Here is a 57293-nt window from a genome sequence, read left to right on the forward strand (position 1 = left end):
CATGGGCTCGGCGGCATCCTCAACCACCTGCACGGCGCCTTCTACGTCAACCACCCCGGCGCGGTCACGGCCGCCGACTTCAAGCCCGCCCAGCTCCAGCTCGCCGCGCAGCTCGGCTTGGCCATCCCGGCGACGCTGGTCACCAACGACGTCGAGGCGGCTTGCAAGTTCGCCGCCGACCGGGAGCCCGTGATCTACAAGGCGTTCCGCGGGCTGCCCCGCGATGGAGACGGGCATGCCGGCGCGATCTGGGCGCAGCGTGTCGATGCGGACACCTTCGACGACTCGCTCGCGGTGACCGCGCACCTGTTCCAGGCGGAGATCCCCAAGACCGGCGACGTGCGCGTGACCGTGGTCGGCCAGCGGGTGTTCGCCCAGCAGATCGCCGCCCCGGACGGCGCGCTGGACTGGCGCCGCGGCGACTGGGACGCCCTGCTCCACTCCCCCATCGCCGTCCCCACCGCAGTCGAGGCGGCTCTGCACAGCTACCTCAGCGCCTTCGGTCTCGCCTTCGGCTGTTTCGACTTCGCCCTCACCGGCGACGGCGACACTCCGGAGGACTGGGTGTTCATCGAGTGCAACCCCAACGGCCAGTGGGGCTGGCTGCCCGATGCCGATCAGATCACCGAGGCGTTCGCCGAGATCCTGAGCACGAGCACGGAAGGAGGCGGAGCTTTATGGTGCCCGCCGACCTGGAAACCGACGCCGCGCGGCTGCGCGAGGCGATGGTGAAGGCCTTCGCCGAGAACGGCGTACTCGCTGATCCCGGCTGGCGGGCGGCCGTCGAGCGGGTGCCCCGGCACCGGTTCGTGCCGGGCTTCTACCTGCCCGCCGACGAGCGTGACGAGCAGGGGCTGACGGTGTGGGAGCCGGTCACCGCCGAACTCGACTATGACCGCTGGCTGACCGCTGCCTACTCCGACACCACGCTCATCACCCAGTTCGACGGTGACGAACCGGACTGGAAGGCGTCGCAGGTGCGGCACGGCGGGGCGCCCACGTCGTCGTCTACGCTGCCGTCGCTCGTCGTACGGATGTGGGCGGACGCGGACGTGCAGGAAGGCCACACGGTGCTGGAGATCGGCACCGGCACCGGCTACTCCACCGCAGTAGCCTGCGAATGCCTCGGATCGGCGCACGTGACCTCGATCGAGGTCGATCCGCACCGGCTGGAGCAGGCGGCGAACGCGTTGCACGCCAGCGGGTACACGCTGACGCTGGCGGTGGCGGACGGGCTGTACGGCTACTGGCCGGAAGCGTCCCTTCGACCGGATCGTGGCCGCCTGCTCCTTCCGCGCTGTCCCCCCGGCCCTGCTCGCCCAGGCCCGCCCGGGCGGGAAAATCTTGCTCACCCTCTCCGGCTGGCTCTACGGATACGCCCGCGTACTGCTCACCGTGAACGGCGATGGCACCGCCGAGGGCCGGCTGCTGGGCGGCACCGTGTCGTTCATGTCCGCCCGTACGCACGCGGCACCGGCGTTCGGCAACCCCGCCCACTGGGCCGCGGGCCTGCCGGAGACGGGCCGGACCGCCCGGCACTCACCGGAGCGGATCACGGCCGGGACCGAGGAGGCGTTCCACTTGCGCTTCCTCGCCCAGTGCGCGGTGCCGGATGCACAGATGACAACCGTCGCCGACGTCGTGCCCCTCGTCGACGTGACAACCGGCTCCGCAGCCACCCTCACTCCCGTCGAAGGCCGGTGGGAGGTGCACGAGGGCGGCCCCGTGCGGTTGTGGGAACGAGTCGAGCGGGTGCTGTCCGCGTACGACGAGGCGGACCGGCCCGGGCCTGAGACGTTCACGCTGCACGTCTACGACGGCGGGCAACACCTGCGGCACCCGCGCTTGCCCGGACTCCCGCTGCCCGGTTCCTGATCCGGGCCGACCTGGAAGAGCCGGAGCCCAGGCGGGGAGCGTGACGGCCCCTGCCCGGTCTCCGGTCGCGGGCAGCGGCCTGGTCGACCTCGTGGTGCGGCTCGCCGGGGCGCGCGGTTACGGGGTGCCGGAGGGGGCGTGCGTGCCGGGTGAGGGAGCGGCGGTGCTGGAGCGCGCGTTGGATGACCGGCGGGTGCTGGCCTGGACGGAGGCTCAGTGTCGGCCCTGACGAACCGGCTGCAGGCGCGTGCGTGCCCGTTGCGGCTGCCGGTGGTTAGCAGCCGACTGGGAGCCGACCGGGACGGATGGCAGGCATCGGTGCGAGACCGCGTCGCGCAGTGGCGCGGCCAGCTCGAGCCGGCGTCGGGGGTACTGCTTCCGGCGTGGGAGCCGGGGCCGGCCGGCTGCGGCTGCTCCTGACGCGCATGGCAAGGTGCCGTGAGTTCGCCAATTCTGAAGGGACTTCGGCGGCGGACTGAAGGGGTGCGATACGGAATCAGCGTGTCATGTCCCTGGGGCCCGTGGCTCTGCGGAGGCGAGGCAAGCATCCGGGCCGCGGGCCGGGAGGTTGAAGGGGCAGCGGGGTCAGGATCTTGCGGGGCTGGCGATCAGGACTACGAGAGGGTCAGCGGCAAGACGCTGACGGGCATGGAAGAGGTGGACCCGGACTGTGTTGGGGCTGATGCCGAGCTGCCGCGCGATGTGGGCCGTCGGCACGCCGAGTGTCCACAGCCACGTGACCTGCCGCATGCGCCGGGGAAGCCTGCTGAGCGCTTCGGCCAGCCCGCGGTTGCGAAAGCCTTCGACGGCCACATCTTCGGAGCTCCGCTCGAACTCGTTGCTGTGCAAGAGCTCGCCGGTCGTCACCTCCAGCCTGAAGCGCGCTGAGGCAAAGTGGTCGGCCACAAGATTGCGGGCGATGGTGACGAACCAGGCCCCGAAGTCCCGCCCTCGCCAGGCGAAGGTATCCAAGCGCTGGAACGCGCGGGCGAACACTTCGCTGGTCAGGTCCTCTGCGGTTGCCTTACCCCCGACCCGGTAGTAGACGTACCGGTACACCGTGTCGCTGTAGGCGGTGTACAGCTGAGCGAAGGCCTCACCGTCGCCCGCCTGGGCACGCTCCACACACTGCACGATGTTCTGAATCCCGTGCACCGGCTCCCCGCCCGGAGGGCGGGGAACCGGCGATGCCGACGTTGGCATCAGCCCTCGGCCGTCGAGGCGCTGGGGCGACGTAGGGCCATCCACAAGGCAGCTCCCGCTTGGACAAGAGCTGCGGCGCTGGCAGCAACTGCGGCGGTCGGCGCGGCGATACACACTGTGACCGTCAGCAGAAGGATGAACACCAGGACGATCACTTGGCCGTGATGTGGGACCAGCGCGCCGCAGAGTGGCTGACGCCAACGGTCTGTGGGCAGACGCAGTGAGTGATGCATGGGGTGAACTCCCGTGTCTGAGAGGGGCTTTCACCGTGCTCCGGCCAAGGACTGCGGCGGAAAGCCCCGCGAGGATGACTCCTCGCAGTGTGGGACTGGTCACACCATTCGTCCAAGGCCTGGGAAGCGTGGATAAGTTCACATGTTCTGGACTAAACGCCCCTGGTGGCAGCATCGTTGAACAGTTCGCTGGTGCCTGCAGAGTGGCGCCGGCGTCGGCGTTGAGGCAGGTACAGAACACCTCCGCGTCTGGGAGAGCCCGCCGCCTTGCTCCGGCCGAGCGACTGAGACGGCGGGCCTTCGCCTGTGGCATGCCACCGGCGCTGCGGACGAGTTCTCATGGCTTAGCACACGCGGTGCGAGTGCTGGTCGGTCCCGTCGAGGTGAGGGTGGTTGACGGCGGCCTGTGAACTCAGGGTTCCTCCGCCGCCGAGTCCGAAGATCGATGGATAGGTGCCGCTTGGCCGCGTCGGGCCAGCGCCTACGGTCCGGGCGGTCGCATGTCGCAGGGCCGGGGGCATCTCTCATCTGTCGTCTTGGGAAGGTAAGGGTGGGGCCGCGCGGGGCTGCACAGGCTCGGGGCGGAGGGAATCTTCGGTAGGGCGACGCCATGCCTGGATCAGCTGCCCCAGCCGGCGGGCTGGTGTCTCGCTGGGGATGAACAGCACGACCGCGACGAGGACGAGGGTGCCTGCCGTGAGAGTTCCGGTGGTCCAGGCGGGCAGGCCGCCACGGGCCACGGCGATGGTGAAAGCGGCCGCCGCACCCAGCACGCTGCCGATGCGGGCTACGGTGCTCACCATCGTCGTTCCCGCAAGGCCGTTCGGCGCAGCGTCCACGACAGCCTGGGTGTGCTGAGCAGGACTCGGAGCGTGAAGCGAGTGCGGGTGCTGCGGGTGGGGAGGGTGCCGAGTTCGGCGTGCCATTCCTCGCGCCATCGCGCGCGCGTCGGCGTGGGGAGCAGCAGGGTCAGCGCGGTCAGCGTGCGTGTGGTGACCGCAGCGGTGGATGTGGGCTGGATGACAGCGGAGGAGAGGTCGTGCAGTTCACGGCTCACGTCGGTCAGGCCGGCTGCGCGGGCCAGTGGTGCGATGACGTCGAGCGTTTCACGGGCGACGCGGTAGCGCCTGGTCGGGGGGACGAAGGCGATGGTGCGCATGTTGTGCAGTCGGTCGGCGAGACGGATGGCCAGCACGGCCTCCTCACGCGTCGGCTGGAGCGCCGACGTCCGTGCTGTGTGGAAGTTGAGTGCGCTGAGCGGGATCGCGCTGGGCCTGGCGGTGCGGACGGCCGAGATCAGGTCGGCGATCTGCTGCCCGAAGCGCTCGGTCACGTGGCCCGGCGGGCAGGGGCTGTCGTCGATGTCGTGCAGCAGAGCCGCGCAGATCACGGGCGGTGGCATGCCGATGTCGGCGACGATGGCGGCGACGGCGATGCAGTGGGTGAGGAGCGGGTCGCCGCTGCGGCGGGTTTGGCCCGCATGCCACCTGGCGACCTCATCGTGGGCGCTCTGGATGAGCGAGGTGTCGGCGTCCGGGCGATGCATACGCACGACGTCCAGGAGACCGTCCAGGGACGGGGCGGCGGAGTGCCGCCTGTTCGGTCGGGGCGCTAACCGGCGCCGGGTCCTCACGACACTCCCCCGTCGGCGATCGGGCGGGCGGCCCACCCCGGCAGGGGCTGCTTGCGGGCCCGGTAGGCGCGCGCCAGGGCATCCCGCGCGTGCTCGGCACCGTCCTCGGTGATGTGGTAGAAGCGGCGGCGCGGACGGCCGGCTTCCTCATGTACGGCAGGGTCTTCCCAGGTGCTGTCCACCCAGCCGACTTGTTCCAGACGGGCAAGGATCGGATAGATCGTGCCCGACGGCAGCCCCGCCAGCTCGCACAGCTCAAGGCCGTAACGCTCCTTGGCGGGGTCTTCCAGCAAGGCCCGCAGCACCAGTTGGGTCTGCAGGGTCATACGCGGACTACCCATACTCGTACTCTACATAGCCTATATATAAGCTGTCTAGAGACAGTGGCGTCTCGTGAACCTTCAAAGGGCTCAAGGGGCGCACAGCAGTCAGACCCCGGAGATGTGGTGACTCCCACCGTGCCCGCCACGAGCCGCGCGGTGACCCGCTCGGCGCGGGCCGGGTCGCCGGTGGGCGCCACCGGCGGCGGGGTGCCGCCGACGGCGGTGGCGGTCCCGCCCCGGGCAACAATCCTGAACCCGTTCAGGCCAGATAAGCCGGCTCCGCACACAGTTGGCCGCAGGAGCGCCGCTGCGTGGACGGCGTGGAAGCCCGGAGACCCGCACGCACCCCGATGTCCAGCACCGCTTCGCTTCCGCCTCCCCCGTGATGGCCCCACTGTTCGACCATTACTACCGACGACTCAACCAGACTTCACAGCCTCCGCTCTGCTCAGCTTGAGAGGGCAGCGACGGCGGCACGCCGCCGGGGTATCTCTCCTGCACAGAAACCCAGGTGTTGGGGGACAATGGACTGGACTGTGGTGGTTACCACTGCGGTGGGTGCGGTGATTGGTATCGCATCGGCGTTGGTGCTGGAACATGCGCGGTGGCGCAATCAGGCCAAGGACCGACGAAGTGACACTTTACGCTCGGTCTACGCTGCGTACCTGGTCGCTGTTTCCCAGGCGGCCGAGCAGATCTGGCAGGCAAGCCGGGCTGGGCTCTCGACCTGCGACGACCCAGTACAGAGATCTCATTCCGCCTTCGGCGATCACGATGTATTCGCGAAACGGTACGAACTTGTGCTTCTGGCTCCGGGCGGCGTGGCCACCCTCGCGAACGACGTAGCGTGGAAGCTGGTCAAGTGGAGCGATCAGGTGATCGGCGGGGCCACCCATGATCTGCCCGACTGCAATGCTGCCCGGCTCTCGTTCAACCAGGCACGCGACAGCCTCATCGAGAAAATGCGGCAAACGCTGCCCGGAACGGTGGATTAGGCGTCGTTTCTTTTGACGGCTCTTGGTCGACCTGTGCAGGGATACTGCTGTGGTGCTGTTGACGTGGATCGCTGAGGTGGCGGACGAACCTCTGGTGTTGGAGCCGGCTGACCGGCGGGTGGAGTGGGAGACCAACACCTGGTCGCTGGGTACGGCTGACGAGGACAGGAGTTCGCTGTCCGTCGCCGACGTGGTGGCTGCCTTCGAGCGGACTGCTGCTGCCCTCCGGGAACGCATCCACGATCTGGGCTTCTGGGGGGTGGCGACGTTCTACGTATGGCACGACAAACAGGCAGGACAGCTCCGGTGCTCGACCGGTTCTGTGCCCCCGGATGCGTTGCCGTTCAGAGGCAGCTATGTGGCTTCCGACGACCTCGGTCCGGTCGTCGAGGGATTTCTGGCCGACAGCAAGCCAGGCTTCATCGCCTGGTCGGACCTGGACGACGCGCAGAGCCTCTCAGAGCAGACCGAGACCGAGCCGGAGATCAAGCCCCCCGGTGTCTGGGTCAGCAGCGTCGGAGCCTCACACTGACTGGGTGATACCCGTCCACACGGACGAGTCGGCGGTGACAGATGAGGGCTGCGGCTGTCCTCGGAGTTCGCGACCCGGCCGCCGTCGGTGAACGGGTCCTCCGCAAGGTCGAGCGGCTGGCTGCAGAACAGCGACGCCGGACTGCTCAGCGGTGGTGGCGTATCCAGGTCCCAATGGATTGAATTCGCCGCTGGCGGCGATGCTCTCGGCACTCTGGCATCAGCCATTTGTGCGGGCTGGACCGATGATTCGAAGGCTCTGCAACGCACTGGTGTCTTGGGATCAGTGGTGATGACGCCGGGTCGGCAACAGCTTCGCAGGCGTACAAGGGCCCGCCATCGGCTGTGCCGTAGCGACTGCAGTCCTTTGGCCTGTACGGGGGCTGGTGGGTGCTGGTGGGTGGGTTATTCGTCGATGCGTTGGAGACCGACGGCTTTTGGGTCGCCAGACGCGGCGAGGCCGTCGATGATGCGGCGCCATCGGCTGAGTGTGACGGCGTCAGGAAGAGGTGTTTTGCGGAGGTCAGCCAGCGGATGGCGTACCAGTGTCGTGCGCTGCCATGTGGATGGGATGGTGCGGGCGAAGCGGGCCACTGCGTCGGCGGCCATGGGCTCGCCGCGGCCCCGATTCTAGTGGAGTCGGCCTGCTGGACACTTGACTCGGTGGCTTCTCGTGCGAGGACATCGTCGACGGGCCCCCAGCAGTGAAACCAATCCGACCACGGCACGTCAGGCGCCGCCACCTGACCGGCCTCCTTGGTGCCCGACGCCTGCAGCCCTGTCTTACAGGAGCCCCAGGAGGTCGGCGAGCCACCGGCCTGGAATGTCGAAGTCCAGAAGCCAGGGCAGCGCCAGCCCTGCCGGAGCGGCCAGCGCGCTGGAGGCGAGGCAGGCGGCGCTGAACCGTTTACTCAGTAGCGAGCGCCCTTCTCGTGCGCACTGGACAGCGACCCGCGCAGTGACGAGCAGTACAAAGAGGCATCCTGCCAACAGGAGGGCTCCGTAGACGCCCAGCGTGTCCGGGGCGGGGCGGCGGGATGCCTGGAGGGCGGCCGTGTAGGCGGTCGTCATTCCGAGGACAGCGGCCGGGGCAAGGGCGGCTATGCCCCACTCCCGCTTCCGGGGCGGCGTGGAAGGCACGCCAAGGAAGGGGCGTAGGCCGCGGGCGAAGGGAGCCAGGTCGGCCAGGTCGTGATTGCGGGCGCTCCACGAGAAGTCGTCGCTGGAGGCGATCCGCCGGAAAGCTTGTTCGAACTCTGATGCTTCGTCATCCGTGGCGCCCATCTGGCGCACCAGGACTTCGAGGTGGGGCCATGTGTCGGGGAGGACGTCGCCGTCGATCCAGCGCCCGACTGCGGCGCCGAGTACGTCGTCTCTGATGTCGTCGGGCAGCGCGGCGGCCAGCTCCCGGATCGGTTGTGTTCCGGCGCGGTGCCGTAGCTGGGAGAGTGCGGTCGCCAGCGCGTCCAAGGTGCTTGCTGTGCGCAAGCTGGCGACCAGCTCTATCGACATTGCGTGTGAAGGGGGCGCGGCCGCAGCGTGAGCATCCGTGGGGGACGCCTCGGGTCCGGTTTCTGTGGCCGTCTGCGCGGTGTCTGCGCTGGTCGATGGTTTTCGTGCGTTTTCCGTCATCTGTTTGGGGACATTCTCGTCCTGCGCCGCCGGCTCGACGACGTGCCCCCAGATGACGTGATGCGTGGCGGCGTCGCCGGGCGCGTCTTGAGCGTCGTGGACGCCGAGTTCCCTGCCAAGGTCGTCCAGCTCATCGTTCAAGGCGTCCATCTGCTGCTGGTTGGCGTCGAAGAACTCCTGAATGCGGTCCAGGGGTGGCAGTTGCAGATCTTCCGCCACGGTCGTGCCTGGTGTGAGCGGCGGAGGTGCCTCCTCGACGCTGCCGTCGGCGCGTAGGAGTTCGTGCTGCTCACGGACTACTTGTGTGTCAGCCGCAAGCATCAGTTGCCGGGCGCGCTCCACGGCTCGGCCAGCCTTTTTGAGTCTCTCGCCTGCCTGCCGTCGGTACTCCAGGGACATCTGCAGTTCACGCTGCAGTTCCGCGCGGACGTCTTCCTTGGCCCGGTCTCGCTCGCTTTCCAAGATGGTGATGCGGTGTTCCAGGACCGTGACCATTGTCTCCAGTTCCTCGCGGCGACGCTCGGAGGCTTCGTACTTCCGCATGGCCTCGAACTGCAGCATGCGAGCGTCGTCCAGGCGCAGTGCCAGCGCGGCGACATCGGTGGATCGTGGGGCTGCCTGCGTCGCCGGCAGGTCCGCCCCGGATGGCTCAGCCTGTTCGAGCAGGGTTCTCGCGGCCCGCTCAGCAGCCGCAAGCAGGACCAGCCCCTGCTCCAGCTCGCGTTTGCGTAACTCAGGTTCGCGTAGGAAGCGGGTGGTCACCTCCTCCACCAGGGTTGGCGGCGGTAGTCGGCTGCCGTCGCGGAACCTGCTCCACGAGGTCTTGCCGTGGGGAAATTCCTTCTCCAAGGTCCGTACCGTCACCCCTCGGGTGATCCTGCGTAACCAGCGGGCGAACTCATTGGCCTGTTCGGTAAGTCCTTTCAGTTCCCCCAGCGGCCGCCCCATCCGCTCCCCCGCTCCGCCCTGTCCCGGGACAATCCCGGGTTGTCCGCGATTTATGAGTCTTCACCTGCGGCACTCGCATGCCGCAACGCCGGACAACCAAACCATGGATGAACGTAGGTCTCCAACAGACCAGGCAATCTCTGGAGGCCCACCGTGTTCACACCCAACTCACCGCATCGACAGCACCATTCGTGGCCGTATGTCGTTGCCGCCGCGCTCGTGCTGGCCTTCCAGCAGGGGTGGAGCGCGACGGACGTCATCACCCTCGCGACCTGTCTTCTCGTGCTCATCGCCCTCGTCACATCAACCGGACGCGGTCAATAGACCGACGGACGACGATCGGTTTCCCCTCACTCGGTGGACTCCAAATCCAGGCCGCAGTCGCGGCGGTCGCCGTCGCGGAAGCAGCGCTCGCCGAGTGCGTCACCGGCGAGGGCACGCAGCTGCTCGCCGACGCCGACCCCTTGGGCGTCGGCGTCGGCGAGCAGGGTGGACCGCCAGGCCACCGTGCGTAGCCAGGCGCGAGGGTAGGTGATCGTGACGCCCGGCGCGCACATCTGGGTGAAGGCGTCCTGCGCGGCGTCCTGGGCCTCTGTCCATGATGCTCCTTTCGGCCCACCGCACCCTGGGGCGCGAGCATGTCCCCGCCCTGCGACGCCTGGGCGCCCCCGGCGAACACGCGCAGCTGGCCGAGGCGGTCCTGCCGTTCGCCCGCCGCGACTGGGCCGACCTGCACAACCCCGACCAGGGAGCGGTCCGCTTCGAGCACGACCACTACCTGAAAATGTGGGCCCTGACCGACCCGAAGATCGACGCGGACTTTCTCCTGCTCGACGAAGCCCAGGACACCAACCCCGTCCTCGAACAGGTCTTCTACTCCCAGCGCGGCCATGCACAGCTGGTCATGGTCGGTGACTCCGCCCAGGCCATCTACGGCTGGCGCGGCGCCCACGATGTGATGACCGGCTTCAACGCCATCCACCTGTCCCTCACCCAGTCCTTCCGCTTCGGCCCGCTCATCGCCGAGCAGGCCAACCGCTGGCTGGAGCTCGCCCAGGCGCCCATCCGGCTGACCGGCAGCGAGACGGTCCCTACCCGGGTCGGGAATCTGGCCTGCCCGGACGCGGTGCTGTGCCGCACGAACATCGGCGCCATGACCGAGGTCATGCGCCTGCTCACCGAAGGCCGGCGCGTCGCCCTGACCCGCGGCGCACCAGCTCTGGCCGCGCTGGCACTCGCCGCCCGCGACCTCCAGGAAGGCCGCCCCACCAGCCATCCCGAACTCGTCCTCTTCAGCTCCTGGGGCGAGTTGCAGGAGTACGCCGAACACGATCCCGCCGGACGCGACCTGCAGCCCTTCGTCAACGTCGTCGACACCCACGGCCCCGACGCCATCCTCGCCGCGATCAATCGGCTCACCGACGAGAAGACCGCCGGCGTCACCGTCTCCAAAGGCCGCGAATGGCCCACCGTAAGAATCGGTGACGACTTCCCCCCCAAGGACACCGACCAGCACGACGCCCAGGGCAACCCCATTCCCGAACCCGTCAGCGACACCGACGCCCACCTCGCCTACGTCGCCGTCACCCGCGGCCGCCACCACCTCGACCTCGGCGGCCTGTCCTGGATCGACACCCACCTCTCCCGCAGTTCGAGCTGATGACGCAACTCCCCCTCACCGAGGGTACGTTCGGGTGCACCTGCTGTTCAGGCCGCATCATGCTGGTCCCGGCCTTGGTAGCTGCAGGACATCCCCGATCTGGGGCTGTGGCGGCGCAGGAGCTGTGCAGACAGAACGGGTGAGTAACATCCCTGGCCAACAGCACAGCCATCTCCCCAGAGGGAGAACGGTCATGGACGCGACACCAGCACAGACAATCGATCTCAAGGCGCAGTACAGCGCCCAGGTCACCGCCAACCTCGAGCGCAACGCCAAGGAACAGGACCGACTCCACGCAGAGATCGACACCCTCAACGAGCAACTTCTGCGCCTGCACCAGGACCACACCGTGCTGGTGAACATGCAGCAGGCACTCGGCGTCTCCACCCCCGAGCCGACGCCCGCAGCTACTGACGCCGCGGCGCCTTCCGTCCCCCGGCAGAAGGCCACCACCCCGGCAGCCGGCAAGCAAACCCGTACGAAGAAGACCACCGCCCCCCGGGGCGGCAAGCAGACGAAGGCGAAGAAGCCCGCTGCCAAGGCCGCGGCCCCCAAAGTGACTCAGCCGACCCTCGTCGAACTCATCCGCCAGCACCTCACCGAACAGAGCGAACCGCGCTCCGCAGCCGAGATCGCCAACTCACCCAGACCCACCCCGACCGCCGCATCCAGACCAACGTCGTGCGCACCACCCTCGAAGGACTCGTAGCCAAGAGCAAAGCCCAGCGCACCAGGCAGGGCTCATCCGTCTACTACACCTCCCCCGAAACCCAGGTGCAGACCACACCCGCCCAGGCCGAGACCGGGCCCTCGCTACCCAACAGCTGAAGCAGGTTTTGTTCACGAGAGCCGACTCTGGCTCAACTTCTGTGACGCAGCCACTCTGAGTGACAGCCGAGTCCTACGCGAAGTTGCCTCGAGATGGCCCGGGAAGAGGTCGAATTCCGGCTGAGGGAGTTCGTGTTCCTGTCGATCACGGATGTCGCGGTGCCGTCGGTGAAACTCTCCTGCGAGCTCAGTACCAGGCCAACCAGCAGCGGCTCATTGGATCGAAGTAGCGTCAGGACGCATGGAACTCTTCGCACTCTTCGGCCCGCCCGCGATCACGCTCTTACTGTTCGTCATCGCAGTCTTCCCATACGCGCTGTGGGTTACCAGGAAGAAGCCCACGCGGACGGCCCGTCTGGCTGCGGTCGGGAGCGCAGCAGCTCTCGCCGCTTACGGTGCTGGCACCTTCTACGGTCTAGCCTACACACACCCCGTCGACCTCTGCGCAGCGAAGACCGCCAGTGGCGACTACATGGACGTCGGGCGGGACTACAGCCTGACGTCAGCGACCATCCACCACTTCCCCCCATCCGTCACCTGCCATTGGAGCAGCGGACACAGCACCAACGATGTGTCCTTCTGGAGCACGCCTCTCCTTTACACAGGGCTGGCCTGCGCCACCGTCTGCTTCACCCTGATACTTATCAACCGCTCTCACCGCAGAAGCGCCCACTGCTGAAAGCGGCTGGCCCAGCCTCGACCACGCCATGAAGCTCAGGGTCTACAGTAGGCTGGCTCCTTGGGGCACCGGCGAAACACCGTGACCTTGGCCGATCCACTTCTGAGCGGAGGTTGATTCCCGCGCTGTCGTAGATCGTTTCCTGCCTGGCGGCGGGTCATCGCAGCGCAGCCGCCACCAGCCTGCGGATCTCTGCGTCGGACACGCTTCCGCCACCGCGCACTTGGCCGGATTACAACCGCTCGACGAGCGCCGGACTGCGCGGGGGCGAGCTACCTCCGCCGGGAGGTCACCAAGCGACGTTGCCCCGGTCGCGGACATGTGTCCGTCCAGCAGCACTCCGCGCATCCGGGGATCAGCAGCCGGATCGGCGACCCACGCGGAGGTCATCGTGGCCGCATAGCCCGGCGGCACATGCCGCTGGGCGTGCGTGGCGGGCGCCAACTTTCCGCCAACCACGCGGCATGAAAGTTATCCACGACACGGCGGCCGCCGCACCGCCGCGGTCCATCACCCACCCGCCACTTTCGGGCGCGGCCTTCCGCTCGGCCGTCCGGCCCTCGGTCGCTGAGACGAATGACGGGGCAGGGCCGGTGCGTGCCGGCTCACCCCACCTCGGGGTGGGCCCGACCCGATCCCGTCCAGGATCCCTCTGCCAAGGAGAATCATGACCACGACCCAGCCCTCGCCAGGTCCGGTGACCGCAGCCGCCACCGGCCATGTCGGGCTCAACGTCACCGACGTGACCCGTTCGATCCATTTCTACCAGCAGGTCTTCGGCTTCGACCTGCTCGGTGAGAGCACCGAGGACGACCGCCGCTACGCCTTCCTCGGCCGTGGCGATCAACTCGTACTCACGCTGTGGCAGCAGAGTCGTGACGGCTTCGCCGCCGATCGGTCCGGACTGCACCATCTGTCGTTCAACGTGCCCACGCTGGACGACGTCCAAGCTGCTGTAGCCCGTCTGCAGGAACTCGGCACGCCCCTGATCTACGACAGGATTCTGGCCCACATGCCCGGCCTGACATCTGGCGGCATCTTCTTCACCGATCCAGACGGCATCCGCATCGAGATCTGCACCGCCTCCGGACTCGAGCACCTCCCCACCCTTGAGAACGGCGCACCCAGCTGTGGTTTCTTCTGATGCCACAGCATTACCACGAGGGTGAACTGGCGGTACAGGCACGGTCGAGCAGGCCGCGGCCATGGCCCGTACGTTCCGCACCAGCCTGCCTGCACGTTGGTGAGATTCCTTGCCACGCAGCGCTGGATCATCGTGGGCGCCACAGACACCGCAGGCCGCGTATGGGCGTCGCCCGTAGCCGGCGCACCCGGCTTCGTGCGTGCCGCCGACGAGACGATCGTACGGATCGACGCGCTCCCTGTGACCAGCCATCCCTTGCGGAACCCGGCAGACCGGCCGGCGGGACAGCCGGCCGGCTTGCTGGCCATCGACCTCGGCCGTCGCACCCGGGCTCGCATCAACGGCACCCTCCGCCATGACGCCTGCGGAATGGTCATGAGCGTCGAACGGACTTACCCCAACTGCATGAAGTACATCCAGCGCCGCGAGGGCGCCGCCTCCGGCGGGATTTTCTTCTTCGACCCGGACGGCATCCGGCTGGAGATTTTCACCCAGACCCGTGCCGGTGTCGCCCCCGCCCCCAGCGGAACTGCCCCCACCTGCGGCTTCTTCTAAGTCGGCTCTCCGAGCCGATCACTGTCGGGGTGCCCGTCCGGCGCCCCGCCCCACCAACACATGAGTAAGGGAAGGGCGAGAGTGACGATCTACCACCCTGGTGAGGTCGAGGTACAACGTCGGGCTGGCCTTGAGTCCGCCGCCTCCTCGGCCGGCCAGGCCATCAAAGACACGATCCCGCCCATTGCGGCCGAGTTCCTCGCCGCCCAGCCCATGGTGGTGATCGGCGGCGCCGACTGCCACGGTCAGGTCTGGTCGTCCTTGCTCACTGGACCCGCTGGGTTCATGCGCGCGGCAGACGAGCACACTCTCGCCATTGAGGCTCTGCCCGGACCACACGATCCGCTGACCGAACTGCTCTCAGACCAGGCCCATGTGGGAATGATCGCGATCGAGTCGGCCGCACGCCGCCGGATGCGGATGAACGGCACCGCGATCCCCGAGGGCGGCGGCCTGCGGGTCAACCTCGACCAAGTCTTCGCCAACTGCCCCAAGTACCTGCAGAAGCGCAAGCTCACGGTCCCCGCGACGGGGGCCGGACCCACAGGGGAGACCTCGGCGAGCAGGCAACCTGCCCTCACCGCAGCCCAGCAACTGCGGATCACCACGGCCGACACCTTCTTCGTGGCAACCGCCGACGAGCGCGGCAACGCCGACGCCTCGCACAGGGGCGGCAACCCCGGTTTCGTTGAGGTCCTCTCCCCCACCAAGCTGCGGTGGCCGGAATACGTCGGAAATGCCATGTTCATGACACTAGGCAACCTCCTGGTCAACCCCAGGGCCGGGCTGTTGATCCCGGACTGGGATTCCGGGTCCTTCCTCCACCTCACCGGCACTGCCTCGACCGACTGGAATCCGGAGCACGCGGCGCAGGTTCCCGGCGCGCAGCGCCTGGTGGAGTTCGACATCACCGAGGTCGTCGAGGTTTCTGGAGCCAGCCCGCTGCGCTGGAGTGCGCCTGAGTACTCCCGCTTCAACCCGGCGCTTTGAGCCCTCATTCACCCTGAACTCCGCCCCGAAAGGAAGGCTGCTGTGAAAATCGAGATCGACATGGACCTGTGCGACAGTCACGGACAGTGCGTCTTTGCCGCGCCCGAGGTGAGCGCAGCACGGCGAGGATCCCATTGAGTGTCTGCTCTCGCGGCCGGTGCCTCGCGGTGGCGACGTGGGCCGGAGTGGAGCCGTCGTCCCGCGGAGTACCGCGACACGGCTGCCGCTGGCCGTGATCCGGCTGCGACTGGGCGTGATCCGTTCCCAGCAGGATGGCATTCGCGCCCAGCCGGAGGTTCCCGCTGAGCCATGTGTAGAACGCTATCCAGTCGGAACTGAGCCGGGAGCCCCACTCGCTCCTGTGTATCTGGCGCACCGTGTCGAGGAGGGCCGCACCGAACGACCAGTGCCAGCCGTCGAAGAATCCCTGCTGCTGGATGCCCCCGCCGATCTGGCGCAGGGTCGCCTCGACGGCCTCCGGTGCGTCCTGGGTCAGCGCGGCCCCACAGCACCGACTGAGCCAGCCTGTTGCACAGCGATCGTCCCGCCCGCGGCGGCAACTCCCGCACCTGGGGCACGAGGACGACCATGCTCTCGTAGAAGCCGTCCATGAACCGGCCCTGGTTGCGGGAGAGCAACTGACAGGAGAACTGGACGCTTCGCAGGCTCTCGGCCGGAGGCCTGGCGCCCGTGTACGCCAGACGCTCCGTGCCGGTATCCGCTTGACCGAACACCATGGCGACTCTCCTCGGAGCATGGTGAGCGCACGTCGTCCGGGTCGAGCGGAGGCGGCGCGTACACATCGATTGCCTGTCCGGTGTCCGGCCGGCGCGGAGACCGCTGGCCGGCACCCTCACGGATTTCCTCAGCGGAGGCCTGGACCGCTTGGAACGGAGCACGTGACCGTGAGAAACCCGCCGGGGGCGATGAGGACGGTGACCACGCCCCGGCGGCGTGCCCTCCCGCGTCTCGTCGCGACACGATGGACGTCCGATGCCGGCGCGCCCGAGCGCCCGCACCGGGAACGTCCTCCACTGTCCGGCCCCGCGTCCGACGAGGCCGGTTGCCTTCCGTGAAGGACGAGGTGATCACGGTGCGCGGCGAGGGTGCCGGGCCGGCTCTCCCGACAGTCCGCTGAGCGCCCGCCCGGCGATCTCGTCGATCGGTCCGACGGCCTGAACGGTCAGCAGGATGTCCGCGTAGTGGTCGAGCAGAGGGGCGGTCTGGCGTTCGTAGACCCGCTGCCGATGGCGGATGACATCCTCGGTGTCATCCGGCCGGCCGCGGTTCAGCAGCCGCTTCACCACGATGTCCTCGGGAGCGGTGAACTCCACCACGGCGTCCAGTCGGGCTCCGGTGGAATCCAGTGTCGTGGCGAGTTCCCGCGCCTGTGTCAGGGTGCGTGGGAAGCCGTCGAGAAGGAAGCCGCGCCGGGTGTCGGGCTGTTCCAGCCGCTGGCGGACCATGCCGCCGGTAACGTGATCGGGTACGAGTTCGCCGGTGTCGAGATACCGCTTGGCTTCCTGCCCTAGTGGCGTCCGGCGGGTGACGTGCTCGCGGAACAGGTCCCCGGTGGAGATGTGCGGGATGCCGAGTCTCTCGCTGAGTATGGCTGCTTGGGTGCCCTTGCCCGCTCCGGGAGGGCCGATGAGGACGATTCGCATCAGCGTGCGCGTGCCTTCCAGTGGTCGTGCCTGGTCTTCGTTTCTGGTCTTCGCTGTTGTCGGCGTGCTCCGGTCGGGCGGCCCGTGACGGGCGGAGAGGTCCCTCGGCCGGGACCGGTACCGGCTCGGGTGCCCGGTGCGCGCGGCGGGCCGGGGAGGCCGCACAGCGCGTCCGCGCTGGCCGGCGGACTGGTCATGACGGTGTGGACGTGGGGCGTCGGTTCGGCCGCCGGCCACCCGGCGAGCGCGGGCAGTCCTGCCAGGGTGGTGTCCCGCGACCGCTCCCGGACCGCATCCGTGATCATGTCGCCTACCGGTCCGCCGTGCGGGGCCGTCGGGCGTCGGCCAGCTCGCCGCACGCAGGCCGGCGGGATCCCCGGGTCCCTGGGCCGAACCTCGCACAGGGCGAGGTGATCGAGGCGCCCGAAACGGTCGGCGACCGTGTCGACGGCCCGGTCGGGGTCGTCGGGGCCGCTCGCTCCGGTGAGGCGCGCGACCCGGCCGGGCGACAGGTCGCCGCCGCTCATGCCGGGCCCGCCTTGTCCTGCTGCCCGTCGCTGAGACCGGCGTTGATCAGGTCCATCACGGAGGCGTCGGCCAGCGTCGTGACGTCTCCGACCTCCCGGTGCTCGGCGACGTCGCGCAGCAGCCTGCGCATGATCTTCCCGGACCGGGTCTTGGGCAGTTCGGGGACCACCATGATCTGGCGGGGTTTGGCGATCGGGCCGATCTCCTGTGCGACATGCTCGCGCAGCGCTGCCGTGAGGTCCGGGTCGGCGCCGGCGCGCAGGATGACGAAGGCGACGATGGCCTGCCCGGTCGTCGCGTCCGACGCGCCCACCACGGCGGCCTCGGCCACCGCGGGGTGCGAGACGAGCGCCGACTCGACCTCCGCGGTGGAGATCCGGTGCCCGGAGACGTTCATGACGTCGTCCACGCGGCCCAGCAGCCAGATGTCGCCGTCCTCGTCGTAGCGCGCGCCGTCCCCGGCGAAGTAGTAGCCCTGGTCGGCGAAACGGGACCAGTACGTCGCCCGGTACCGCTCCTCGTCGCCCCAGATCCCGCGCAGCATGGACGGCCAGGGCTGGTCGAGGACCAGATAGCCGCTCTGGCCGTTGCCGACCTGACGGCCCTGGTCGTCCACCACCTTGGCGGACAGACCCGGCAGCGGCGCCTGGGCCGAGCCGGGCTTCGCGCCGGACCCGCCCGCAGGAAGCGGTGAGACCATGACGGCGCCGGTCTCGGTCTGCCACCAGGTGTCCACGATCGGCGCCCTGCCGGACCCGATGTGCGTGCGATACCAGCGCCACGCCTCGGGGTTGATGGGTTCGCCGACACTGCCGAGCACGCCGATCGAGGAGAGGTCGTAGCGGGCAGGGATCTGCTCGCCCCACTTCATGAAGGTGCGGATGAGGGTGGGCGCGGTGTAGTAGACCGTGACGCCGTACTTCTCGATGATCTCGAAGTGCCGCCCTTCGTGCGGGGTGTTGGGCGTGCCCTCGTACATGACCGAGGTCGCCCGGTTGGCGAGCGGCCCGTACACGATGTAGGAGTGCCCGGTGATCCAGCCGATGTCGGCGGTGCACCAGTAAACGTCGGTCTCGGTGTCGAGGTCGAAGACGGTGCGGTGGGTGTAGGCGGCCTGGGTCAGGTAGCCGCCGGAGGTGTGCAGGATGCCCTTCGGGCTGCCCGTCGTCCCGGAGGTGTAGAGGATGAACAGCGGGTGCTCGGCGTCGAAGGACTGGGGTGCGTGCTCGTCGGGCTGGGCGTCGACCAGGTCGTGCCACCACACGTCGCGGCCCTCGGTCCACGGCACGTCGGTGCCGGTGCGCCGGACCACCAGGACGTGCTCGATGCTCGGGGTGTCCCTGGTGGCCTCGTCGGTGTTCGCCTTCATGGGCTCGGCGCTGCCCCGGCGGTACTGGCCGTCCGCGGTGATCAGCAGCCGGGCCTGGGCGTCGTCGATGCGCGACTGCAGGGCGGATGGGGAGAACCCGCCGAACACGACGCTGTGCGGCAGACCGAGACGGGCGCAGGCCAGCATGGCGAAGACCGCCTCGGGGATCATCGGCAGCTGGATGGCGACCCGGTCGCCCGGCGCCAGACCGAGGCAGAGCAGGGCGTTCGCCGTGCGGCAGACCTCGCGCCTCAGCTCCGCGTAGGTGATCGTGCGGGTGTCGCCCGGCTCGCCCTCCCAGTGGAAGGCGACCTGGTCACCGTGCCCTGCCTCGACGTGCCGGTCGACGCAGTTGTACGCCACGTTCAGCTTCCCGCCGGTGAACCAGCGGGCGAAGGGCGCGTCCGTCCAGTCGAGCACCTGGTCCCAGCCGGTGTCCCAGTGGAGCTGCCCAGCCTCCTGCGCCCAGAAGGCGAGGAGGTCGTCCGCGGCCCGTTCCAGCGGTCCGGACACGGCGCCCCGTGGGGTGAGCGGCGGGTTCTCTGGAAGGGCGGGGTGGGCAGAGCGCGGAGACATACCAGATCCTCCAGTGAGTGCGGGTGCTGACGGCACAGGTGCCGGTCCGAGGGCGCGGCCGGCCGTCGCCAGGTGGACACGGTGGCCGGTGAGGGTTGGCGGGAGGTTGGCGGCGGGTCGGGGGCCGCGGCTACGGCCGCCCTCCGGCGGTCCAACGACTCACCAGGCGCAGGGCGAGGCGCGGCCGCAGCGGTGCGGTGGTCCCGCGCCGTGCGGCGCCCTGCCAGACGCCCCAGCCGTAGGCGAGGTCGTCCAGGCGCGGATCGCCACGTGCGGGAGGGGGCCGAGCGAGGTGCCGGAGCGGCGGTGGTCCACCAGCCCCTCGACGACGGCCGCGGTGATCAGCAGGTACCGCGCACGGCGGCTCACCATGGCGGCGGCCGTCGCGAGGGGCCAGTGGTGCCGGGTGGCGCAGCGCGGCGAGCGACAGCAGTGCCCCCGCGCGGGGCGGGTGGTCGGCGTCGGGCATACGCCGTGCCACGCGGACAGCGGTCACCGCCGTCAGGGCCGCCGCCACGGCCGCCGCCACGGCCGCCGCCACGGCCGCCGACCCCGGCCTGCCGCGCAGCAGCAGGGCGCAGGCGGCCAGCAACCAGGGGGCGGCATACAGCGGCGGCACCTGCCCGGGGTGGCGCAGCGTCAGGTCGGCGGCGCCGGTGCCGTACGCGGCTCGATGGGCGAGCCAACCGCGCAGGTCGGTGCGGTGCCGGTGGCCCACGCGCGCGGTGGGCACGTACCGCAGCCGCCGGCCTGCCTCGTGCAGCACGACCGGCCCTTCCCCGGCTCCCATGTCCAGCGGCGAGCGCTTCTCCTCGTACCGGTCCAGGAGCCCGGGTTCGGCGACGGGCAGCGCGACCACGCGGGGAGTGGCGAGCGCCACCGCGGGGTCGGTGAACTGCGCCAGCAGGGCGGCGAGCCACCTGGGTTCGGGCACCACGTCGGAGTCGCAGAACGCCACGTACGGGGTACGGGCGTGCCGCAGGCCGGTGTTGCGGGCCGCTGCCGGGCCGAGGTTGCGTGGGTGGGGCAGTATTTCGGCGCCGTGCGCGCGGGCCACCCGGGCCAGGCCCGCGGGGTCGGTGGAGCCGTCGTCCACGGCCAGGGCCGGCAGGGGGGAGGTGGGCAGGTCGGCGCGCAGGACTGCGAGCAGCCGGTCCAGCTGGTCGGCGCGGTCCTTGACGGGGATGACCACGGTGGTGTTGTTCACCGGCACCGGCGCGGGGCGCGGATTGGCGATCCCGGCGTCGAGCAGCCGTCGTGCGAGCGCGCCGCTCGCCGGAACTGTGACCGTGAGCCGGCCCCCGTCCAGGAGGCGTGCCGCAGGGGCGGGCAGCCGGAGCAGGCGAAGCGGTGATCCGCCGAGCAGCAGCCGCCCGTCCTCGGACCGGTGCGTGCCGGCGGCGAGTTCGACGGTGAGGCCGGCCGGCAGCGCGGTGTCCGCCGGAGAGGGCAGCGGAGTGCTCGTCGGGGGAGCCGGGGTGCGGTGTGCGGGTGCCGTCATGCCGTGAACCCTCCGTCCGCGTGCAGTACGGAGCCGGTGAGAGCGAAGGACTCGGGGGAACAGGCCCATGCCACCGCCGCGGCCACTTCCTCGGGTTCCAGTGGGCGCCCGGTGAGCTGCTGGGCGGCGAGTTGGTCGACGTCGGGCAGGTGGTACAGGTCCGCCGTGGCCCGCAGCATGTCGGTGCGGGTCGAGCCCGGCGAGACGGCGACGGCGTGCACGCCGGTGTCGAGGCCGCCGAACTCGGTCTCGGCCAGCTCCACCGCGCGCTGCAGCGCGGCGGCGTCGCGTACGTCGGCGCGGACCGTACTGATCAGGGGGAATTCCTGTGCCAGCAGGTCCAGTCGGCCGGGGTCGGCCCGCGGGTAGGGCACGTCGGGGTCGTCCGCGCAGCGGTCCACCGCCACCACCGCCCAGCCGTCCCGGGCCAGGCGCCGTACCGTGGCGGTCCCGATGCCCCGCGCGGCGCCGGTGACGACGGCCACCCGACGGCCGGTCATCGCCCGTCCCCGGCGGGGGTGGTGACCGGCTGCGCCTCGGGCCGGCTGAGCCAGCCCCGCGCGCCCACCCGCCATCCGCGGACGTCCTCGGCGAGGCGGTCCGCCATCCGTTCCAGGAGCCGCTCGCCGTCGCCCGCGCAGGCCCCGGCGGGGTCGCCGAGGACGCCGAACGGGCTCACCCCGCGCACCGATTCGGCGACCAGCCGGTCCATCAGCAGGTGAAGGGGTTCGGTCGGTCCGGCGACGGCCCGCTCGGCGCGGACGGCCGCGTGCCGCAGCATCATCGAGGTCTCGGCGCGCCCGGCGTGGGCGTCGGAGCCCGGCGGCAGGCAGGGCCACCAGGCGACGTCGCGGCCCTCGCCGCGCAGACCGGTGACCGCCTCGGCCAGGCTGGTGAGGTGGCCGCCGTGCCCGTTGACCACCAGCAGGCGGGACGCCCAGCGCAGCATCGAGCGGCCGGTCTCCGTGACCAGTAGGCGCAGCGCGTCGTGGCCGATGGACACCGTGCCGGGGAACCCCTCGTGCTCGCCGCTGGCCCCGTACGGCTCCTCCAACGGCGCGAACTCCGTGATCGCCTACGGCAAGGGCGGTGAGATCGCCTCGAACCGGCGCGACGAACAGGAGATGTTCGTGCTGTGCCTGCGGATTCTGCAATCGGCCCTGGTCTACGTGAACACCCTGATGCTCCAGGACATCCTCGGCGAACCCGAGGGGGCCGACCTCCTCACGTCCGCAGACTGGCGCGGCCTGACCCCGCTCTTCTGGTCCCACGTCCGCCCGTACGGAGAAGTGAACCTCGACATGGGCGCCCGCCTCAACCTCACCGCGGTCACCGTGCCGGGTCCCGGCACTGCGGGCGATGGGAAGTCGGCCGAGGAACGTACGGAGGCGTGAGCGATGCCACCCCCGCGCGCTGGTCTCCAGACCGCCGCGTCGTACCCGGCCGCCATGGCGAGCTGGGCAATACGGTCGCCGAGCGGGCGCCCGCCATCTCCAAGCCCGCGTTCTCCATGCCCGCAGCGTAGACCGGGCCGCCCGGCCCAGGGTGGTACTGGCTCTCCCAGGGAAAGGCAGGGCCTAGTTGGCCGTCCCGGCCGGGCGCAGAGTGGTCCGCATCCGCCCTACCGCACCGGCCCGCCGGGCGGTAGGGCGGGACCGGCCCGCGCAGCAGACCCAGGAGTATCCCATGAGCTATCCCGCCCTCGCCGCCCGTACCGCCGTCGTCACTGGAGCGGCCAGCGGCATGGGCGCGGCCACCGCCCGCCTGCTCGCAGCGGGTGGCGCCCGCGTCGCCCTGTTCGCCCGGCGCACCGATCGGCTGGACGCGCTGGCTGCCGAACTCACCGCCGCCGGAGGCCAGGCTCTCGCCGTCACCGCCGACGTCACCGACCAGGCCTCCGTCGACGCCGCCGCCAAGGCCGTCCACCATGCCTACGGCCGGGTCGACCTGGTGGTCAACAACGCCGGCGTGATGCTACCCAACCCCCTCGCCGAGGGCCGGCTTGACGAGTGGACCCGCATGATCGACACCAACCTCACTGGCGCTCTGCGCGTCATCCGCGCGTTCACCCCCGACCTCACCGCAGCCGCCGCCGACGGCCGCACCGCCGACCTTGTCAACGTCTCCTCCATCGCCTCCCACGTTCTCTTCCCCGACTACGCCGTGTACGGGGCCACCAAGGCCGCCCTCACCCAGCTGTCCGCGGCACTGCGCACCGAGCTGGGCCCGCGCGACGTCCGGGTCAGCACCATCGAGCCGGGCCTGACCGACACCGAACTCGGTGAGCACATCGACAACCCGGAACTGCGCGAGCAGCTCGGCGGTATGTTCACCGCGATCCCAGCCCTCGTCGCCGAGGACATCGCCGACCTCATCGCGTACACCGTCAGCCGTCGCCAGCACGTCAACCTGCGCCAGTCGATCGTCCTGCCGACCCGTCAGGCTTGACATTTCCCGGTCACCCACCGGGGCCGCCATGGGGGCACGCCCCGCTCGGCCATCGTCACCGAGCCACAGGACAGCGGCGCCGTCGACGGCGGCCTGGTGACCGCCATCCCTGCCTCCTGGCGCGCAGAAGATTCGTTCCAAGGTCACCAAGGCCCTGACGCCTTCGATTTGCCCGCCCCACGGCGGGGCAGCGGAGCCGCCCTGGGGCGCTGACCAGTGGGTGTGCTGCCTAGCCCCAGCAGGGCCAGGCAGCACACCACCGCGATCAGCCACAATCGTCGTATGAGCACCGCGACCAGCCTGAGTGACTTCCTCCGGACCCGCCGCGCCCGTCTGCACCCGCAGGATGTGGCCCTGCCGGATTTCGGCGGCACGCGCCGGGTCGCCGGCCTGCGCCGTGAGGAGATCGCCCAGCTCGCCGGGGTCAGCGTCGACTACTACACCCGGATGGAACAGGGCCGCGTGTCCAACCCCTCGGACACCGTGCTCGACGCCCTCGCCCGCGCACTGCGGCTGAACGACGACGAGAGCCAGCACCTGCACCAGCTGGCCCGACCGCGGCACACCGCCCGTCCGGCGCGCAGGCACCAGGTCAGCCGACAGCGCGTGCGGCCGATGCTCCAGCGGCTGCTGGACGAGCTGAAGGCCGTGCCGGCAATGGTGATGGGCCGGCGCATGGACATCCTGGCCTGGAACCCGGCAGCGGTCGCTCTCTTCGGCGATTACGCCGCCATGGACCCGGCCGAGCGGAACATCGCCCGGATCACCTTCCTCGACCCGGCGTCCCGAGAGCTGTACGCAGACTGGTCCTCGTGCGCCCGCGAGAACGTGGCCTACCTCCACCTGGAGGCTGGACGGAACCACTCCAGCGACCCGCGATTGGCACACTTGATCGGGGAGCTGTCGTTGAAGAGCGAGGACTTCCGCCGATGGTGGGCAGAACACCCGGTCCAGGACAAGACCTCGGGCATCAAGAGATTCCACCACCCGCTGGTCGGCGACCTGGAACTGACCTACGAGACCCTGCGCGTCGCCGACGACCCCGACCAGGCACTGATCACGTATGCAGCCCAGCCGGACACCTCATCCCACGACGCCCTCCACATGCTGCTTGCGTGGACCGCCCCCACAGCCACCGGTGCTCATCAATCGGCCGATTCCTGAACAAGATCAACAAGTCGTGGTCTGAGGCCGAAACAGCGCCGGTCCCCGCGCGAAAATGCTCACCCCACCCGCGACCGGGAACGCCAAGACGGCCGCTTCTGCCTCGACCAACGAGCCCCCAGCCGTGCTGGGCACGGAATAAGCCAGCAGGATCGTCACCAGCCGCAAACGGGTAGATGGTTTGTGGGAGACGCCGAGGAGCTTGGCGATCGAGGTGACGGTGTTCTCCGGGCGGGCGAGTAGGTCGCTGGCGTGAATCGGAGGCCATCCTCGCTGCCGCAGTGTCGCGGCCCTCGCGGAGTTCATCCGCGAATTCATCGTGCAGGGCACCAATGGGGGACTGGACGCCGCCCGCGCCCGCGGCGCCTGACTCGGCCGCCCGCTGGCGATGACCGAGGAGCAGCAGCGCCGCTGGGTGGTCGAGAGGTCGCTTTCGTGGATCATGCGGGCCCGGCCACTGCCGGGAACATGAGAGGTTGCCGCAGGTCAGCGAGACGCTCATCACCTGGGCGGCCATCACCCTGATGACCCGACGGCTCACCCGAAAGCCGACGCGCCGGCCAGCGCGGGCATCGACCGCCGCGACCGTGATGGCGGCGGCTGCCTGACCACCATCCATCTCATCACCGTCACACCGACGGTGCCCAGGATCGCCCGGGGCGCATCCGCCTGGCTGCGACCGTGGTGACGCAGCCCGGGCTGTCACGAGGGGAACCGCTCGGGTCGGAAGTCCGCGAGCAGCTCGTCTCTCTTCCCACTGAGGATCTCCCAAGCCAGCAGTCGGCCGATCACCGGCCCCAGCGTGATCCCACTGTGGGAAACGGCCTCGTAGTAGCCCGGCACGGACGGCACCGCTCCCACCGAGGGCCATCCATCGGCAGGGATGGGCCGGTCGACGATTCGCGTCTCTGCGATGCGGGAGTTGCCGAGCTCGGGGACGACGTGGCGCGCCAATTCGTGGAGCAGCCGTCGGAGTTGGCCTGGATCTTCGCCTGTGTCGATGAGCGCGTCGATCTCACGGCTGTGGAGGACGACCGAGGTGTCTCCGGCAGGACGGATCTCGATGTGAGGCGCGTGCATGGCCCGGTGAACGGGGACCTGAGCACAGTCGAGCCGGGTGACGACACCCGGTTCCCGGCGCATCGGCAAGCGCCGTGCGACGAGCCCTGCGACGTGGGATGCGCTGGGCCCAGCCGCGTTCACGACGATGTCGACGTCGAGACGGCTTCCATCGGACAGAACAACTGACCGGATGCTTCCACCGGTATCGGTGCCGATGTCGCATACCGCGTTGCCGGACCAAAGCTCGGCACCGGATGCGACGGCCTGGCCGACCATGCGGCCGACAAGATGGCGTCCGTGCACCCAGGCTTCGTCGGGGTAGAACAGGACCGGTACATCGTCGGGGATCGTGAGAGCCGGTTCGAAGCGGCTGCGGACCTCGGCCCCCGTGTACATCTCGACCCGGTAGTCCCAGCCGGCCAGCAGTTCGGCTGTTTCCAGGAACTTCGCCTCCGCTGTGGGATCGTCTGCCCAGCGCAGGTGGCCGCTGGGATACCACCACGAGTCCGGCCCGATGGTCCTGGCAAGTTCACGGTGAGCTGCCATGCCCGCGACGTTCAGGTCGAAGTAGGACTTGCGCGCGGTCTTGTTGCTCGCGTTGACCCACGAGAAAGACCAGTTGGTGACGCCTTCGCCCGGCTGGCCTGCGTCGATGAAGACCACCTCGGCGCCGTTCCGGGACAGGTTCCAGCCCACGCTCGCCCCGATGACGCCCACTCCGATGACAGCAACACGTTCAGGCCGCTTCACGGACCTGCTCCTCACGAACGGCCCCTTCTCCCGTTTCCAGCCAGGGCACCAGCAGTCCCCTCGCGGCCGTGGGCGATCAGTTTCTCTCGCTTCATCCGCAGGAGGTTGACCAGCGACCTCGGCGTGCTCAGGACCTGCGTCAGTTCGTCTTCACCGAACAGCAGGATCGCCACACGGTCCCGGCGTAGCCGCAGGTCCTCCATAGCTGAGTTGGTGAAGCCGTTCACGCTGATGCTGATGCCGATGACGGCAGACGAGGCGGCCCGCTCCATCCGCGACCGGACCGCGTCGAAGACGTCGATGTCGGCTGGCCCGTTGTGCCACTTGGCCTCGATCAGGTACCAGGTGTCCCCGTAGCGGGCCACCAAGTCCGTCTGCCGCGGTTTCGCGACGGACGCGTTGCGGTCGACCCGGAAGCGTGCCCGCCTGAACAGCTGCTCCAGCAGCACCTCCAACTGGAGTGCAGTTCAGCAGGCCTGAGCCAGTCCCGCCAGGGTGATCCAGGAAATCCGCACGGTGTTCGTTACCGCATAGGACGCGCCGACGACCGGTCGCCAAGCCACGGCCTGATGAGCCTTGTCGAATTGGACGTGGGGGGCGAGCTTGCCGCAGGCCTAATTCGCGGTTCACGGGCAGATGGTCCTGGGTACCGGTGTCGTGGTCGGCGGCCTTCTGAGCCAGGGCCACGGCAGCCTGGTGGTCTCCCGCTGCGTCCTGCTTTTCGGCCAGGTCGACCAGGGCCTGGCAGTTGCCGTGCTGAGCGGCCTGCCAGGCCAGTTCCTCGGCGGCCTTCCGGCGCCCCGCCGCCTCCCGGATCACGGCCAGGCGGGCCAGGGCGTAGGCGTTGCCGGCGGCCTGCTGGGTCAGGGCATCGGCACCTGCCCGGTTCCCGGCCTTCTCCCGCATCACAGTGCCTCGACGTCCCGCACGTCGGCATCCCGGGGGTTGGTCGCCATACAGGCGTCCTTCAGCGTGGTGCGGGCCAGCACTGGCACGTCGGACTCCTCGGCACCGAGGCCGGCCAGGCCCTTGGGGACACCGATGTCGTCCGCCAGCGCACGCACCAGGTCCGCGAGCCGCGCGGCCACCTCGCGGGGCGGTACGCCCTCGGTGGCGATGCCCGCCGCCGCCCCGAGCGCGACGAACCGCTGCGGCCGCGTCTCGGCTTTGAACCGGATGGCGTGCGGCAGCAGCACGCCGTTGACCACGCCGTGCGGGGCGTCGAGCAGGCCGCCGACCTGGTGGCTCATCGCGTGCGTCGCCCCGAGGATCGCGTTCGTGAAGGCCATTCCCGCCTCCAGCGCGGCCTGTGCCATGGCCAGCCGGGCGGCAAAATCCTTCGGCCGCAGCTGGGTGCGGACCAGATTCCGGGTGATCAGTTTCACCGCGTGGAGTGCGTGGATGTCCGTCAGCGGGTTGTGCGCCCGGGACACGAAGGCCTCGATGGCCTGGGCTAGGGCGTCCAGGCCGGTCGCCGCGTTGAGCCAGCCCGGCATGGTGGTCAGCAGACGCGGGTCGATAACCGAGATCTCCGGCACCAGAGTGCGGCTCACGATAGTGATCTTGATGTGTTCGGCGGTGTCCGTGATGACGGTGAACTGCGACACGTCCGCCCCGGTACCCGAGGTGGAGGGCACCATCACGGTGGGCGGAATCGGCCGGCCAACCCGGTCCACGCCCTCGTAGCCGAGCATGCGCCCGCCGTTGCTGGACAGGATCGCCACGCCCTTGGCCGCGTTGATGACGGAGCCGCCGCCGACCCCCACGATCACGTCGCAGCCGCTGGCCGCGTACCGCTGAAAGCCGGCCTCGACCTCGTGGTCCTTGGGATTGGGTGTCACGTCGTGCCAGACGACGGGCCGCAGGCCGACCCTGCGCAGATGGCCCACCGCCTCGGCCACCCAGCCCGCCTCGATCAGCCCCAGGTCGGTGACGAGGAACGGCCGACGGCCGCCGAGCCTGAGCGCGCAGTGACCGAGCTCGGTCAGCGAGCCGGGCCCGAAGAGGACCTCGGGCACATGGAACTTGGCCGTCCTGGCGGACTGCCGGAGAGCCTCGGTGCCCGTCCCCTGCGGCCCCAGGAGTTCGCCGTGGCGCTCGTCACGGCTCGGCACTCGGGTCAATACCGCTGGTCACCATGGCACCGGAGGGGAGCGACATGTGACCTCCACAAGGGCGTGCAGTCCGCAATCTGTGCGAAACCTTGATTTCACTGCTTCATTCGCCGATAACACTGTTGTCAAACGCAGACCAAGCTAGGGGCGTGCAACCGGACGCGGCACCTGCCCGTCCGGACAGGGGAACCTGCCTGACCGGGCAGGTGTGCTCTGTACGGTTGAGGCGAATAATTGCGATTTGCCCCCTTTTTTCGCGACAGGGAAGCACATGTCACAGCGCAGTGACCTTCGGCAGCGCAGGGCCGTACTCGAGGGTGAGTGGTCCCGGACGGTGCCGCTGGTGAAATCCGCGGGCTCGGCGCCCAGCGGCCACGAGGCACTGCGCCATGAGGTGGCCGACTCCTGGGTGCGCTCCCTGGTCAGCGTGGACCCGGCCCGGGACAGCGCGCCGGTCGCCGACGACGGCACGGTCCGGCACCGCTGGACCGACTCGCTGCTGCGCCGGCCGGTCGACGCCCTCTCCGACGAACTGCGCAGCGTTGCCGACGACGCCGGCTTCATCGCCGCGGTCACCGACGAGTCGGGAACGATCATGTGGACGTGTGCCGGACAGGACATGCGCCGGCGAGCCGAGCGGGTCAACTTCGCCCCGGGGGGCCGCTGGAACGAGCAGGCCATGGGCACCAACGCCCTGTCCCTGGCGCTGCGCACCGGCCGCCCCAGCACCGTGTTCTCGGCCGAACACCTGGTGGCCGCGCTGCACGGCTGGGTCTGTTACGGCGCGCCGATCCACGCACCCGACGGGCGCGTCCTCGGTGTCCTGGACCTGTCGACCACTTGGGACCGCTCGCACCCTCTGGCCATGTCCACGGTGCGCGGTCTGGCGTCCGCCATCGAGGCCGTGCTCCGCGCCGAACTGCCGACCTGGCCCCGGGACGACGTGCCCCAGGTGCGGCTGACCTGCATGGGCGAGGAGAAAGCCATACGCGAGGGCGCGCTGCTCGCTCTGCGCCCCCGGCAACTGGAGATCCTCACCCTCCTCGCACTGGAACCGGACGGCTTCTCCTCGGAGCGGCTGCGCGACGCCCTGTACGGCGACCGGCCCGTGACGGCCTCCACGTTGAAGGCGGAGATCTCCCACCTGCGCCGGGCCCTCGGCGGCGGCATCGCCGCCCGCCGCTACGTACTCACCGCACCCGTCTCCTGCGACGCCGTCGACGTGCTGCGCGCGCTGGAGCGCGGTGACACGGACACCGCCCTGCGCCTGTACCGCGGTCCGCTGCTCCCTCGCTCCGAGGCTCCTGGCATCGAGGAGTGGCGCACCCGGCTGGAGGTGGCCGTACGGGAGGCGGTCCTGGCGAGCGCCCGCCCGGAGCACGCCCTGCGCTACGGCGAGCGGGCGCCGTACGACGCGGAGGTGCACGAGCACGTACTGCGCCTGATCGGTCCGGGCGACGCCCGCCGGGCGATCGCGGCCGGCCGGCTCACCACAGCCCTGCGCTGACCCGGCGGCACCGGCGTGCCGGCGTCACCAACCTTGCGCCAACCTCGCGGGACCACAGTGATGCACACCACGACGGCGAGGGCCGTCGTAGCACAGCACTCACCATCGCCCACCGAGGAGAGCCGCCATGGTGTACGCGCAGCCGGGAACGGACGGCAGCATCGTCAACTTCGCCCCGCGATATGACAACTTCATCGGCGGCGACTGGGTCGCCCCCGTGGAGGGTCGCTACTTCGAGAACCCGTCGCCGGTGAACGGAAAGGTCTTCTGCGAGGTCGCCCGCTCCTCCGCCGCCGACGTCGAGCTGGCCCTGGACGCCGCTCACGCCGCGGCCGACCGCTGGGGCCGCACCTCCACCACGGAGCGGGCCAACCTCCTGAACCGGATCGCGGACCGGATCGAGGAGAACCTCGAGAAGATCGCCGTGGCCGAGACCTGGGAGAATGGCAAGCCCGTCCGGGAGACCCTGAACGTCGACATCCCCCTCGCCGTCGACCACTTCCGGTACTTCGCGGGCGTGGTGCGCAGCCAGGAGGGCACGATCGGCGAGATCGACGAGGACACCATCGCCTACCACTTCCACGAGCCGCTGGGCGTGGTCGGCCAGATCATCCCGTGGAACTTCCCCATCCTGATGGCCGCGTGGAAGCTCGCCCCGGCCCTGGCGGCGGGCAACTGCGTGGTCATCAAGCCCGCCGAGCAGACCCCGGTCAGCCTGCTGTACGTGATCGACCTGATCGCCGACCTGCTCCCGCCCGGCGTGCTCAACGTCGTCAACGGCTTCGGCGTCGAGGCAGGCAAGCCCCTCGCCTCCAGCCCGCGCATCGCCAAGATCGCCTTCACCGGCGAGACCACGACCGGCCGGCTGATCATGCAGTACGCCAGCGAGAACATCATCCCGGTCACCCTGGAGCTGGGAGGCAAGAGCCCGAACATCTTCCTGGCCGACGTCATGGACGCCGACGACGCCTACCTGGACAAGGCCATCGAGGGCTTCGTGATGTTCGCGGTCAACCAGGGCGAGGTGTGCACCAGCCCGTCCCGGGCCCTGATCGCCTCCTCGATCTACGACGAGTTCATGGCCCGCGCCCTGGAGCGCACCAAGGCCATCAAGAGCGGCAGCCCGCTCGACCCGCAGACCATGATCGGCGCCCAGGCGAGCAACGACCAGTTCGAGAAGATCCTGTCCTACATCGACATCGGCAAGCAGGAGGGCGCCGAGCTGCTCACCGGCGGCAGCGCCCGCACGGTCCCCGGCCAGGAAGGCGGCTACTACATCGAGCCGACCGTCTTCAAGGGCACCAACAACATGCGGATCTTCCAGGAGGAGATCTTCGGCCCGGTCGTCTCGGTCACCACCTTCGACTCCCCCGAAGAGGCCCTGAAGATCGCCAATGACACCCTCTACGGCCTCGGCGCCGGCGTGTGGTCCCGCAACGGCAACCACGCCTACCGGCTCGGCCGGGAGATCAAGGCCGGACGTGTGTGGACCAACTGCTACCACGCCTACCCGGCCCACGCCGCCTTCGGCGGCTACAAGGGGTCCGGCTTCGGCCGCGAGAACCACAAGATGATGCTCGACCACTACCAGCAGACCAAGAACCTGCTGGTCAGCTACTCGGAGCAGAAGGTCGGCCTCTTCTGATGGGAACCCGGGTGCGGCGAGTCGAACTCACCGACATGGCTGACGAGTTGGTTCGACAGCTGACGGCTCGTCACGGCCCGCTGATGTTCCACCAGTCCGGCGGCTGCTGCGACGGCAGCACTCCGATGTGCTACCCGCGCGGCGAGTTCCGCGTCGGCGCCACGGACGTCCTGCTCGGCCGCGTCACAGGAGACACACCGTTCTGGATGAGCGCCGACCAGTACGCGTACTGGCGCCACACCCACCTCACCGTCGACGTGGTCCCGGGCAGGGGCAGCGGCTTCTCCCTCGAGGCCCCCGAGGGCGTGCGGTTCCTGCTCCGCTCCCGATTGCTCAACGACGAGGAGTGGGAGCGCGCGGAGGCGGAACCGCCCCTGCCGACCGGGGCGGAGACGACGGGATGACCTGACCCGTCGACGCCCCAGCCCGTCCTCGCCACCGCATCCACGCAGGCGGTGGCGAGGATGGGGCCGGACAGCGTGTGTCCGGCCGCCCTTCCGTCACGGGGTGCCCCGGTACCCCGTGACGTCACGACATACGAGAGGGCCGTCGAGCACCGCGTTCCACTACAAGCCAGCCACGGGGACCGACAATGAGCACCAGAGCTCTTCCCGACACCAACCGGGCTGGACCAGGGCCCCGCCGTAGGCGACCGGCACCCCGGTGTCCCAGGGCACGTGCCGCCGCCCCAGCACGGACGGGTGGAGACCGGCTGCGAACACGGGCAGGTCCAGCTCCGCGACGGCCGCGCTGTCCCGCACCGCGCCGTCGATGACGACCCCGGCCGCACCCCGCTTGGCGGCGGGCAGGGCGAGAATGTCGCCGAGCGTGCCCGCCGTCGGATCATGGCGGGCATCCATGACCAGGACGTGTCCTGGGCGCAGCGCCTCAATGGCGCGCTTCTGGGCGTTCATGCCGGTGCCGTACTTCTTGAAGAGATCCTCGAACGCGTCGGGCTTGGTGGCGGCAGCTGTGCGTTTCCCTTCACCCTCCTGACCTGCTTTGCTGGTGTCATGACCGGCCAGTACACCGTCGAGCTGGGGGCCGGGGCGGACGCTGCCGCCGACCGGATCGGCGGGAAGGGTGTCGGCCTGCTGGCGCTCGCCCGCACCGGAAGTTCCGTGCCACCCGGATTCGTGGTGACCGTGGATGGCTTCGAGGCCCTACTCGCTGCTCCAGACCTGCGTCGGGGCATCGCCGAGGTCCTCGGAAAGCTTGATCCGTTCGACCCGGCCGGCATGGAGAACAGCAGCAGCGAAATCCGCCGCCTCGTGTGCGGCAGCCCCATGCCGTTTCCGGTCGCCGAGGCCGTTGCCGACGCGTACGGCACCCTGTGCGCCGGAGCCGGGCACGACGTACCGGTGGCAGTCCGTTCCAGCGCCACCGCGGAGGACCTGCCGGACGCCAGTTTCGCGGGGCAGCACGACACCCTTCTGTGGGTCATAGGCACCAGAGCCGTCCTGGACGCCGTCCAGCGCTGCTGGTCCAGCCTTTGGACCGCCCGCGCCCTCGGCTATCGCGCCGCCCAGGGGGTACCCGAGGCAGGAGCAGCCATGGCGGTGATCGTCCAGCAGATGGTCGACGCACGCACCGCGGGCGTCGCCATGACGGTGAACCCGTCCGACGGGGACCCCTCGAAGATCGTCATCGAGGCGTGCTGGGGGCTCGGAGAACCCCTGCTTTCCGGCGAGATGAACCCCGACCACTACGTCGTGGACAAGGTGCTGCTCAGCCCCGTACGGACCAGGGTGGCAGCAAAACCCCGCGAGCTGGTCGCCGCTCCCGACAAGCGCAGCCTGCTGCGCCGACCGATCGACGGCGACCGCCTCTACGCACCGTGCCTGAACCCCGATGAGGTGGTCAAGATCGCCCGGCTGGCCAAGGAAGCCGAGCGGCAATACGGACGGCCACTGGAGATCGAGTGGGCCGTCGCCCGCGACTCAGCGGCGTCCGAGAGCCTCCAGGTACTTCAGTGCCGCGCCGAGACGGTGTGGAGCAAACGGTCCCAGCGCTCCCCCGTCGTGCCACCGGAGTCGGGTGCCGCCGGCATCGCCAACACCCTGCTCGGCCTCTGATCCGGCACCAAGAAACGGACCGAGCCATGCCACCGACAGTTCGAACCGCCTTCCCCAGCCCCCACGAACTGCCCGAGCCACCCGGCGCGGAAGGATGGCAGCGTCTGTACCCCTACCACCTGCTGTTCCAGCGGGACCGACGGGAGGAGGACGAGTCCGCGTTCTGGTTCTGCGACAGCCAGCACTGGCCCAGTGTGATCAAGCCCTTCGAGGCCACGGCGGTGGAATTCAGCGTCAAGGGCATGGGCCAGTTCAACACCAGATACTTCGTGACGCCGACCGCCTACGGAATGGACCGCCGTATCCACCAGGGCTACTGCTATCTGAGCCCGGTCGCGGTGCCCGCCCACGAGGTGCAGGCACGCGTTCCCGAGTTCCTCCAACGGGCCGGTCACTACTTCGAACACTGGCAGGAATTGCTGGCCAACTGGAAACACAAGGTCGTCGGCACAATCCGGGAGCTGGAGGCGATCCGGTTCACGCCCCTGCCCGACGTCCAGCCCTTCGAGGAGGTCGAGGCAGGCCTCGGACTGGACCCCAGTGACACCCTGCTCGCCGGGTACGACCGGCTGATTGCGCTGTGCCACCGCAACTGGCAGTACCACTTCGAGTTCCTGAACCTCGGCTACGCCGCATACCTGGACTTCTTCACGGCCTGCAAACGATGGTTCCCCGACATGCCCGACCTTGGGATCGCCAAGATGGTCCAGGGCGTCGACCTGGAACTGTTCCGGCCGGAAGAGGAGCTGAGGAAGCTGGCCGAACTCGCCGTCGAACTCGGCGTCGACGACGTCCTCATAGGGCCCGAACCCGGACCGCGCACGCTTGAGGAACTGGGCGCCAGCCCCGACGGTCGGGTATGGACTGAGGCGTGGCGAGCAGCCCGAGATCCCTGGTTCAACTTCACTTCTGGAACTGGCTTCTACTCCAGCGACGTCTACTGGCGGGACGACCCGTCGGTGCCGCTCCACTACATCCGTGACTACGTCCAGCGGCTGAGGAAGGGCGAGCCGATCGACCGGAACCTGGCGGGGCTGGTCGCCGAGCGGGAGCGCATTTCCGCCGAGTACGCCGCCCTGCTTGAACCGAGCGAATACGACGTGTTCGAGGCGAAGCTGCGCCTCGCGCGCCAGGCGTATCCGTACGTCGAGAACCACAACTTCTACATCGAGCACTGGACCATGGGTGTCTTCTGGCGCCAAGCGCGTGAACTGTCCCGGCTGCTCTGGGCGGACGGCTTCTGGCCCGCCGAGGACGACATGTTTTACCTCACCCGCGACGAGGTCCGCGAAGCCCTCTTCGACCATGTGAACGGATGGGCCACAGGCAGACGTCCCGCAGGCCGCACGCACTGGCCCCTGGAGGTGGAAAGACGGCGGAGGATCATGGACGCCCTCGCCCGCAGACCACCCGAACCCGCGCTCGGCAACCTCCCGGAGTCCGTCACCGAGCCGCTCAGCGTCATGCTCTGGGGGATCACCCCTGAGCGGATCCGCTCCTGGCTGGACGGATACGCCGACGGCGACCTCGTCGGCGTGCCGGCCTCGCCGGGGCTCGCGGTCGGCACGGCACGGATCGTACGCGGCCCTGAAGACTTGCCCTTCGTGCGGGAGGGGGAGGTCATCGTCGCGCCGGTCACGGCGCCAAGCTGGGGCCCTGTGTTCGCCAAGGCACGCGCCGTGGTCACCGACATTGGCGGGGTCATGTCCCACGCCGCCATCGTCTGCCGCGAATACTCGCTTCCCGCGGTCACCGGCACGGGTACTGCGTCCACCCTGATCACCACGGGACAACGGCTGCGAGTGGACGGTGGCGCGGGCACTGTCACCGTCCTCGACCCTCGCACGCGGCAGACCAGCGAAGTCGGGAGGAGTCCGTCATGATCCCCGCCTCGGCGGCCGACCGGCCGCACTCTGTCCTCGACATCCTTGCGACGGATGGGGCACCGGGCCCGGCACAGATGTCTGGCCCGCTGGCGGACATCTGGGTCCGAGCCCTTCCGTACCTCGACGTTCGCGGCAACGACGAGCACTCCCTGTACGCGTTCGGCCTGGCCTCCGCCCTGGTCGACGAGGTGCCCGGAGCCCGGCAGGACATCGTGTTCCCGGCGATCCTGCTGCACGACACCGGCTGGAAGACGATCGACTTGGAGCGGATCCTGGCCGCCGTCGCTGAACCGTCCCGGAACCGCGAGACCGTCCGCAGACACGAGACGGAAGGTGCTGCCATAGCAGCAGGCATCCTCGCCAGCGTCGGCTACCCCGCTGAACAGAGAGCCGCGATCGTCTCCATCATCGATGGCCACGACACCCGGGACCACTCGATGAGCCCGGACGATGCGGTGGTCAAGGACGCCGACAAACTCTGGCGGATCAGCCCGCACGGCCTGCGGACCATCGGCTCATGGTTCGGGCTCGATCCGCAACAGACCCTGCGCCTCGTCTCGGCACGCCTGCAAGACCACCTATTCACTCACGAGGCCCGCACCATGGCCAGCGCGCTGGGCGCTGTGGCGGCGGTCGAGCTCAGCCCGGCGTGGCGCGCCCTCGACACACAGTAGGACGCCTTCGCGGCTTGCCTGTGTATGACCTCGGCGCCAGGCTTGATGACATGGTGACGTGCGGTCCCTCTCCGGCACACGGTCCTGACGAGCATCAGGCACACCGACCACTGTCAGGGCCGGTGCTCATCGACGCTCATGGAAAGATCACCGGCTGGAGCCCGGGCGCCGAGCACCTCCTGGGCCACAGCACCGCCGACGCCGTCGGCCAGTCGGTGAAGCAATTGCTCGACCTGTCGCTGGCCACCAGCGATGAGCACGGCGGCCAAGCCGAAAGCCATTTGGCACTTACCGTCCGTCATCGGGATGGCCGAGTCATCACCCTTCCCGTCTCCCGCTACCCGTTGGCTGGCGGTCAGACCGTATCCGGCTGGGTTCTGCTGATGGGGCCACCTCCGGACGCCACCGGGCGCCGGGAGCGCGAGGCGCTGTCGAACTGGGTACTCGACCGGTCACCCACGGCTCTGACCGTTTACGACGCCGATCTGCACTGTGTGTGCGAGAGCGCCGAGATGCGGCGGCTCGTCGACGTACCGGGCGCAGGCCGCGGTGGGCTGGACCTGACTGAGATCGTCAGGGGTCGCGACAGGATCGAGTGGGAGCAGCGGATGCGTTTGGCGCTCGAGACTGGCGAGGAGCAGGCTGCCTTCGACGTCTGCGTCGAGCCGACCACGGTCACCCGTTCCCACATGTACCGGGTGTCAGCCACCCCGCTGCAGGACGGCCAGGGCCAGACCATCGGTGTGTGCGTGTCGATGACCGACGTGAGCGAGGAACGTATAGCTCGGGAGCGGCTCGCCCTGGTGAACGAGGCCAGCACCCACATCGGTAGCACACTGGATCTGACCCGGACCGGTCAGGAGCTGACCGAAGTGGTTGTACCCCGGCTGTCCGACTTCGCCAGGGTCGACCTGCTGGAGGTCTTGATCAGGGGCGAAGAACCCGCTCCCGGGCCGCTTCCGGGAGCCGTCCGGCTGCGCCGGATCGCCGAGAGGGTGCTCTTGGGCGGCGTCCTGGAGTCGTTGACCACCGCGAGTGACACCGATGTCTTCACGGCCAACTCGCCCACGGCATTGTGCCTGGCCAGGGGTGCGTCCGCGATATACCGGACAGAGGATCCGGTCATCCGTTCATGGATGTCGGAAGACGCCGACCGGCGGGCCAGGATCGTCGGACGCGGGGTTCACTCCTGGATCCTCACCCCGCTCAAGGCCAGGGGCACCACGCTGGGCGTTGTCATGCTCGCCCGTCACCGGGAGACACCGGAACCTTTCGGACGGGAGGACCTGGAACTAGTCGAGGAACTGGTCTCCCGCGCAGCGCTGTCCCTGGACAACGCCCGACGCTTCACCCGGGAACGTACAGCCGCGCTCGCCCTGCAGCGCAGTCTCCTGCCACAACGGCTGCCCCGGCCCTCGGCGATGGAGGTCGCCTCGCGATACCTGCCCGCGAGTCCCCTCACCGGAGTGGGCGGTGACTGGTTCGACGTGATCGAGCTCTCCGGAGCCCGCGTGGGCCTGGTGGTGGGGGACGTGGTCGGTCACGGCATCCACGCGGCGGCGGCCATGGGGCGGCTGCGTACGGCCGTACGCACGCTCGCCGATGTCGATCCCAGCCCGGATGAACTGCTCACCCGCCTGGACGACCTGATCCTCCGGTTCGCCGAGGAAGCAGAAGTGGCGGGGGCCGAAGGGCCAGCTGGCGAAGCTATGGACCGAGAAGCTGCGGACATCGGGGCGACCTGCCTGTACGCGGTGTACGACCCCGTGTCCGGACGTTGTTCCATGGCTCGGGCCGGACATCCGCCCCCCGTCTTCGTCGCTCCGGACGGCACGGGGTCGTTCCTGGAGCTGCCCGCGGGGCCACCACTCGGGCTGGGTGGCCTGCCCTTCGAATCTGCGGAAGTGACGCTGCCTGAGGGCAGCCTGCTCGCCCTCTACACCGATGGCTTGGTGGAGTCCCCGCAGCAGGATATGGACGTCGGCCTGGAAACGCTGCGTGGAGTACTGACCTCGCCAGGCAACGCTCTGGAGACGCTGTGCGACCAGGCTGTCAGCGCGCTGGTCTCCGGCCGGCGCGTAGACGACGCTGCGCTCCTGCTGGTCCGGCCCCACATGCTCGACGCAGAGAGGGTCGCGGTGTGGGACGTCGCCCCAGATCCTGCCGAGGTGGCGCGGATCAGGGCTGAGAGCGTCCGCAAGCTCACGGAATGGAGCCGAGAAGAAGCGGCCTTCGTGACCGAACTGGTGGTGAGTGAACTGGTCACCAACGCCATCCGCTACGGCAGTCCACCCATCCAACTGCGGTTGATCGACGACCGTCGGCTGATCTGCGAGGTTTCCGACGGAAACAGCACCGCACCCCATATGCGGCGAGCGCGAGTCTTCGACGAGAACGGCAGGGGCCTGCTGCTGATCGCGCAGCTCACCGATCGCTGGGGCACCCGGCAGACCACCACAGGCAAGACGATCTGGTGCGAGCAGTTCCCGCCGCGTACGGACGAGCGGCCCTCGGCAGAGGATGCATGAACTGCCCGCAAGTGCCTAACAAAGGCGTTGGACGTGGCGGTTGGTGATCAGGCAGACGGCGAGTCCGAGGAGCGCTTCGTGGATGTCGTCGCGTCGTTCCCAGCGGATGCGCAGGCGGCGGAAGTCGTGGAGCCAGGCGATCGTGCGCTCGACGACGTAGCGGAAGATGCCCAGGCCAGTGCCGTGTGGCTGGCCTCGTTTCGCGATCACGTGGCGGATCCCTCGCTGCCAGAGCAGGCGGCGGTACTTGTCGTGGTCGCTAGCCGCGGTCGGCCAGCAGCGCGTCCGGCGTTCGGCGCGGTCTGCCGGCCCGGCCCGCGACGGCCGGAATCTTGTCCAGCAGTGGCAGAAGTTGGGTGACGTCGTTGCGGTTGCCGCCGGTCAGCGACACCGCGAGCGGGATCCCTTGCCCGTCGACGATGAGGTGGTGCTTGCTGCCCGGCCGTGCTCGGTCGACCGGGCTAGGGCCGCTTTTGGGCCACGCCGGGCCGCGCGGACGTGCGAGGAGTCGATCACCGCCCTCGACGTGGCCGCATCGCGGGTCGAGGCGGTCAGAGGCGGTCCGGCGGGCGGGCGCCACTGACGGGCGGCCGACGAGGCCGCCGTACTCGGCCCCGAGGGTGTCCTGGGCCCGCACCGCGCCCTCCCTGGTGCCACATACCGGCCGCGAGCACCCGCCGGCAGCAGCAGGCCCCGGCCACCACCGAAGACACCCCTCCGGCGCGAGCCGCAGCCCTGCCTGCGCCCCCGTGCGAGCCGCCGCCCCGCCCCCTCCGAAGCCCGAGCCGCAGTTCCGTCCTGTCCGGCCGTGCCCGCAGGTCCGCCCCGTCCCGTCCGGCCGCGCCCGGAGCCCCGGGACCGGTCGGTCCCGGGGCTCTAGTCCCGCTCCACCTGCCCGCAGCCGACCCGGCCGGGGCGGCCGGCGTCAGGCGACGCTCAGGACGATCTTCCCGGTGGTCCGGCCCTGCTCGCCGATCTCGTGCGCCTTCGCGGCCTCGGCCAGCGGGACGACGGTCTCGACCACGGGCGTGAGCGCGCCCCGCTCGGCCAGGGCGGCGATCTCGCGCAGACCCAGGTGGTCGGGCTCGACCAGCATCCACACCGCCCGCACGTGGCCGGGGACGTCGGCGGGCACGTCGTCGGGGCCGGGCAGGGTGATCAGCCGGCCGCCCGGGCGCAGCACCGTCAGGGACCGCTCGGCGTTCTGGCCGCCGAGCCCGTCCAGCACCACGTCCACGTCCCCAACGGCGTCCTCGAAGCGGACCGTGCGGTAGTCGATCACCTCGTCCGCTCCCAGCTGCCGCAGCAGGTCGTGCTTGCCGGCGCTGGCCGTGCCGATGACGTACGCGCCGCGGGCCTTGGCGATCTGCACGGCCAGGTGGCCGACCCCGCCGGCCGCCGCGTGCACCAGCACCCGCTCACCGGCGCGCACCCCGGCGGTGTCCACCAGGGCCTGCCAGGCGGTCAGCGCAGCCAGCGGCAGCGCCGCCGCCTGCACGTGGGTGAGGTTCGCCGGCTTGGGCGCGAGGTGGCGGGCCGGGGCGACGACGTACTCGGCGTAGGCGCCGGCCTGCCGCGGGAACAGCGGCAGGCCGTACACCTCGTCCCCGGGGCGGAACATTCCCACGCCCGGTCCGACGGCCTCCACGGTGCCGGAGACGTCCCAGCCGACCGCCGGGACCTCGCCCCACTCGATCAGGGCCCCGCTGGCCCGGGTCTTGAAGTCCACCGGGTTCACACCGGCCGCGTGGACCCGCACCAGGACCTCGTTCAGTCCCGGCTCGGGCCGGGCAACCTCACGCTCCACGAGCACCTCCGGTCCGCCCCACTGCTCCACGACCACCGCACGCATACTGTCCGCCTCACTCTTTTCCGTCTTGTTCGGATACCGGCCGCCCGGACCCTTCCCGGCGCGGCGCAGTCCACGATCCGGCACCCGCCCCCACCATGGCGTTGGCCGTCTGGCCACTATGTGACAGGATCTGGCCATGAGCGAGATGCAGTGGCCATGCACCGACCCCCGCCCCGACCCGAGCGCCGACGCGGCAGGGCGGCACCGCATCGCCGTCCTCGCCCTGCCCGGCGTCCCGCCCTTCGAACTCGGCATCCCCTCCCGCGTCTTCGGCAGCGTCTTGGACGCCGGCTCACGCCCGCTGTACGAGGTCACCGTCTGCACCGCCGACGGCGCCCCGGTCCTCAGCGACGCCGGGTTCACCCTGCAGCCCGCGGCCGGTCCCGAGGCCCTGGCCGCCGCGGACACCGTGATCGTCCCGCCCACGCACGCCATGCCCGAGCTGGGCCACGGCGGCCCGCTGCCGCCCGAGGTCACCGCGGCCATCGCCGGCATCCGGCCCGGCACCCGCCTGGTGTCCATCTGCACCGGCTCCTACGTCCTGGCCGCCGCGGGCCTCCTCGACGGCCGGCCCGCCACCACCCACTGGAACCTCGCCCCCGAGTTCCGCCGCGCCTACCCCCGCGTCAAGGTCGACGAGGAGGTCCTCTTCGTCGACGACGGCGACGTCCTGACTTCCGCGGGCGTCGCCGCCGGCGTCGACCTGTGCCTGCACATGATCCGCCGCGACCACGGCGCCGCCGCCGCCAACCGCGCCGCCCGCATGTGCGTCGTCCCGCCCTGGCGGGACGGCGGCCAGGCCCAGTACATCGACCGCCCGGTGCCCGAACCCACCGTCGCCACCACCACCGCCACCCGCGCCTGGGCCCTGGAACACCTCGGCGAACCCCTCTCCCTGAACCGCCTGGCCGAACACGCCCGGATGAGCCTGCGCTCCTTCACCCGCCGCTTCCGCGACGAGGTCGGCATGACCCCCGTGCAGTGGCTCACCGCGCAACGCCTGGAACTGGCCAAGCAGTTGCTGGAGACCACCGACCTGTCCATTGACCTGGTCGCCCACCGCTGTGGCTTCGGCTCCGCCAACTCCCTGCGCGCCCACATGCGCACCGCCTTCGGTGTCTCACCCGCCTCATACCGCCGCACCTTCCATACCGACGACCTAGCGGAAGCGGGCGTCTGAGGACACATCAGCGCCGCACATACCCGCTCCGAGGGCCGGCCGGGATCCGCCTGATCATTCGCTGCCGGTGCGCGCTTTAGTTAGTGCTGGACAAGCTGTACGACCTGTTCCAGCGGGTTGTGCCGCCCGCTCCGTCTTGACCGCAGGGTGGGGTCGACGCCGGTGTACGGTGACCGTGAGGTCCTCACGGCGATCATCTCTTGTGGCCACAACAGGCTGCGCCTCGCGGCAGTTGCCACCGGTCTTCGGCCCGTCGGGGCTGCGCAGCGTCCCGCCCCGGGATGAGACGGTACGGGTGTGGAACCCAGCCACCGGACAGCCGGTCGGTGAACCCCACACCAGCCACGCCCACAGGGTGGGTGCGTGGCGACGGGGGTGGTGGGCGGCCGTCCCGTCGCAGTCACCGGCAGTGCCGACAGGGCCGTGCGGGTGGGACCTGGCCACCGGTCAGCAAGTGGGTCCGGAGTTGGCGTTTCCCCATCAGGTGTACGGGTGGCCGTCACTGATCAACAACCATAAAGATCGACTGCCCGGCGGCTTGCCAACCGCCGGGCAGTCATGCATGTAAGCACCATCACACCGACCCTGGCCTGCTCAGGCATAGCGAAACGGGCTCATCATGATGAGCCCGTTTCGTCGGTGCGTCCGGAGCACTTTCGTCGGTGCTCCGTGGTGGTGGGGCATGTCCGTCATGCTGTGTTCGTCCCGGCTGACCAGGGCACAAGCCTGGGCTCCGGTCAGCTCGAGAGTGTCAGCCAGACATGTCAGGCCGCCAGATAGGCCTTGTGCAGGATTCGGGGGTCGGCCTCGAGTTCGGCCTGGGTGCCGGAGAACACGATGGTTCCCCGGTCGAGCACATGGACCGTGTCGGCGATCGGCAGCACCAAGTGGGCGAACTGTTCCACCAGAAGGACCGTGATGCCCCGGTCGGTCAGCGAGCGCACGATGGGCAGGAGCCGGGCCACCACGATCGGTGCGAGTCCCAGGCTCAACTCGTCGAGCAACAGAAGCCGGGTGCCGGTGGCCCTTTTGGATGCCGGGGACAGCAGGGCGCGGGCGAGCACGAGCATCTGCTGCTCGCCGCCCGACAGCATCGCGGCGCGGACGTCCATCCGCTTTCGCAGTTCGGGGAACTGCTCCAGCGCCTCGGCGTGGCTCTGGCGGGGAGCCACCACGGCCAAGTTCTCGGCCACGGTGAGATCTCCGAAGATCGCACGCCCCTGCTCCACATGCCGGATTCCGAGCCGGGCCCGGCGGGTTCGGGACAGTCCGGACACCTCTTCGCCGTCGAAGCGGACCTCGCCGGCCCGCGTCGCCACCAGTCCGGAGACGGCGTCCAGAAGGGTGGACTTCCCCGCACCGTTGGCGCCCAGGAGGACAGCGAGTTCCCCGGCTCGGACGGCGAGGTTCACGTCCCGCAGGACTTCGCCGGGGCCCCTGCTGACAGCAAGTCCTCGGATGTCGAGCAGCTGCTCCGTCATGAGATCACCGCCTTGTCGAGGTCGCCGGAAGGCCCCGACGAGGGTTGCCCGCCTGTGCCGAGGTAGGCACGAGTGACGGCGGGGTCGGCCAGGACCGCAGCGGGTGTGCCGTTGGCGATCACCCTGCCGAAGTCCAGTGCGGTCACCTCGTCGCAACAGGTGGCGACCAGTTCGATGTCGTGCTCCACCAACAGGACCGCACAGCCGAAGCGTTCGGGTATCGCCGCGATTCCGATGCCGAGCCGGGCGGACTCCTGCGCGGAAAGACCCGCGGCCGGTTCGTCGAGCAGCACCACCGAAGGCCTGCTGGCCATCGTCGCGGCCACCTCGACCAGGCGCCTGGTGCCTACGTCGATCGAGGCCACCTTGGTAGCGGGAGACGGGCAGTCGAAGGCATCGAGCAGATCGAGGACCAGCTGCCGGTCGGCGTGGCCGCGGCTGGACAGCACGAGGTACTGGCCGATGGTGAGTTCTGGGTTGACGCGGCCCTGTTGGAAGGAACGCCGGATGCCGTGGCGGGCCCGCCGGTGCGGTGGTACCCCGTCGAGCGACACGCCGTTGAGGACAACCTGGCCGGCGACCGGGGCGACGAAGCCCGACAGCACGTCGATCAGGGTGGACTTACCGGCCCCGTTGGGCCCGATGAGGCCGTGTACCGTCCCCTGGGTAATGGTCAGGTCCACCCCTTCAATGGCCTTCACCGCGCCGTACGCCACACTCACGCCGGCAACCCTGAGTGCAGCTGCGGACGTTTCGGGCTCCGGGGTGCCGTGGGCCGTCGACCGCGAGCCCCGCTCGGCAGCCGGGGCTGCGTGCGTGTCATCCGGTCCGGAAGTACCGTTTCGGGGGCCGGGAGCCACGCCGGAGTCGTCGGGCCCAAAGGGCCGCCCGGATTTCTGCCGTGCGGCGAGGCCGGCTCTCAACTTGCCCGCCACACCCTCCGAACCTCCGGCGAGCGCCTGCAGCGCGGCCAGTGCGAACAGCCCTGGGGCGATGTCCTGCGGCAGACCCAGTTGGCGCAACACCTCGGGTACGAAGGTCGTCGCGAGGCCGGCGAGGAGAGCACCCTCCAGGTATGCGGACCCGAAGGCCACTGCCGCGGTGAACGCCACCATCGAGGCCAGAGGCTGGAATCCGACGCCACTGAGCACGCCCAGCTGGCCCGCCATCAGGGCGCCGCCGAGCCCGGCGATGAAGGCGCTGACGGCGAAGGCCAGCAGTTTGGTCGCTGTCACGCTGTAGCCCAGGGCCGCGGTGGCGCGTTCGCTGTCCCGTACCGCCGTCCAGCGCGCTCCGGTGCTACGGCGTGAAACGGCCGCCAGTGCCACCGCGACGGCTGCCAGTACGGCGGCCGAGAGCAGGAAGTAGCCCGGTTCCGAGGCGAAGAGGGATGGCCGGCTCACCTGGCTGCGTTCGGCGGCCCCGGGGAAGCCCTTGTCGAAGACCACCACCGCCAGAGCCCCGCCGAAGGCGAGAGTGGCCACCGCCAGGTTCACGCCACGCAACCGCAGCGCGGGCAGACCTATCGCCACACCCACCGGAACCGCGGCCAGGGCCCCGCAGAGAGCCATGACCAGGAATGGCAGCCCGGTGTGGACGTTCAGCCACCCGACCGTCCAGGCCCCGATGCCGGCGAAGGCGAGCGGGCACAGCGCCACCATGCCCGCGCGGCCGTGGACGACGCCCACGCTCAGCGCGATCAGAGCGCTGAGGACGGCACTGGTGGCCAGGAAGACCCAGTACGACGACAGTCCGAACGCCGCACCCGCCACCGCGAGGAGCATCACCGTCCCGGCGAGCATTATTCGGGGGTCAACGGGCTTCATCCCACACCTGCTTCCGCTGCGACCACAGCAAGGCCACGATCACGAGGAGGAACGGCAACACTGCCTTGTAGTCGGATACGGCCGGCCAGCTCACCGACACGGATTCGACGATGCCCAGTACCAGACCGCCGGCCAGGGTCGCCATGACGCTGCGGAAGGCCCCGACGAGGACGGCGGCCAGCGCCGGCAGAATGATCAGGCCGAGGTTGCCGAAGTTGTCGGAGCGCGCCGGAGCGATCAGCAGCATCGCCGCGCTCGACATGGCTCCGGTGAACGCCCACATGCCGAGCGCCAGCAGCCGTACCCTTACGCCCAGCAGCTCGGCCGTGGACGGGCGGGCCGACACCGCGCGCAGGACTGCTCCCAGCCGGGTACGGGCAAGGACGGCCGCCGAACCTCCGGCGAGCACCAGGCCGAGACCCAGGACGACGACGGTGTCCAGTCCGACTGTCACATTCCCGGTATCGACCGTTGTCGCGGGGACGACGGCGGGGACCGACAACGGAACGTCTCCGAAGAGCCGCAGCCCCAGGGTGAGCAGCCCGACCGTGACGGCGATCATCGCCGTGGCCCGGGCCGCCGCCTGGCCGTCCTTGAACAGCCAGGTGATCAGTCCCCCCACCAGCGCCGAAAGCAGTGTGCCGGTGAGCAAGCCGACCAGAGCCGCGGACGCCGAGGTCAGGCCGAGTGCGCCGTAGGCCTCGGCGGCCGTGTATGCGCCGAACGCGCCGAGGACGGCCTGGGAGAAGTTCAGTACCCCGGTGGTCCGGAACAGCAGGACCACGCAGCAGCCGATGATCGCGTACGCGCTTCCGGGTGCCAGCCCGGCCGCTATGAGTTGCACCATGATGTGCTGCCTCCTTGAGCGTGCCGGCGCGGGTCAGCTGCCGGCCGGGAGGGTGACCCAGTCGTCGGTGGCGACGGTCCAGGATCCGTTCTCGAGGACCATGAACTTGCTCGACTGGTTGGGTGCGTGCTTGTCGGCGGTGCCGAAGGAATACGGCGACCCGATCATCGGGGTGTCGTACGCGTCCAGCTTCGCCAGCTGTGCGGTCACGGTCTTCCGGGTCACCTCACCGGTCATGCTCAGGAGCGTGTCCTGTGCGATGGTCGCAGCCAGGTAGCCGCCCTGCGCGAAGGACGTGAGCGGGATGTCGTTCTTCTGCATCAGCCCGCGCCAGTCGCTGAGGGCCTTGGCCCTGGTGTGGCTGGACCTGGTGTTGCTGAACGGCTCGAACTCCGAGTTCGCCTGCAGGCCGTCACCGGTGGCGCCGAGCTGCTTGGCCACGTTCGCGGTGTAGTAGGAGGTCAGACCGATCCACGTGATGCCGGTCAGTCCGTTCGCCTTGACGGCCTTACCGACGGCCAAAGCGTTTGCCTCCACGCCGTCGACGACCACCGCCTCGCAGCCGGCCTTCTTCGCCTGGAGCAGCAGCGGGGTGACATCATCGGTCGACTTGCCGATCGCGCTGGCGTAGGTGAGCTTCTTGCCGGTGATCTTCTCCCAGCGGGTGAGGGCGGCGTCGAAGGCGGAGACGAATCCGGGGACGTCGAAGAGCCTGACGCGGCAGACGTGCTGCTTCTTGAGGATCTCACTGGCGTAGTAGAGGGAGAGGGTGACGCCGGTGAACGGACCTGTGTTGACCGGCGAGATGTTCGGGGAGTTGTAGCAGACCGGGTCCACGCCGGTGCCCTGAATGGAGTCGATCTTCTGCTTGGCGTAGTACGAGGCGTTGACCGCGCAGTCCAGCAGGCTGGCGCTGCCTACGTTGAGGACCACCTTCTGCTGCTCCACCAGACGCCGGGCGGCCTGCGCCGCGACGGCGGGATCGCCCTGGTCGTCCTCGACGGTGAAGTGGACGGGGCGGCCGCCGACGCCTCCGCAGTCGTTGAGCCGGTCGAACACCGCCTTCGCGGCCTTGGACGACTCGGGGAAGGTACCGGGACCGGTGAGCGAGCTGATGTTGCCGATCTCGATCGGGGTGCCGGTGGCCTTCTTGGACGTCAGGCCCTTGGGGCACTGTGCCGCCTGGGCCGTGTCCTTGGCCTGGACACCGTCCGTGGCCGAGGTGGTGGAGCGGGCGCAGGCGGTGCCGAAGAGCAGGGTGCTTGCGATGGCCGCGGCCGTGAGCCGTGACAGGCGGCCGAGGATTCGGCCGGATCTCGGTCTCGCCATCGGGGAGCGGAACGTGGTCATTCGGGGATCTCCATGCTTGTTGCGGGGACGGGGGAGGCATGACGCCCGGTGGGGCCTGGGGCCTCGTGCACGCCGGGGGAGATACGGCGAGCCCGAGGCCCGGTGTGGGGTGGCGAGGCCACTTCGGGTGGGGCGGAGGCCTATGGCCGGGCGGCGGCCAGCAGGCCGGTGCCGGGAGCACAGTTGACGTACTCGAACTCGGCAGCCCCGGCGGGCAGTACGCAGACCTCGTGCCACAACCGGAGGTCGAGCCGGAAGTCATGGCGCTGGAGCATCCCGTGGAAGGCACCGAAGATCGCCTGGTGCGTGGGGTGGTTGACGGTCCACTCCTCCAGGTGGTTCAGCGAAACCCACCAGGCGAGCACGCAGGTCCGGTCTTGCGGCGTCGACCAGGTGGCGTCCAGTTCCTGGACGTACGTCGCGGTCGTACAACCGCTCTCGCGGTGATCCGCGATGTACTGGGCGCCGGCGCGCAGGGTCGGCGCGACGTCCCGGGTGTAGGTCGCCCGCTCGACCTCCCCGCAGTGCGACCAGTCCTGCGCGGTACGGATGAAGGCCAGGTTGTCCGGGTTGCTGAACCGGACTCTGCGGCCCCGGCCGCCGTCGGCGCACGGCCGGAAGTCCGGCTCCTGCGGGTCCAGCTCACTGTCGCGGGAGTCGCGGATCCGGTCCCGCATCCCGCCCCAGTAGTCGTGGAGCTCGGTGACCTCGATGGGGGTGAAATTCGAGACGCCGTTGTCCGGCCATTCACCGGAGTGCATCGTTTCGAACCGGCGGACCGGGATGGTGGCGACCTCCCGCCAGTAGGCCAGCGGGCCGTCCTCCGGCAGCTCTTCCCACCAGGTGGTGACCTCCTTCGAGGACCACCACGCCCGGTGGCTGTCGACGCTGTCCCAGTAGACCAGGGCCATCCTGGTGTGCTGCTCGTCCTCGTGGACCGTGCGCACCCGGTCCACATGCCGGGGGCCGTTCTCCCCTGTCAGCAGGGCGTCCAGTTCGCGGGCGGCGGCCGTGACCGCTGCCTGGTCGGGGCCCCGGACCGCGAACTGCGCGAAGACGATGGCGTCCGTGGCATCGGGGAAGCGGGCGGTGAACGCGGGGTAGCTGGGCCGGTGGCCTTCGGGTCGGCGCATGATCGTGACCTCCTGCAGTCTCTGCTCGCCCGCTCAGCCGACGATCGCCGCGGCGTCGTCGGCCAGGTCGCCGTCCAGCGGGTCCAGTTCCGGGAAGAGCGGCCCCACCGGCCCGCCGGGGGTGACCACCGCGCTCTTGGGACGGTTGTCGTGCAGCAGCCGGGTGGCATCGGGCTTGGCGTAGTGCCCGGCCGGATCGGCGGCGTTCTTCGCCAGGTCGATGAAGGCAAGGTCGATGTCGGCGAGGACCAGGCCCTCGGCGTGCTCGTCGAGCGGCTTGCCGAGGGATGAGCCGTCGGGGCCGAAGATCCGGGAGGAGCCGCTGCCCGGGGTGAGCAGGGCGCGCTGCTCGTCGGTGCTCGCGAAGATCTCGACGCCCTCGGCGCTCAGCACCTGGGTCGGGGCCACCACGAAGCAGCTGCCCTCCAGCGCATAGGTCTGGGTCGCGGCCATGTTCGCCTCGGCGCCCAGGGAGTAGGCGATGCCCTTGTACAGCCCGAAGGCGGGCCAGCAGGCGATGTGGACCTGCTCGTGCTGGGCGTACATCGCGTACTTGTTGAGCGGCTGCAGGTGCTCCCAACAGTTGAGGGCTCCGAGCCGGCCGAGGTGGGTGTCCACCACCTTGAGGTGACTGCCGTCACTCTCGCCGAACAGGCTCCGCTCGACGTGGGTGGGCTTGAGCTTGCGGCGGTGCAGCAGCACCTCGCCGTCCGGCCCGATGATGCTCTGCGACATGTACAGGCTGCCGTGGTCCTTCTCGCTGTAGCCGATAGCCACGCTGATGTCGTGGCGGCGAGCGGCCTGCCGGATCGCGGTGAGGTGCTTACCCTCCGTGGTCATGGAGTTGGCGTGGTACCGGGCGATGTACGGCATCTGGCCGGCCACCGGGCCGAGCCACAGGAACAGGGGGTAACCCGGGATCCACGTCTCGGGGAACGCGACGAGCGCCGCGCCCTGGTCGGCGGCGTCCGCGATGAGTTCTACGGTCTTGTCCACGGTGGCGTCGATGTCGAGCCAGACCGGTTCTGCCTGCACTGCGGCGACGCGATAGGCGCTGGGCATGCTGTCCTCCATGCGGCGAGGGGAGCGAAGTGCCGAAAAGATAGGAGTCGGCGATGCCTTCGGTGCGGCGTTCCGCGCGCGGACGTGCGGCATTCCAGGCACAGCGCGGCTTCAGGGTTCGGCACATGGGCGCATCCGCACGGGCGCACGCCAAGGGGCCGGGAGGCAAAGCCCGAGCCTCCCGGCCCCTTGCGTTCACATGACACGCGCTGGGGTCGGCGTTACCTCGTGAACTAGAGCGCGTCTCTTTGATGGGTTTATCAGTTGATCGGATCCGTCTGTCCGATTACTGATCACTGATGCAATGCGGGATCGGATCGAGCCGCTGATGCCGACCGATGCGGTCCGTGGACGACGGTGAGCCGACCACCGTCGGACCCAGCAAGCCATCGCGTGGAAGTACTGCACCTGCTCACCTTGGCGCGACCTGCCAGAAGAGCCCGGACCCTTTCCGACCGCGAACAAACGCCTCATCAGGAGGGCTGTGGCGGCACATGGGAACGGGTCCTAGCGGCGGTTCTTGCAGTGGCGGTGGCCGATGACGACGTGGGCTGGACAGTCTCGGTGGACTCCACCGTCTGCCGAGCTCACCAGTATTCGGCCGGGGCCGGGAAAGGGGAGCGGCCGACCGGTTCGAGCCCGAGGATCACGCGCTCGGACGCTCCTGCGGTGGCTTGAGCACGAAGGTCCACCTGGCCAGGTGACAGCCGGGCGCGGCCCCTATCCATCCATGTCACCGCGGGCCAGGCCGGTGACGCGCCGGCCTTCGAGGCGGTCATGGGCGGGACCGGATGCCGCGGAGCGGACTCGGCAGGCCAAGAACTCGCCCTGCGGTCGTCCTCGCGGATCGCGCCTACTCTTCCCGCGCAATTTGTGGGCACCTCCGTCGACGCGGCATCCGTGCGGTCATCCCGCAGCCCGCCGACCAGATCGGCCACCGTCTGCGGCGAGGCCGCGCCGGTGGCCGCCCTCCCGGCTTCGGCACCGAGACATACAAGGAACGTAATACCGTCGAGCGGTGCATCGCCCGACTCAAGCAGTGGCGTGGCCTCGCGATGCGCACGGACAAGCCAGCCATCGCTTACCAGGCCGCACTCCACCTTGCTGCCATCCTCATCTGGACCCGACGCTGAACAAGGCGTCTGGAGGCTTCGTCAGGGCAGCCCATGGACGACGAGCCGGTTCTGTTCTCCGTCAAAGAGGCCAGCCAGGACGTCGGCCTCCTGCCCATGCCCGCTGAAGAGACCCCGTTGGTCGACGTGCACGATCAGGGAGTCGTGGCTGTCGAACACCTCAGAGATGCCCCGGGTCTCGATCGTGTCCGACCATGCGTCCAGGTTCCGGCCGAACCACAGTCCGCACGGCTCGCTCACCGCGTCCCAGAAGTCGTCGAGTGTCTCGATCAGCTGACCGCGCAGGTCAACGACGAGCTCGCTGTTCGTCATCGCAGCAGACTCATCAGCCCCACCACGAGCACTCGCCGGTCAAAGAGACAGGGCTCTAGCTGACGTCGCTCCCCTGCCCGGCGCGCAGGTCCGCCGGGGTCACTCCGTACTGCCGGACGAACGCGCGGGTGAAGGTGGTGCGGTCGGTGAAGCCCAGCCCGGCGGCGATGGCGGCGATGGTGCGGTGCGACTGCCGGGGATCCCTCAGCGCGCGGTGGGCGGCCTTGAGCCGCTGGTCGCGGATGTACGCGGCGGGTGACGTCCCGGCCTCCGTGAAGAGGTCCGCGGCGTATCGGAGGGAGATACCGTGTCGCCGGGCGAGGGCGGCCGAGGTGAACGCCGGGTCGCTGAGATGTTCCAGCACGCTGCTGCGCATCGCCTGCAGCAGTGTCTGCCGGCCGGTCGGTGCGGAGGGTTCGGCGCCGACCGTGGCACGCAGCGCGGTGGCCAGCAGGTCGACGACGGTCCACCCCAGTTCGGCCCGCTGTTCGAGAGCGAGCTGCTCAGAGACTCCGACCAGCTCCCGCAGGAACGCGGAGAACACCCGGGCGGCAGGGTTGTCGGCGGGCAGCACCCGGCCGGACAGCTCATCGATGGCGCCGACCCGCTCCCTCAACGACCGCCGGGGCACCTGAAGCACGATCTCCCGGGTGTCGGTGGGGAAGACCAACTGGTAGGGACGGGTCGCGTCGTAGAGGGCGCCCGTGCCGGGGTGGAGCGTGGCCTCCCGCTCGTCCTGAAGCACGGCACCGGCGCCCCCGAGGTGGAGGGAGAACAGGTAGTACTCCCGCGGCTCCACTCGCGTCAGCCGGGGCGTTCGCAGCACCACCGAGTGCCCGTGGGTGTGCACGTCGGTCACAGTCACCCCCGGCAGCAGCACGGTCTGCTCGACCGAGCCATGGAATGCGCCGGAGATATTCGCAAGGGAGAGCGGCACAAAGCTCTCACTGATCAGATGCGCCCATTCCTCGGGGCTGCTCGCACTACGCACTCCCATGGGCCGCAATTGTGAGGTGTACATATTACGAAAGCATCTCTTCTGCGCCTTCGATCCGAGAAAGGTGCCGTTCGCGGGGGCGGTCGGGTCACCGAGGTGGGCCTTGCCGCCTCCCGCGAAGTCGGGGCCCCACGGTCCATGGGGCCCCGGCAGACTCAGCCCAGGCCGTCCGCGCCCACCTGCACGGCGGACTCGTCCAGCAGGGCGTCGTCGACGGGCAGAGGACGGCCGTCGAGGTCGAGGACGGGGGTGGCCTCCTTGTACCAGGACTCGATGACCGCGTTGCCCCAGAAGTCGCGGCGGCGGTCGTCGTGGACGCTCCACCGGTACGTCTCGTGGTCGGGGTCGCCGGTGTAGTAGTCGGAGGTGTAGATCTCCACGCGGTGCCCGTCCGGGTCGCGCAGGTACACGTAGAAGGCATTGGAGACGCCGTGCCGGCCGGGGCCGCGCTCGATGTACTTCTCCTCGTGCAGCGCACCGAAGATGTCGGCGGTGCGCAGGACCTGGTGGGACTCGTGGGTGGCGACGCCCAGGTGGTGCAGGCGGGGGCCGGCGCCGCCGGTGAAGGCGACGTCGTGGACGGTCTGCTTGCGGTACATCCAGGCCGCATACAACTCGTGCTCGTCGCCCTCGATGGTCTCCGAGCAGCCGAAGCCGAGGGACTTGTAGTGGGTGTAGGCGGCGGGGATGTCGGGGGTGCAGAGGTTGAAGTGGTCCATGCGGGCGATCTGGGCACCGCGGTGGAGGTCGTAGCGCTGGATGAGCCGCTCGGCGCGGTCGATGTCGTGGAAGAACTCCACCGGGAAGCCGAGCGGGTCGATGACGCGGACGGCGTCGCCGACGCCATGGGTGCCCTCGCCCCGCTTCAGCCGCTTGACCGGGCGGCCGAGCCGGCGGAAGAACTTCTCCGCCTTGTCGACGTCCTCGGGGGTGCGGACCCGGTAGGAGATGTGGTCGAGGGCGGCGATCTCGCCCCTGCGCAGAACCAGCGAGTGATGGGTCAGTTCGTCGGTTCCGCGCAGGTAGAGGGAGTCGGCATCCTCGTACTGGACGTGGAAGCCGAGCATCTCGACCCAGAACCAGCGGGCCTTGGCCAGGTCGGTGACGACCAGCTGGGCGTAGGCGGAGCGGACGACGTCCGGTGCGGGTGGGTTAGTCATCGGACGGCTCCGAATCGAGGGGTGTGGACATCGCCGAGGGCGACGTGGACGATCTTGGACTCGGTGTAGAAGTCGATGGAGTGGGCGCCGCCCTCGCGGCCGACGCCGGAGGCCTTGACCCCGCCGAAGGGGGTGCGCAGGTCGCGGACGTTGTGGGAGTTGATCCACAGCATGCCGGACTCCACGGCATGCGCGATGCGGTGGCCGCGCTTGAGGTCGGAGGTCCAGATGTAGGCGGCCAGGCCGAACTGGGTGGCGTTGGCCAGCTCGATCGCCTCGGCCTCGGTGTCGAAGGGGGCGACGGCGACGACGGGTCCGAAGATCTCCTCCTGGAAGATACGGGCATCACGCTCGACGTCCGCGAACACGGTCGGCTGGAGGTAGTTGCCCTCGGACAGGTGGTCGGGGCGAGTGCCGCCCGCAGCCAGGCGGGCCTCCTTCTTGCCGATCTCGACGTAGTTCAGTACGCGTTCGTAGTGCTCGGGGTGGACCAGCGCGCCGACCTCGGTGGCCGGGTCGGAGGGCTCGCCGACGCGGACGCCCGCGGCCCGTTCGGCCAGGCGGCGGGTGAACTGCTCGTACACCGGGCGCTCGACCAGCACCCGTGAACCGGCGGTGCAGCGCTCACCGTTGAGGGAGAACACGCCGAACACGACGGAATCGAGGGCGGCTTCGAGGTCGGCGTCGGCGAAGACGATGGCCGGGGACTTGCCGCCCAGCTCCATCGAGGTCGTCTTCAGATGCTGGGCTGAGGAGCGGATGATGTGCCGGCCGGTGTCGGTGGAGCCGGTGAAGGAGATCAACGGCACGTCCGGGTGGTCGACCAACGCCTGGCCGGCCTCCTCACCGAGGCCGTGCACGATGTTCACCACGCCCGCCGGGAGGCCGGCCTCGGTGAAGATCTCCGGCCACAGCGAGGCGGACAGCGGGGTCCACTCGGCCGGCTTCAGGATGAGCGTGCAGCCGGACGCGAGGGCGGGGGCCAGCTTCCAGCTCTCCAGCATGAAGGGGGTGTTCCACGGGGTGATCAGCCCGGCGACCCCGACGGGGGTGCGCACGACATAGCTGAACTGGTCCTCGCCCTGCCGGAACGCCTCCTCGCCGAGGGCGACGATGACGTCGCCGAAGTAGCGGAAGTTCTCCGCGGCGCGGCGTGCCTGTCCCTTCGCCTGGGTGATGGGCAGGCCGGTGTCGTACGTCTCGAAGGCGGCGAGCCGGTCGTGGCGGGCCTCGACCGCGTCCGCGATCCGGTACAGCGTGTTCGCGCGCTCCCGGTTGGATATCCCGGACCAGGCGGGGAAGGCGGTCCGTGCCGCCGTCACGGCCCGTTCGACGTCGGCCGCCGAACCCCGCGCGGCCTGCGCGTACACGGCGTTGGAGACAGGGTCGGAGACGTCGAACGTCCGCCTGTCGGCGCTGTCGACCAGTTCGCCGCCGATCCAGTGCCGGATGACCGAGGGCAGGTTCTCGATGGTCATGGTCAGGCTCCGATCGGTGCGGTGAGGTCGCCACCCTCGGCGAGCAGCGCGCGGATCTTCGTCAGACCCGCCTCGGTGGGCGACGTCAGCGGCGGGCGGACGTGCGCGGAGGAAATACGGCCCTGCTGGGCGAGGACCCACTTGGCGGGGGCCGGGTTGGTCTCGACGAACAGCAGGTCCACCAGCGGGTGCAGCCGGTAGTGCAGGTCACGGGCCGCGTCGAACTCGCCCGCCTCCCACAGCTCGTACATCCGCGCCACCGCGGTCGGGGCCAGGTTGGCGACGGCGGAGACGAAGCCGGCGCCGCCGAGCGCGAGCAGCGGCAGGCACAGCAGCTCGATTCCCGACCACACCAGCAGCGACCGCCCGCAGGCGTACAGCACACGGGAGAAGTGCTCGAAGTCCTTCGTCGTCTCCTTCACCCCGACGAAGTTGTCGAAGTCCGTGAACAGCCGCTTCACCGTCTCCGGGGCGATGTCCACGGCCGTGCGGGAGGGAACGTTGTAAGCGACGATCGGCAGGTCCGGGAACTCCCGGGCCACCGTCGCGTACCACCGGTACAGGGCCTCCTGCGTGGGCCGAGCGTAGTACGGCGTGATGACGAGGGCCGCGTCCGCACCCAACTCCTGGGCTGCGGCGGTGATTTCGAGGGTCTCGTCGAGCTTGTGCGAGCCGGTGCCGGGCAGGAAGGGCACCCGGTCGCCGATCTCCTCGACGGCCGTGCGCATGGCCGCGATCCGCTCGGCGGCGCTCTGGGAGCTGGGCTCCCCGGTGGAGCCGCCCAGCGAGATGCCGTGCGAGCCGGACTCCAGCTGCCAGCTCACCAGCGCGCGCAGGCTGTCGTGGTCGACGGCGCCGTCCGCGGTGAACGGCGTGACGACGGGGGCGATGGACCCGCGGATGGCCGACGGGTCGCTGCGGAACTTCACTGTGTCTCTCCTTTGCACCAGTTCTCATAGGCGTCCCGCCAGGCCTGGCCCAGCGGGTACAGCCCGTCGACGCTCTCCCCCGCGGCCACCTGCTCGGCGATGAACCGCTCCTGCCGTTCCTGCTCCCGGCAGTCGGCGACCAGCTCGTCGGCCATATCGGGCGGCACGACGACTACGCCGTCCGCGTCGCCGACGATCAGATCGCCGGGCTGGACGAGGGCGCCGCCGCAGGCGATGGGTACGCCGGTGTCCCAGGGGACGTGCCGGCGGCCCAGGACGGAGGGATGGCTGCCGGCCGCGTACACCGGCAGGCCGAGCCGAGCGATGGCGGCGCTGTCGCGGACCGCGCCGTCGGTGACCACCCCGGCCGCGCCCCGCCTGTGGGCCCGCAGCGCGAGGATGTCGCCGAGCGTTCCGGCGGTGGGGTCCCGCCGGGCGTCCATCACCAGAACGTGCCCGGGGCGCAGTTCCTCGATCGCCCGCTTCTGGGCGTTCATGCCTGTGCCGTAGCGCTTGAACAGGTCCTCGCGCAGCGGCAGGTAGCGCAAGGTGTGGGCCACGCCGACCATCGCGTCGCCGCTCACCGGTCCTACGCCGTCGATGGACATGTGCGGCAGTCCGCGTGATCGCAGCTGCGCGCTGAGCGTCGCCACGGCGACCGAGCGCAGCCCCTCGGCGAGCCGCGGGGCCAGCAGCGGCTCCGGCTCGTACGCCGAGCCGTACGCGGCCTCCCGCTCCGCCGGATCGGCCTTGGGCATCGCCCCGTAGGGGGCGAGCGGGTCGCCGTCGGCGATCGGGTTGCGCAGCCGTCCCGTCGACAGCTCACCGGCGGTGACCTCGACCTCGACGAGGTCACCGGGCCGGACGACGGAGGCTCCCGCCGGTGTGCCGGTGAGGACCACGTCGCCCGGCTCCAGCGTGACCAGCCGGGACAGGTCGGCGACGAGCTGTCCGAACGGGAACAGCAGCGTGTCGGTGGTGTCGTCCTGCACGACCTCGCCGTTCACCCAGGTACGCAACCGCAGTGCGTCCGGGTCCACTGTGCGTGCGTCGAGCAGGCGCGGCCCGAGCGGGGTGAAACCGTCGGCGCCCTTGGAGCGGAGGTTGGAGCCGCGGTCGGCGTAGCGCAGGTCGTACACGCCCGCGTCGTTCGCGGCCGTGACCCAGCGGACGTACGACCAGCCGTCCTCCGGCGCCACCCGCTGCGCGCGCGAGCCGATGACGAGCGCGATCTCCCCCTCGAAACCGAGGAGTTCGCAGCCCGCCGGCCGGACGATCGCCTCCTTCGTGCCCGCCAGCGACGACGGCGGCTTGAGGAAGTACGACGGCTGCGCGGGCACCCGTCCGCGTTCCCGCGCCCGGCTCGGGTAGTTGAGGTGCACCGCGACGATCTTCGTCGGCGGGTTCCCGAGCGGATGCGTCATCAGGAACGCTCCAGGAACGCCTGCACCCTGGCCTTGTAGGGCTCGCGGTCGTACGACTTGACGTACGCGCCGGCCATGCGGACCGGATCGCCGAAGAAGTAGTACTCGTACAGGGCCTGGCGGCTGGAGAACGCCGAGATGCAGGTGTCCCACACCAGGCGGAAGAGCTTGACGCGCTCCGGGCCGGTCAGAGTGGCCGACTGCAGGTAGGCCTCGATGTCGGCGGCGGCGGGACCGGTGATGTCGAGCTCGGTCGGGGTGGCCATCAGACCGGAGGCGCCGAGCTTGCGCAGGATCTGCGGGAAGCGCTGGTAGAGCTTGGGGTAGACGTTTCGGGCGGCGTTCAGCGGGGCGAAGGCCGGGGTGAGCACGCCGTACTCGTTGACCTGGGCGTCGGCCTCGGCCGCGC

50 protein-coding genes and 4 pseudogenes are annotated in these 57293 nt (G+C 69.6%); 24 read left to right on the top strand and 30 right to left on the bottom strand.

What is annotated here, in order from left to right:
• From M8J73_RS33545 to M8J73_RS33555, 3 genes and pseudogenes are all read left to right on the top strand, one after another.
• The coding region (locus tag M8J73_RS33545) for an MvdC/MvdD family ATP grasp protein (protein WP_249829454.1) at positions 1-732 on the top strand (732 nt) is incomplete at its 5' end.
• A pseudogene (gene tgmC / locus M8J73_RS33550) lies at positions 678-1875 on the top strand (ATP-grasp peptide maturase system methyltransferase). The gene M8J73_RS33545 and the pseudogene tgmC, both read left to right, overlap by 55 nt.
• 40 nt (positions 1876-1915) lie before the next feature.
• A complete protein-coding gene (locus M8J73_RS33555) occupies positions 1916-2104 on the top strand; it encodes a hypothetical protein (protein WP_055542158.1) in 189 nt (62 codons plus the stop codon).
• Between the two features lie 356 nt (positions 2105-2460).
• On the opposite strand, the gene M8J73_RS33560 is transcribed toward M8J73_RS33555, so the two are convergent.
• The 3 genes from M8J73_RS33560 to M8J73_RS33570 form a co-directional block, all read right to left on the bottom strand.
• Complete coding sequence (locus tag M8J73_RS33560; protein WP_206188015.1) at positions 2461-3000, bottom strand: sigma-70 family RNA polymerase sigma factor; 540 nt, start codon at positions 2998-3000, stop codon at positions 2461-2463.
• A 1107-nt stretch (positions 3001-4107) separates the two neighbouring features.
• Positions 4108-4857, bottom strand: a complete 750-nt coding sequence (locus tag M8J73_RS33565; RefSeq protein WP_055543341.1) for an HD domain-containing protein — start codon at positions 4855-4857, stop codon at positions 4108-4110.
• A gap of 83 nt (positions 4858-4940) precedes the next feature.
• Entirely contained in the window at positions 4941-5270 is a 330-nt protein-coding gene (locus M8J73_RS33570) for a PadR family transcriptional regulator (protein ID WP_055543342.1), read from the bottom strand.
• 521 nt (positions 5271-5791) lie between these two features.
• On the opposite strand from M8J73_RS33570, the gene M8J73_RS33575 reads away from it, so the two are divergent.
• Positions 5792-6262 (top strand): hypothetical protein, encoded by a 471-nt coding sequence (locus tag M8J73_RS33575; RefSeq protein WP_055538272.1) that lies wholly within the window; start codon positions 5792-5794, stop codon positions 6260-6262.
• Positions 6263-6311: 49 nt separating this feature from the next.
• Positions 6312-6794, top strand: a complete 483-nt coding sequence (locus tag M8J73_RS33580) for a hypothetical protein (RefSeq protein WP_240501184.1) — start codon at positions 6312-6314, stop codon at positions 6792-6794.
• Between the two features lie 404 nt (positions 6795-7198).
• On the opposite strand, the gene M8J73_RS33585 is transcribed toward M8J73_RS33580, so the two are convergent.
• The 3 genes from M8J73_RS33585 to M8J73_RS33595 all read right to left on the bottom strand — a co-directional run bounded on the left by M8J73_RS33585 (position 7199) and on the right by M8J73_RS33595 (position 9930).
• A complete protein-coding gene (locus M8J73_RS33585; protein WP_157873113.1) occupies positions 7199-7402 on the bottom strand; it encodes a hypothetical protein in 204 nt (67 codons plus the stop codon).
• Between the two features lie 174 nt (positions 7403-7576).
• Positions 7577-9373, bottom strand: a complete 1797-nt coding sequence (locus tag M8J73_RS33590; RefSeq protein WP_157873114.1) for a tropomyosin — start codon at positions 9371-9373, stop codon at positions 7577-7579.
• 350 nt (positions 9374-9723) lie between these two features.
• On the bottom strand, positions 9724-9930 hold the full coding sequence (locus tag M8J73_RS33595; protein ID WP_055538274.1) for a hypothetical protein: 207 nt from the start codon (positions 9928-9930) through the stop codon (positions 9724-9726).
• A 53-nt stretch (positions 9931-9983) separates the two neighbouring features.
• Between M8J73_RS33595 and M8J73_RS33600 the strand changes: the two are divergent.
• From M8J73_RS33600 to M8J73_RS33625, 6 genes and pseudogenes are all read left to right on the top strand, one after another.
• Positions 9984-11033: pseudogene (locus M8J73_RS33600) on the top strand (UvrD-helicase domain-containing protein); the annotation flags it as partial.
• Between the two features lie 193 nt (positions 11034-11226).
• Positions 11227-11742 (top strand): hypothetical protein, encoded by a 516-nt coding sequence (locus tag M8J73_RS33605; RefSeq protein ID WP_308408370.1) that lies wholly within the window; start codon positions 11227-11229, stop codon positions 11740-11742.
• A gap of 360 nt (positions 11743-12102) precedes the next feature.
• Positions 12103-12540: a hypothetical protein gene (locus tag M8J73_RS33610; RefSeq protein ID WP_055538275.1), complete on the top strand. Its 438-nt coding sequence runs from the start codon at positions 12103-12105 to the stop codon at positions 12538-12540.
• Positions 12541-13207: 667 nt separating this feature from the next.
• A complete protein-coding gene (locus M8J73_RS33615; RefSeq protein WP_055538276.1) occupies positions 13208-13684 on the top strand; it encodes a VOC family protein in 477 nt (158 codons plus the stop codon).
• Between the two features lie 96 nt (positions 13685-13780).
• On the top strand, positions 13781-14239 hold the full coding sequence (locus tag M8J73_RS33620) for a hypothetical protein (RefSeq protein WP_240501186.1): 459 nt from the start codon (positions 13781-13783) through the stop codon (positions 14237-14239).
• 81 nt (positions 14240-14320) lie between these two features.
• Positions 14321-15229 (top strand): pyridoxamine 5'-phosphate oxidase family protein, encoded by a 909-nt coding sequence (locus M8J73_RS33625; protein ID WP_107423949.1) that lies wholly within the window; start codon positions 14321-14323, stop codon positions 15227-15229.
• Between the two features lie 1088 nt (positions 15230-16317).
• Here M8J73_RS33625 and M8J73_RS33630 read toward each other — a convergent pair.
• The 5 genes from M8J73_RS33630 to mftE all read right to left on the bottom strand — a co-directional run bounded on the left by M8J73_RS33630 (position 16318) and on the right by mftE (position 21870).
• Positions 16318-16893 (bottom strand): adenylate kinase, encoded by a 576-nt coding sequence (locus M8J73_RS33630; RefSeq protein ID WP_107423950.1) that lies wholly within the window; start codon positions 16891-16893, stop codon positions 16318-16320.
• A gap of 523 nt (positions 16894-17416) precedes the next feature.
• Positions 17417-19366, bottom strand: coding sequence for an acetate--CoA ligase (acs, locus tag M8J73_RS33635; RefSeq protein WP_055538279.1), 1950 nt, complete (start codon positions 19364-19366; stop codon positions 17417-17419).
• 130 nt (positions 19367-19496) lie between these two features.
• Positions 19497-20867: a glycosyltransferase gene (locus M8J73_RS33640; protein ID WP_249829455.1), complete on the bottom strand. Its 1371-nt coding sequence runs from the start codon at positions 20865-20867 to the stop codon at positions 19497-19499.
• Positions 20864-21367 carry an SDR family oxidoreductase gene (locus M8J73_RS33645; protein WP_055542732.1) on the bottom strand — a complete coding sequence of 168 codons (504 nt, stop codon included), beginning with the start codon at positions 21365-21367 and terminating at the stop codon, positions 20864-20866. Before M8J73_RS33645 ends, M8J73_RS33640 begins: the two co-directional genes overlap by 4 nt.
• Positions 21364-21870, bottom strand: a complete 507-nt coding sequence (gene mftE / locus M8J73_RS33650; protein WP_240501742.1) for a mycofactocin biosynthesis peptidyl-dipeptidase MftE — start codon at positions 21868-21870, stop codon at positions 21364-21366. The genes M8J73_RS33645 and mftE overlap by 4 nt, the downstream gene beginning before the upstream one ends.
• Between mftE and M8J73_RS33655 the strand changes: the two genes are divergently transcribed.
• The 4 genes from M8J73_RS33655 (at position 21863) to M8J73_RS33665 (ending at position 24479) form a co-directional block, all read left to right on the top strand.
• Positions 21863-22261 carry a Tn3 family transposase gene (locus tag M8J73_RS33655; protein WP_079055250.1) on the top strand — a complete coding sequence of 133 codons (399 nt, stop codon included), beginning with the start codon at positions 21863-21865 and terminating at the stop codon, positions 22259-22261. The two genes, mftE and M8J73_RS33655, sit on opposite strands and share 8 nt — an antisense overlap.
• Entirely contained in the window at positions 22258-22392 is a 135-nt protein-coding gene (locus M8J73_RS45000) for a hypothetical protein (RefSeq protein ID WP_274757714.1), read from the top strand. Before M8J73_RS33655 ends, M8J73_RS45000 begins: the two co-directional genes overlap by 4 nt.
• Positions 22393-22553: 161 nt before the next feature.
• Entirely contained in the window at positions 22554-23315 is a 762-nt protein-coding gene (locus M8J73_RS33660; protein WP_055542731.1) for an SDR family oxidoreductase, read from the top strand.
• Between the two features lie 282 nt (positions 23316-23597).
• On the top strand, positions 23598-24479 hold the full coding sequence (locus tag M8J73_RS33665) for a helix-turn-helix transcriptional regulator (RefSeq protein WP_055542730.1): 882 nt from the start codon (positions 23598-23600) through the stop codon (positions 24477-24479).
• A gap of 702 nt (positions 24480-25181) precedes the next feature.
• Here the strand turns inward: M8J73_RS33665 and M8J73_RS33675 are convergent.
• The 3 genes from M8J73_RS33675 to M8J73_RS33685 form a co-directional block, all read right to left on the bottom strand.
• On the bottom strand, positions 25182-26291 hold the full coding sequence (locus M8J73_RS33675; RefSeq protein ID WP_240501741.1) for an NAD(P)/FAD-dependent oxidoreductase: 1110 nt from the start codon (positions 26289-26291) through the stop codon (positions 25182-25184).
• 11 nt (positions 26292-26302) lie between these two features.
• Complete coding sequence (locus M8J73_RS33680; RefSeq protein ID WP_240501743.1) at positions 26303-26740, bottom strand: restriction endonuclease; 438 nt, start codon at positions 26738-26740, stop codon at positions 26303-26305.
• Between the two features lie 456 nt (positions 26741-27196).
• The gene (locus M8J73_RS33685; RefSeq protein WP_079055248.1) at positions 27197-28405 is read right to left on the bottom strand and encodes an iron-containing alcohol dehydrogenase; all 1209 of its coding nucleotides are present in this window, start codon (positions 28403-28405) and stop codon (positions 27197-27199) included.
• A gap of 271 nt (positions 28406-28676) precedes the next feature.
• Between M8J73_RS33685 and M8J73_RS33690 the strand changes: the two genes are divergently transcribed.
• From M8J73_RS33690 to M8J73_RS33700, 3 genes are all read left to right on the top strand, one after another.
• Positions 28677-29912, top strand: coding sequence for a GAF domain-containing protein (locus tag M8J73_RS33690; RefSeq protein WP_055542726.1), 1236 nt, complete (start codon positions 28677-28679; stop codon positions 29910-29912).
• Between the two features lie 127 nt (positions 29913-30039).
• Complete coding sequence (exaC, locus tag M8J73_RS33695; protein WP_055542725.1) at positions 30040-31557, top strand: acetaldehyde dehydrogenase ExaC; 1518 nt, start codon at positions 30040-30042, stop codon at positions 31555-31557.
• Positions 31557-31961, top strand: a complete 405-nt coding sequence (locus M8J73_RS33700; RefSeq protein WP_055542724.1) for a DUF779 domain-containing protein — start codon at positions 31557-31559, stop codon at positions 31959-31961. The genes exaC and M8J73_RS33700 overlap by 1 nt, the downstream gene beginning before the upstream one ends.
• Positions 31962-32123: 162 nt before the next feature.
• Here M8J73_RS33700 and M8J73_RS33705 read toward each other — a convergent pair whose 3' ends face one another.
• Positions 32124-32471: an RraA family protein gene (locus tag M8J73_RS33705; protein ID WP_249829456.1), complete on the bottom strand. Its 348-nt coding sequence runs from the start codon at positions 32469-32471 to the stop codon at positions 32124-32126.
• Positions 32472-32570: 99 nt separating this feature from the next.
• Between M8J73_RS33705 and M8J73_RS33710 the strand changes: the two genes are divergently transcribed.
• The 4 genes from M8J73_RS33710 to M8J73_RS33725 all read left to right on the top strand — a co-directional run bounded on the left by M8J73_RS33710 (position 32571) and on the right by M8J73_RS33725 (position 38720).
• On the top strand, positions 32571-33632 hold the full coding sequence (locus tag M8J73_RS33710; protein ID WP_249829457.1) for a PEP/pyruvate-binding domain-containing protein: 1062 nt from the start codon (positions 32571-32573) through the stop codon (positions 33630-33632).
• A gap of 26 nt (positions 33633-33658) precedes the next feature.
• A complete protein-coding gene (locus M8J73_RS33715; protein ID WP_055540702.1) occupies positions 33659-35515 on the top strand; it encodes a PEP-utilizing enzyme in 1857 nt (618 codons plus the stop codon).
• On the top strand, positions 35512-36192 hold the full coding sequence (locus M8J73_RS33720) for an HD domain-containing protein (RefSeq protein ID WP_055540701.1): 681 nt from the start codon (positions 35512-35514) through the stop codon (positions 36190-36192). Before M8J73_RS33715 ends, M8J73_RS33720 begins: the two co-directional genes overlap by 4 nt.
• A 122-nt stretch (positions 36193-36314) precedes the next feature.
• Positions 36315-38720, top strand: coding sequence for a SpoIIE family protein phosphatase (locus M8J73_RS33725; protein WP_240501550.1), 2406 nt, complete (start codon positions 36315-36317; stop codon positions 38718-38720).
• Between the two features lie 15 nt (positions 38721-38735).
• Here M8J73_RS33725 and M8J73_RS33730 read toward each other — a convergent pair.
• Positions 38736-39245, bottom strand: a pseudogene (locus M8J73_RS33730) (IS5 family transposase); the annotation flags it as partial.
• A gap of 400 nt (positions 39246-39645) precedes the next feature.
• Positions 39646-40572, bottom strand: coding sequence for an NADP-dependent oxidoreductase (locus tag M8J73_RS33735; RefSeq protein WP_055540700.1), 927 nt, complete (start codon positions 40570-40572; stop codon positions 39646-39648).
• Positions 40573-40708: 136 nt separating this feature from the next.
• Here M8J73_RS33735 and M8J73_RS33740 point away from each other — a divergent pair, with 136 nt between their 5' ends.
• The gene (locus M8J73_RS33740) at positions 40709-41752 is read left to right on the top strand and encodes a GlxA family transcriptional regulator (RefSeq protein WP_372504066.1); all 1044 of its coding nucleotides are present in this window, start codon (positions 40709-40711) and stop codon (positions 41750-41752) included.
• Between the two features lie 764 nt (positions 41753-42516).
• Here M8J73_RS33740 and M8J73_RS33745 read toward each other — a convergent pair.
• The 6 genes from M8J73_RS33745 to M8J73_RS33770 form a co-directional block, all read right to left on the bottom strand.
• Complete coding sequence (locus M8J73_RS33745; protein ID WP_055540311.1) at positions 42517-43233, bottom strand: ABC transporter ATP-binding protein; 717 nt, start codon at positions 43231-43233, stop codon at positions 42517-42519.
• Positions 43230-45059, bottom strand: coding sequence for a branched-chain amino acid ABC transporter ATP-binding protein/permease (locus M8J73_RS33750; protein WP_063799249.1), 1830 nt, complete (start codon positions 45057-45059; stop codon positions 43230-43232). Before M8J73_RS33750 ends, M8J73_RS33745 begins: the two co-directional genes overlap by 4 nt.
• Positions 45046-45906, bottom strand: coding sequence for a branched-chain amino acid ABC transporter permease (locus M8J73_RS33755; RefSeq protein WP_055540309.1), 861 nt, complete (start codon positions 45904-45906; stop codon positions 45046-45048). The genes M8J73_RS33750 and M8J73_RS33755 overlap by 14 nt, the downstream gene beginning before the upstream one ends.
• Positions 45907-45939: 33 nt before the next feature.
• Positions 45940-47256 carry an ABC transporter substrate-binding protein gene (locus M8J73_RS33760; RefSeq protein WP_055540308.1) on the bottom strand — a complete coding sequence of 439 codons (1317 nt, stop codon included), beginning with the start codon at positions 47254-47256 and terminating at the stop codon, positions 45940-45942.
• A gap of 140 nt (positions 47257-47396) precedes the next feature.
• Positions 47397-48389: a phenylacetaldoxime dehydratase family protein gene (locus tag M8J73_RS33765; protein ID WP_055538484.1), complete on the bottom strand. Its 993-nt coding sequence runs from the start codon at positions 48387-48389 to the stop codon at positions 47397-47399.
• 33 nt (positions 48390-48422) lie between these two features.
• Positions 48423-49451 carry a carbon-nitrogen hydrolase family protein gene (locus tag M8J73_RS33770; protein WP_055538485.1) on the bottom strand — a complete coding sequence of 343 codons (1029 nt, stop codon included), beginning with the start codon at positions 49449-49451 and terminating at the stop codon, positions 48423-48425.
• Positions 49452-49755: 304 nt separating this feature from the next.
• Between M8J73_RS33770 and M8J73_RS33775 the strand changes: the two are divergent.
• Positions 49756-50584, top strand: a pseudogene (locus tag M8J73_RS33775) (IS5 family transposase).
• 21 nt (positions 50585-50605) lie between these two features.
• Here M8J73_RS33775 and M8J73_RS33780 read toward each other — a convergent pair.
• From M8J73_RS33780 to M8J73_RS33810, 7 genes are all read right to left on the bottom strand, one after another.
• Positions 50606-50896, bottom strand: a complete 291-nt coding sequence (locus tag M8J73_RS33780; protein WP_055538486.1) for a barstar family protein — start codon at positions 50894-50896, stop codon at positions 50606-50608.
• 55 nt (positions 50897-50951) lie between these two features.
• Positions 50952-51893: an AraC-like ligand-binding domain-containing protein gene (locus tag M8J73_RS33785; RefSeq protein WP_169797832.1), complete on the bottom strand. Its 942-nt coding sequence runs from the start codon at positions 51891-51893 to the stop codon at positions 50952-50954.
• Between the two features lie 155 nt (positions 51894-52048).
• Positions 52049-53053: a 3,4-dihydroxyphenylacetate 2,3-dioxygenase gene (gene hpaD, locus M8J73_RS33790; RefSeq protein WP_055538488.1), complete on the bottom strand. Its 1005-nt coding sequence runs from the start codon at positions 53051-53053 to the stop codon at positions 52049-52051.
• Positions 53050-54531, bottom strand: coding sequence for a 5-carboxymethyl-2-hydroxymuconate semialdehyde dehydrogenase (gene hpaE, locus M8J73_RS33795; RefSeq protein WP_055538489.1), 1482 nt, complete (start codon positions 54529-54531; stop codon positions 53050-53052). Before hpaE ends, hpaD begins: the two co-directional genes overlap by 4 nt.
• 2 nt (positions 54532-54533) lie before the next feature.
• Complete coding sequence (dapA, locus tag M8J73_RS33800) at positions 54534-55460, bottom strand: 4-hydroxy-tetrahydrodipicolinate synthase (protein WP_055538490.1); 927 nt, start codon at positions 55458-55460, stop codon at positions 54534-54536.
• Entirely contained in the window at positions 55457-56884 is a 1428-nt protein-coding gene (locus tag M8J73_RS33805; RefSeq protein WP_055538491.1) for a fumarylacetoacetate hydrolase family protein, read from the bottom strand. The genes dapA and M8J73_RS33805 overlap by 4 nt, the downstream gene beginning before the upstream one ends.
• On the bottom strand, positions 56884-57293 hold a 410-nt coding region (locus M8J73_RS33810; RefSeq protein WP_283947261.1), incomplete at its 5' end, for a 4-hydroxyphenylacetate 3-hydroxylase C-terminal domain-containing protein. The genes M8J73_RS33810 and M8J73_RS33805, both read right to left, overlap by 1 nt.

The organism is Streptomyces neyagawaensis (assembly GCF_023516595.1).
In the GTDB taxonomy this organism is placed as follows: domain Bacteria; phylum Actinomycetota; class Actinomycetes; order Streptomycetales; family Streptomycetaceae; genus Streptomyces; species Streptomyces neyagawaensis.

Excerpts from the sequence above, each read along its gene's own strand:
- M8J73_RS33565 (WP_055543341.1), bottom strand. The coding sequence starts at position 4,857 with ATGCATCGCCCGGACGCCGACACCTCGCTCATCCAGAGCGCCCACGAT.
- M8J73_RS33570 (WP_055543342.1), bottom strand. The coding sequence starts at position 5,270 with ATGACCCTGCAGACCCAACTGGTGCTGCGGGCCTTGCTGGAAGACCCC.
- M8J73_RS33575 (WP_055538272.1), top strand. The coding sequence starts at position 5,792 with ATGGACTGGACTGTGGTGGTTACCACTGCGGTGGGTGCGGTGATTGGT.
- M8J73_RS33585 (WP_157873113.1), bottom strand. The coding sequence starts at position 7,402 with ATGGCCGCCGACGCAGTGGCCCGCTTCGCCCGCACCATCCCATCCACA.
- M8J73_RS33590 (WP_157873114.1), bottom strand. The coding sequence starts at position 9,373 with ATGGGGCGGCCGCTGGGGGAACTGAAAGGACTTACCGAACAGGCCAAT.
- M8J73_RS33595 (WP_055538274.1), bottom strand. The coding sequence starts at position 9,930 with ATGTGCGCGCCGGGCGTCACGATCACCTACCCTCGCGCCTGGCTACGC.
- M8J73_RS33605 (WP_308408370.1), top strand. The coding sequence starts at position 11,227 with ATGGACGCGACACCAGCACAGACAATCGATCTCAAGGCGCAGTACAGC.
- M8J73_RS33610 (WP_055538275.1), top strand. The coding sequence starts at position 12,103 with ATGGAACTCTTCGCACTCTTCGGCCCGCCCGCGATCACGCTCTTACTG.
- M8J73_RS33615 (WP_055538276.1), top strand. The coding sequence starts at position 13,208 with ATGACCACGACCCAGCCCTCGCCAGGTCCGGTGACCGCAGCCGCCACC.
- M8J73_RS33630 (WP_107423950.1), bottom strand. The coding sequence starts at position 16,893 with ATGCGAATCGTCCTCATCGGCCCTCCCGGAGCGGGCAAGGGCACCCAA.
- acs (WP_055538279.1), bottom strand. The coding sequence starts at position 19,366 with ATGTCTCCGCGCTCTGCCCACCCCGCCCTTCCAGAGAACCCGCCGCTC.
- M8J73_RS33640 (WP_249829455.1), bottom strand. The coding sequence starts at position 20,867 with ATGACGGCACCCGCACACCGCACCCCGGCTCCCCCGACGAGCACTCCG.
- M8J73_RS33645 (WP_055542732.1), bottom strand. The coding sequence starts at position 21,367 with ATGACCGGCCGTCGGGTGGCCGTCGTCACCGGCGCCGCGCGGGGCATC.
- M8J73_RS33655 (WP_079055250.1), top strand. The coding sequence starts at position 21,863 with ATGGACACCGTGCCGGGGAACCCCTCGTGCTCGCCGCTGGCCCCGTAC.
- M8J73_RS33660 (WP_055542731.1), top strand. The coding sequence starts at position 22,554 with ATGAGCTATCCCGCCCTCGCCGCCCGTACCGCCGTCGTCACTGGAGCG.
- M8J73_RS33665 (WP_055542730.1), top strand. The coding sequence starts at position 23,598 with ATGAGCACCGCGACCAGCCTGAGTGACTTCCTCCGGACCCGCCGCGCC.
- M8J73_RS33690 (WP_055542726.1), top strand. The coding sequence starts at position 28,677 with ATGTCACAGCGCAGTGACCTTCGGCAGCGCAGGGCCGTACTCGAGGGT.
- exaC (WP_055542725.1), top strand. The coding sequence starts at position 30,040 with ATGGTGTACGCGCAGCCGGGAACGGACGGCAGCATCGTCAACTTCGCC.
- M8J73_RS33700 (WP_055542724.1), top strand. The coding sequence starts at position 31,557 with ATGGGAACCCGGGTGCGGCGAGTCGAACTCACCGACATGGCTGACGAG.
- M8J73_RS33705 (WP_249829456.1), bottom strand. The coding sequence starts at position 32,471 with ATGAACGCCCAGAAGCGCGCCATTGAGGCGCTGCGCCCAGGACACGTC.
- M8J73_RS33710 (WP_249829457.1), top strand. The coding sequence starts at position 32,571 with ATGACCGGCCAGTACACCGTCGAGCTGGGGGCCGGGGCGGACGCTGCC.
- M8J73_RS33715 (WP_055540702.1), top strand. The coding sequence starts at position 33,659 with ATGCCACCGACAGTTCGAACCGCCTTCCCCAGCCCCCACGAACTGCCC.
- M8J73_RS33720 (WP_055540701.1), top strand. The coding sequence starts at position 35,512 with ATGATCCCCGCCTCGGCGGCCGACCGGCCGCACTCTGTCCTCGACATC.
- M8J73_RS33735 (WP_055540700.1), bottom strand. The coding sequence starts at position 40,572 with ATGCGTGCGGTGGTCGTGGAGCAGTGGGGCGGACCGGAGGTGCTCGTG.
- M8J73_RS33740 (WP_372504066.1), top strand. The coding sequence starts at position 40,709 with ATGAGCGAGATGCAGTGGCCATGCACCGACCCCCGCCCCGACCCGAGC.
- M8J73_RS33745 (WP_055540311.1), bottom strand. The coding sequence starts at position 43,233 with ATGACGGAGCAGCTGCTCGACATCCGAGGACTTGCTGTCAGCAGGGGC.
- M8J73_RS33750 (WP_063799249.1), bottom strand. The coding sequence starts at position 45,059 with ATGAAGCCCGTTGACCCCCGAATAATGCTCGCCGGGACGGTGATGCTC.
- M8J73_RS33755 (WP_055540309.1), bottom strand. The coding sequence starts at position 45,906 with ATGGTGCAACTCATAGCGGCCGGGCTGGCACCCGGAAGCGCGTACGCG.
- M8J73_RS33760 (WP_055540308.1), bottom strand. The coding sequence starts at position 47,256 with ATGACCACGTTCCGCTCCCCGATGGCGAGACCGAGATCCGGCCGAATC.
- M8J73_RS33765 (WP_055538484.1), bottom strand. The coding sequence starts at position 48,389 with ATGCGCCGACCCGAAGGCCACCGGCCCAGCTACCCCGCGTTCACCGCC.
- M8J73_RS33770 (WP_055538485.1), bottom strand. The coding sequence starts at position 49,451 with ATGCCCAGCGCCTATCGCGTCGCCGCAGTGCAGGCAGAACCGGTCTGG.
- M8J73_RS33780 (WP_055538486.1), bottom strand. The coding sequence starts at position 50,896 with ATGACGAACAGCGAGCTCGTCGTTGACCTGCGCGGTCAGCTGATCGAG.
- M8J73_RS33785 (WP_169797832.1), bottom strand. The coding sequence starts at position 51,893 with ATGGGAGTGCGTAGTGCGAGCAGCCCCGAGGAATGGGCGCATCTGATC.
- hpaD (WP_055538488.1), bottom strand. The coding sequence starts at position 53,053 with ATGACTAACCCACCCGCACCGGACGTCGTCCGCTCCGCCTACGCCCAG.
- hpaE (WP_055538489.1), bottom strand. The coding sequence starts at position 54,531 with ATGACCATCGAGAACCTGCCCTCGGTCATCCGGCACTGGATCGGCGGC.
- M8J73_RS33805 (WP_055538491.1), bottom strand. The coding sequence starts at position 56,884 with ATGACGCATCCGCTCGGGAACCCGCCGACGAAGATCGTCGCGGTGCAC.